The sequence below is a fragment of the Pseudacidovorax sp. genome (genome assembly GCF_017991995.1).
Lineage (GTDB): Bacteria > Pseudomonadota > Gammaproteobacteria > Burkholderiales > Burkholderiaceae_C > Xenophilus.
The window spans coordinates 112,619-170,289 of record NZ_JAGOPN010000012.1; the positions used below are offsets into that span (position 1 = coordinate 112,619).

Below are 57,671 nucleotides of genomic sequence, written 5' to 3' on the forward strand. Positions count from 1 at the left end.
CGAAGGACGGGCACCGCGGGTTGGGCTTCTCGTATTCGAAGCGCGCCGGCGGTCCCGGCCAGTTCGCGCACGCGAAGGAGGTGGCGCCTGCGCTGCTGGGCGAGGACCCGAGCGACATCGCGCGCCTGTGGACCAAGCTGTGCTGGGCCGGCGCCTCGGTCGGCCGCAGCGGCATGGGCGTGCAGGCCATCGGCGCCTTCGACGTGGCGCTGTATGACCTCAAGGCGCGGCGCGCTGGGCTGTCGCTGGCCAAGTTGCTGGGGGCGCAGCGCGAGTCGGTGCGCTGCTACAACACCTCCGGGGGCTTCCTGCACACGCCCATCGACCAACTGAAGGTGAACGCGGCCGCGTCCATCGAACGCGGCATCGGCGGCATCAAGCTGAAGGTGGGCCAGCCCGACGGCAGGATCGACATCCAGCGTGTGGAGGCAGTGCGCCAGCACCTGGGCGACCATGTGCCGATCATGGTGGATGCCAACCAGCAGTGGGACCGGCCGACGGCGCAGCGCATGTGCCGCATCTTCGAGCAGTTCAACCTGGTGTGGATCGAGGAGCCGCTGGACGCCTACGACCACGAGGGCCACGCCGCCCTGGCCGCGACCTTCGACACGCCCATCGCCACGGGCGAAATGCTCACCAGCGCCGCCGAGCACGGCGACCTGATCCGCCATCGCGCTGCCGACTACCTGATGCCGGATGCCCCACGCGTGGGTGGCATCACGCCCTTCCTCAAGATTGCGGCCCAGGCCGAGCATGCAGGTCTGATGCTGGGGCCCCATTTCGCCATGGAACTGCATGTGCACCTGGGTGCCATCTACCCGACCGAACCCTGGGTCGAACACTTCGACTGGCTGGAACCGCTGTTCAACGAACGGCTGGAGATCGCGGGCGGCCGAATGTTGGTGCCCACGCGCCCGGGCATGGGCCTGTCGCTGAGCGAGCAGGCCCGCAGCTGGACCCGCGAGACGGCCGAAGTGGGCGAACGCGCCTAAGCGTCCATTCGCGCCTTGACCTGACGAAGATCCCCCGATGAGCTCCACCCGCCCGCCCCTTCGCATCGCCATGCATCCCGCCGACAACGTGGCCATCGTGGCCAACGACGGCGGACTGCCGGCCGGCACCGTGTTCGCCGATGGCCTTACGCTGGTCGACAAAGTGCCCCAGGCCCACAAGGTGGCGCTGGAGGACATTCCCGAAGGCGGTGCGGTGCGCCGCTACAACGTCAACATCGGCTATGCGCTCAAGCCGATCCCGCGCGGCAGTTGGGTGCACGAGCGCCTGCTGCGCATGCCCGAGGCTCGCTCGCTGGAAGGCCTGCCGATAGCCACCGTGCGGCCCGAGCCCCTTGCGCCCCTGGAGGGCTACACCTTCGAGGGCTACCGCAATGCCGACGGCTCGGTCGGCACCCGCAACATACTGGCCATCACCCAGACGGTGCAGTGCGTAGCCGGTGTGACCGACTTCGCCGTGCAGCGCATCAAGGCCGAGTTGCTGCCGCGCTATCCGAACGTGGATGACGTGGTGGCGCTCGAGCATTCATATGGCTGCGGCGTGGCCATCGATGCGCCCGATGCGGTGGTGCCGATCCGCACGCTGCGCCACATCAGCCTCAACCCCAACTTCGGCGGCGAGGTGATGGTGGTCAGCCTGGGCTGCGAGAAGCTGCAGCCCGAGCGGCTGCTGCCGCCGGGCAGCATCCCGCTCGTCGACGAGCGAAACGTCGCCGACGTCGGCAAGGCCGAGGAAGCCCCGCTGGACGTGGTCTGCCTGCAGGACGAGGCCCACGTGGGCTTCATGTCCATGGTCGATTCCATCCTGCGGCAGGCCGAGGTGCACCTGGCGCGCCTCAATGCCCGCCGCCGCGAGACGGTGCCGGCCAGAGAGCTGGTGGTGGGCGTGCAGTGCGGCGGCAGCGATGCCTTCAGCGGCGTCACAGCGAACCCGGCGGTGGGCTTCTGCACCGACCTGCTGGTGCGCGCCGGCGCCACCGTGATGTTCAGCGAGGTGACCGAGGTGCGCGACGGCATCGACCAGCTCACGGCCCGCGCCGCCACGCCGGAGGTGGCGCAGGCCATGATCGAGCAGATGGCCTGGTACGACGCCTACCTGCAGCGCGGCCAGGTGGACCGCAGTGCCAACACCACGCCGGGCAACAAGAAGGGCGGCCTGTCCAACATCGTCGAAAAGGCCATGGGCTCCATCGTCAAGAGCGGAAGCGCGCCCATCAGCGGCGTCGTGGCGCCGGGCGAGAAGGCGCGGCAGAAGGGGCTGCTGTATGCGGCGACACCGGCGTCGGACTTCATCTGCGGCACGCTGCAGCTGGCCGCCGGCATGAACCTGCATGTGTTCACCACCGGCCGCGGCACGCCCTACGGCCTGGCCGAGGCGCCGGTCATCAAGGTGGCCACCCGCAGCGATCTGGCGCGCCGCTGGCACGACCTGATGGACGTCAACGCCGGCCGCATCGCCGACGGCGAGGCCAGCATCGAGGACGTGGGCTGGGAGCTGTTCCGCCTGATGCTGGACGTGGCCTCGGGCCGCAAGAAGACATGGGCCGAGCAGTGGAAGCTGCACAACCAGTTGGTGCTGTTCAACCCCGCGCCGGTGACCTGAGGCTCCGCCTGCACCGTACAAATCCCGGGGCGGCGCACCGGGACCCCCTCGATAGAATCGGCAGCCCACGATCGCCGGTGTCCCCTTGTCCGACCGTCTCGCCGTTCTCCCCCAGTACCTCTATCCCAAGCAGGCATTGACCTCCTTCGCAGGCTGGGTGGCCGGCAAGGAGCGCGGCGCACTGACGACCTGGATCATCCGCAACTTCGTCGCCAAGTACGGCGTCGACATGAGCGAGGCGATCGAGAGCGACATCGCGCGCTACGCGAGCTTCAACGACTTCTTCACCCGCGCCCTCAAGCCCGGCGCCCGGCCGATCGCCGACGCACCGCTGGTCTGCCCGGTGGATGGCGCCATCAGCCAGTTCGGCCCCGTCGCGGGCGACCAGATCTTCCAGGCCAAGGGCCACCGCTATTCCACCACGGCCCTGGTCGGCGGTGATGCCGGCCTGGCGGCGCAGTTCCAGGACGGCAGCTTCGCCACGCTCTACCTGAGTCCGCGCGACTACCACCGCATCCACATGCCCTGCGATGGGCGGCTCACGCGCATGATCTATGTGCCGGGGGCGCTGTTCTCGGTCAATCCGACCACGGCGCGCGGGGTGCCGGGGCTCTTCGCCCGCAACGAGCGGGTGGTCTGCGTCTTCGAGAGCGACCACGGTCCTTTCGTACTGGTGCTGGTGGGTGCCACCATCGTCGGCAGCATGGCGACCGTCTGGCATGGCGTGGTCAATCCACCACGCGGCGGCGAGATCCGCGAATGGCGTTACGACGATCCGGCCCTGCGCTTCGTCAAGGGCCAGGAGATGGGACGCTTCCTGCTGGGCTCGACGGTGGTGATGCTCTTTCCGCCGCCGGCCCTGTCGTTCAACAAGGACTGGGCGCCAGGGCGCGCGGTGCGTCTGGGCGAGCCGATGGCCGGTGCGGGTGCGCACCGATAGACTGCGACACGACCGGCCGCGGTGCCGGCACCAGCCCCGAGACGACACCCCGGGCCGCCCCGGGCCCACGACGAGGAGGGTTTGCCGATGAGCTCCAAAGACCAGGCCGCCGTGCGGCAACTGCTGGCGCTGCTCGAAGCGCGGTATGCGCTGCGCGTGCTGTGGGCCCTGAGGGACGGCCATCCGCAGACCTTCCGCCTGCTGCAGGACAGCGTGGGCGGCATCACGCCCAACACCCTCAACACCCGCATCAAGGAACTGCGCGAGGCCGGCCTGCTGTGCCATGGCGGCGACGGCTACTGCCTCACCACCAGCGGTCAGGACCTGCTCAAGCGCCTGTCCGACCTGCAGGCCTTTGCCGGCCGCTGGCAGGTCGGTCTCGTCAAGAAGACACCCGCGACACCCGCCGAGGCATCGCCCTCCGCCTAAACTCGCGCGTTTGCCCCCGCCGCCCGGCCCCCGCTGCCGTTGCGGCCCGTCCATCCAAAGGAATCTCCATGCCCACCACCGCATCCGGCCTGCAGTACGAAGACACCGTCGTCGGCGAAGGCGCCGAGGCCAGCGCCGGCCAGTACGTCCATGTGCACTACACCGGCTGGCTCTACAACGACGGCCAGCAGGGCGCGAAGTTCGATTCCAGCCTGGACCGCAACGACCCCTTCGCCTTCCCGCTGGGCGCCGGCCACGTGATCAAGGGCTGGGACGAAGGCGTGGCCGGCATGAAGGTCGGCGGCAAGCGCACCCTGATCATCCCCCCGGGCCTGGGCTATGGCGCCCGCGGTGCCGGCGGCGTGATTCCGCCCAATGCCACCCTGAAGTTCGACGTCGAGCTGCTCGACGCCCGCTGAGCCCCGCGCCCCTGCGCACCCAGGCGGCCCACGACGGCCGCCTTTTTGCTTCGGCTCAATCGCCTTCCTCGATGGCCCTGGCGGCCCTCATTGGAAATTTCTTAGCCTTTGCGCAGCATCCCCACCTTGAAAAGGGCCTTGGGGCCCCTAGCTGCTGGGCAGTTTCGAACCCCAACGTTCCATCGACCATGACGGAGAACACCCCCCATTCGCCCGCCCCGGAAGGCCAACAGGCCGCCGCCGACGCCCAGAATGACGCCGTGCACACCGAGGGCACGGCCATGCAGAACCTGGAAGCCGAGCTGGCAGAGCTGAAGGCCAAGTCGGCCGAGCTGGCCGACCAATACCTGCGCGCCCAGGCCGACGTTCAGAACGCCCGCCGCCGCGCCGACGAGGAAATCTCCAAGGCACGCAAGTTCGCCGTGGAGTCCTTCGCCGAGAGCATGCTGCCCGTGCTCGACAGCCTGGAAGCCGGCCTCGCCATCAAGGAGGCGACGCCCGAGCAGATCCGCGAAGGCGCCGAAGCCACGCTGCGCCAGCTCAAGAGCGCACTGGAGCGCAACAAGGTGATCGAGGTGGCGCCTGCCGCCGGCACCAAATTCGACCCGCACCAGCACCAGGCCATCTCGATGGTCCCGGCCGAGCAGGAAGCCAACACCGTCGTGAGCGTGCTGCAGAAGGGCTACACCATCGCAGAGCGCGTGCTGCGGCCGGCTCTGGTGACCGTCGCGGCGCCCAAGTAATTCGACATTGCTCCACAGGAAATCCCCGGCGGATCCCTTGAATCCGACCGGGTTATCCACAAGTTCAGCACAACAGATTCTTCAGATTCAGGAGTAACGACACATGGCCAAGATCATCGGCATCGACCTGGGCACGACCAACTCGTGCGTGGCGATCATGGAGGGCAACAACACCCGCGTGATCGAGAACTCGGAAGGCGCGCGTACCACGCCGTCCATCATTGCGTATCAGGAAGACGGCGAAGTGCTGGTCGGCGCCTCGGCCAAGCGCCAGGCGGTCACCAACCCGCGCAACACCCTGTATGCGGTCAAGCGCCTGATCGGCCGCAAGTTCGAAGAGAAGGAAGTGCAAAAGGACATCGACCTGATGCCTTATGCCATCTCCAAGGCCGACAACGGCGACGCCTGGGTGGAAGTGCGCGGCAAGAAGATGGCGCCCCCCCAGATCAGCGCCGAGGTGCTGCGCAAGATGAAGAAGACCGCCGAGGACTACCTGGGCGAGCCTGTGACCGAGGCCGTGATCACGGTGCCGGCCTACTTCAACGACAGCCAGCGCCAGGCCACCAAGGACGCCGGCCGCATCGCCGGCCTGGAAGTCAAGCGCATCATCAACGAGCCCACCGCGGCCGCGCTGGCTTTCGGCCTGGACAAGCAGGACAAGGGCGACCGCAAGATCGCCGTGTATGACCTGGGCGGCGGCACCTTCGACGTGTCGATCATCGAGATCGCCGACGTCGACGGCGAGAAGCAGTTCGAGGTGCTGTCCACCAACGGCGACACCTTCCTGGGCGGCGAGGACTTCGACCAGCGCATCATCGACTACATCATCACCGAGTTCAAAAAGGAACAGGGCGTCGATCTGTCGAAGGACGTGCTGGCCCTGCAGCGCCTGAAGGAAGCGGCCGAGAAGGCCAAGATCGAGCTGTCGAACTCGTCGCAGACCGACGTCAACCTGCCCTATATCACCGCTGACGCCACCGGCCCGAAGCACCTGAACATCAAGCTGACCCGCGCCAAGCTGGAAAGTCTGGTCGAGGACCTGGTCGAGCGCACCATCGCCCCCTGCCGCACGGCCATCAAGGACGCCGGCATCAGCGTGAACGACATCAGCGACGTGATCCTGGTGGGCGGCCAAACCCGCATGCCCAAGGTGCAGGAGAAGGTCAAGGAGTTCTTCGGCAAGGAGCCGCGCAAGGACGTGAACCCTGACGAGGCCGTGGCCGTCGGTGCCGCCATCCAGGGCCAGGTGCTGTCGGGCGACCGCAAGGACGTGCTGCTGCTGGACGTGACCCCGCTGTCGCTCGGCATCGAGACGATGGGCGGCGTGATGACCAAGATGATCACCAAGAACACCACGATCCCGACGAAGTTCGCGCAGACCTTCTCGACGGCCGACGACAACCAGCCGGCCGTGACGATCAAGGTGTTCCAGGGCGAGCGCGAGATCGCCTCGGGCAACAAGCTGCTGGGCGAGTTCAACCTGGAAGGCATTCCGCCGGCGCCGCGCGGCACGCCGCAGATCGAGGTGAGCTTCGACATCGATGCCAACGGCATCCTGCACGTCGGTGCCAAGGACAAGGGCACCGGCAAGGAAAACAAGATCACCATCAAGGCGAACTCGGGCCTGTCCGAGGACGAGATCCAGAAGATGGTGAAGGACGCCGAGCTGAACGCCGCCGAGGACAAGAAGAAGGTCGAGCTGGTGCAGTCGCGCAACCAGGGCGAGGCCATGGTCCACAGCGTCAAGAAGTCGCTGGGCGAGCATGGCGACAAGCTGGACGCCGGCGAGAAGGACAAGATCGAGGCCGCCATCAAGGAACTCGAGGAAGTCCTGAAGTCCGACGACAAGGATGCCATCGAGGCCAAGACCACGGCGCTGATGACCGCCAGCCAGAAGCTGGGCGAGAAGATGTACGCCGACGCGCAGGCGGCCGAAGCCGCAGCGGGCGCCGCCGGCGCCAGCAGCGCTGGCGCAGAAAATGCGAGCGCCAAGCCGGCCGACGACAACGTGGTCGACGCCGAGGTCAAGGAAGTCAAGAAGGGCTGAATGCCTTGAGCTGACGCGGGGCTGGTCACCTGTCCAAGGGTGGTCCAGCCTCTTTTCGTTTTCCACCGAACCGCTTCCGCGCGAGTCCCATGGCAAGCAAACGCGACTACTACGAGGTCCTCGGCGTTCCCAAGAACGCGGGCGAGGACGAGATCAAGAAGGCCTATCGCAAGCTGGCGATGAAGTACCACCCTGACCGCAATCAGGGCGATGCCGCCACCGAGGCCGAGGCGAAGTTCAAGGAGGCCAAGGAGGCCTACGAGATGCTGTCGGACGCCGACAAGCGCGCGGCCTACGATCAGTACGGCCACGCTGGCGTCGACCCCAACATGCGGGGCGGCATGGGCGGGGGGCCCGAGGGCTTCGGCGGTTTCGCCGAGGCCTTCGGCGACATCTTCGGCGACGTCTTCGGCGGCGGCGCTGGGGCGCGCCGCGGCGGCGGCCGGCAGGTGTTCCGCGGCAGCGACCTCAGCTACGCGATGGAGATCACGCTGGAAGAGGCGGCTGAAGGCAAGGACGCGCAGATCCGCATCCCCAGCTGGGACGAATGCGGCACCTGCCACGGCAACGGCGCCAAGCCCGGCACGAAGCCGATCACCTGCACCACCTGCCACGGCTCGGGCGCCGTGCAGATGCGCCAGGGCTTCTTCAGCGTGCAGCAGACCTGCCCGCAATGCCGCGGCACGGGCAAGATCATTCCTGAGCCCTGCCCCACGTGCCACGGCCAGGGCAAGGTCAAGAACAACAAGACGCTGGAGGTGAAGATCCCCGCCGGCATCGACGACGGCATGCGCATCCGCAGCACCGGCAATGGCGAGCCGGGCACCAACGGCGGGCCGCCGGGCGACCTCTACATCGAGATCCGTCTGAAGAAGAACGAGGTCTTCGAGCGCGACGGCGATGACCTGCACTGCATGGTGTCGGTCAGCATGACCACCGCGGCGCTGGGCGGCGAGATCGAGGTGCCCACGCTCAAGGGTCCGGCCGCTATCGACATTCCCGAAGGCACGCAGAGCGGCAAGCAGTTCCGCCTGCGCGGCAAGGGCATCAAGGGCGTGCGTTCCAGCTATCCGGGCGACCTCTACTGCCACATCCGGGTGGAAACGCCGGTCAAGCTGACCGAGTACCAGCGCAAGCTGCTCAAGGACCTGGACGAGTCGCTCAAGAAGGGGGGCGATAAGCACAGCCCGCAGGAGAAGGGTTGGCTGGACAAGGCCAAGGAATTCTTCAGCTGATCCCGCAGGGGAGGTGCTTCGCGCCCTCCTCTGCCACCGCTCAGGCGCTGCGCGACTCCGGTCGCCAGCGCCTTTTTCGTGTCCCGGCCCGGCGGGCGCCGCGCCCGCAGCCGCCAGGAAGTGTTGTCGGCCGGCCACGCTCCCTTCGCTGGTTTCGCTGAGGTCCTCGGCCTACGCGCCTGTGGGGCGACACCGACGGACGTAGGTCTTTCCCTCGATTCCTGCGGGTTTGCATGCATGGCTCCATCCAACGGCACGTCTTTTGCGTAATAGAAGGTGTGCCAGCCGGGTTGGAACTTCGGCCCGGTGTGCGGCCCCAAGAACTGGGCGGGTTTCGGCCCTTCATCGAAGCGCACGCCGCGCGAAGTTCTGCCGTATGCTGGAACCGCGTCTTGAGGAGTTTCCGGAGCCTGGCGGCCTGGTCATCCGCTGTGGCTCGATGTTGAATCCTGCCGACCCATTGGAGGTGTGCACCCATGGACGTCATCAGCAACTTCACCGCCCGGTACGAGCGAACGCGCGAAGAGGTCATGTCGCTGCAGGACTACCTGAACGTCTGCAAGCGCGACGCCACGGCCTACGCGACAGCCGCCGAGCGGATGCTGAAGGCCATCGGGGATCCGGAGGTGGTCGACACCCGCAACGACCCGCGCCTGTCGCGGATCTTTGCGAACAAGGTCATCAAGATCTACCCGGCCTTCCGCGAGTTCTATGGCATGGAAGACGCCATCGAACAGGTGGTCTCGTACTTCCGCCATGCGGCCCAGGGGCTCGAAGAGAAGAAGCAGATCCTCTATCTGCTCGGCCCGGTGGGCGGCGGCAAGAGCTCCATCGCCGAACGGCTCAAGCAGCTGATGGAGCAGGTGCCCTTCTATGCCATCCAGGGCTCGCCGGTGAACGAGTCGCCGCTGGGCCTCTTCGATGCTGCCGAGGACGGCGAGATCCTCGAGAAGGAATACGGCATCCCCCGGCGCTACCTGCAGCGCATCCTTTCGCCCTGGGCTGTCAAGCGGCTGGAGGAATACGGCGGGGACATCCGGCAGTTCAAGGTCGTCAAGCGCTATCCCTCGGTGCTCAAGCAGATCGCGGTGGCCAAGACCGAGCCGGGCGACGAGAACAACCAGGACATCAGCTCGCTGGTCGGCAAGGTCGACATCCGCAAGCTCGAGACCTATGCGCAGGACGACCCCGACGCCTACAGCTATTCCGGCGGCCTCTGCCTGGCCAACCAGGGCCTGCTGGAGTTCGTGGAAATGTTCAAGGCGCCCATCAAGGTGCTGCATCCACTGCTGACCGCCACGCAGGAAGGCAACTTCAAGGGCACGGAAGGCTTTGGCGCCATTCCCTTCGACGGTGTGGTGCTGGCCCACAGCAACGAGAGCGAGTGGAAGGCCTTCCGCAACAACAAGAACAACGAGGCGTTCCTCGACCGCATCTACATCGTCAAGGTGCCGTACTGCCTGCGCGTCTCGGAAGAGATCCGCATCTACGACAAGCTGGTGCGCAACTCCTCGCTGGCCGCCGCGCCCTGCGCGCCGGGCACGCTGAAGATGATGGCCCAGTTCTCCGTGCTCACGCGCCTGAAGGAGCCGGAGAACTCCAACGTCTTCAGCAAGATGCAGATCTACGACGGCGAGAACCTGAAGGACACCGATCCCAAGGCCAAGTCGCTGCAGGAGTACCGCGACTATGCGGGTGTCGACGAGGGCATGAGTGGTGTCTCCACCCGCTTTGCCTTCAAGATCATCTCCAAGGTCTTCAACTTCGACAGCACCGAGGTCGCCGCCAACCCGGTGCACCTGATGTACGTGCTGGAGCAGCAGATCGAGCGCGAGCAGTTCCCGCCCGAGACCGAGCAGAAGTACATCGGCTACATCAAGGAGATGCTGGCGCCGCGCTATGCGGAGTTCATCGGCAAGGAGATCCAGACGGCGTACCTCGAGAGCTACTCCGAGTACGGTCAGAACATCTTCGACCGCTACGTGACCTATGCCGACTACTGGATCCAGGACCAGGAGTATCGCGACGTGGACACCGGCGAGGTCTTCGACCGTGCGGCCCTCAATGCCGAACTGGAGAAGATCGAGAAGCCCGCAGGCATCTCCAATCCGAAGGACTTCCGCAACGAGATCGTCAACTTCGTGCTGCGGGCGCGGGCCAGCAACAGTGGCCGCAACCCGACGTGGACCAGCTACGAGAAGCTGCGCACGGTGATCGAGAAGAAGATGTTCTCGAACACCGAAGAGTTGCTGCCCGTGATCAGCTTCAACGCCAAGAGCAGCGCCGACGAGCAGAAGAAGCACGAGGACTTCGTCACGCGCATGGTCGAGAAGGGCTATACGCCCAAGCAGGTGCGCCTGCTCTGCGAGTGGTACCTGCGCGTGCGCAAGTCGTCCTGACCGATCGTCTCCGCCACCATGGAGGTGCTGCACCTTGGCGATGTTCCAGCAGATCATTGACCGGCGCCTGTCGGGCAAGAACAAGTCGGTCGGCAACCGGGAGCGCTTCCTGCGCCGCTATCGCACGCAGATCCGCGACGCGGTGCGCAAGGCGGTCAGCGGCCGGGGCATCCGCAACCTGGAGGCAGGCGAGGACATCACCCTGCCGCGGCGCGACGTGTCCGAACCCACCTTCGGGCATGCCCAGGGCGGCAACCGTGAGTACGTGCACCCGGGCAACCAGGAGTACGTGCGCGGCGACCGCATCGAGCGGCCGAAGGGCCAGGGCGGCAGCGGCTCGGGCAGCGGCCAGGCGAGCGACAGTGGCGAAGGCGAGGACGATTTCGTCTTCCGACTGACGCGCGAGGAGTTCATGCAAGTCTTCTTCGAGGACCTCGCCCTGCCCCACCTGATCCGCACGCAGCTGGCCGAGGTGCCCGAGTGGAAGAGCCACCGTGCCGGCTTCACCAGCGACGGCACGCCCAACAATCTGCATGTCGTGCGCTCCATGCGCGGCGCGCTCGCGCGGCGTATCGCACTGGGCGGGCAGGACCGCAAGGACATCCGCGCGCTCGAAGCCCGCATTGCCGACCTGGCGCGCGAGCCCGAGCCGGATGCGGAACTGCTGAAGTCCTTGCAGGACGAGCTGGACGGCATCCGCCGCCGCGCGCGGCATGTGCCCTACATCGATCCCATCGACCTGCGATACCGCAGCCGGGTTCGCACGCCGGTGCCCAGCGCCAAGGCGGTGATGTTCTGCCTGATGGACATCTCCGGCTCCATGGACGAGGCGCGCAAGGACATGTCCAAGCGCTTCTTCATGTTGCTGTACCTGTTCCTGACCAAGCACTACGAGAAGATCGAACTCGTCTTCATCCGCCATCACACGCAGGCGCAGGAAGTGAGCGAGGACGACTTCTTCCATGCCACCGAGACCGGCGGCACGGTGGTCTCCAGCGCGCTGGTGCTGATGCGCGACATCATCCGCGCCCGCTACCCCAGCAGCGAGTGGAACATCTACGGCGCGCAGGCCAGCGACGGCGACAACTGGCACCAGGACAGCGGGCGCTGCCGCGAGCTGTTGGCCGATTCGATCCTGCCGCTGGTGCGCTATTACGCGTATGTGCAGGTGGCCGAGGCCGAACAGAACCTGTGGCAGGAATACACGCAACTCGAAGAGCGCTTCGGCCACTTCGCGATGCGCAAGGTGTCGAGCGCGCAGGACATCTACCCGGTGTTCCGCGATCTGTTCAAGAAGGAAGGCGCGGCAGCCGCCGCCTAAGTGGGAATGAACCCGCCAGGAGCCAAGGACACGATGACCCCGTCCCGCCTGCCCCCCGTCTTCGAGCGTGCGCCCGAGCGCCTGCCGAGCCCGTCCGACTGGACCTTCGAACTCATCGAGACCTACCACGACGAGATCGCCAGAACGGCACGGGCCTTCGGCCTGGACACCTACCCGAACCAGCTGGAGATCATCTCGGCCGAGCAGATGATGGATGCCTACGCCAGTGTGGGCATGCCGGTGCTCTATCGCCACTGGTCCTATGGCAAGCAGTTCATCACCACCGAGAAGAACTACCGGCGCGGCCACATGGGCCTGGCCTACGAGATCGTCATCAACTCCGACCCGTGCATCTCCTACTTGATGGAGGAGAACACGATGGCCATGCAGTCGCTGGTGATCGCCCACGCAGCGTACGGCCACAACAGCTTCTTCAAGGGCAACTACCTCTTCCGGATGTGGACGGACGCCTCGTCCATCATCGACTACCTCGTCTACGCCAAGAACTACATCGCCGAGTGCGAGGAACGCCATGGCGTGGAGGCTGTGGAAGACCTGCTCGACTCCTGCCACGCGCTGATGAACTATGGCGTGGACCGCTACCGCCGGCCGCAGAAGCGGTCGCTGGCGCAGGAGAAGGAACGGCGCGCCGAGCGCGAGGCCTACATCCAGCGCCAGCTCAATGACCTGTGGCGCACGGTCCCACGCTCCGGCGCCGCGGCGCAGGACCCGCAGGCGGCGCGCCGCTTTCCGGAGGAGCCGCAGGAGAACCTGCTGTATTTCATCGAGAAGAACGCCGCCCTGCTGGAGCCCTGGCAGCGCGAGGTGGTGCGGATCGTGCGCAAGGTGGCGCAGTACTTCTATCCGCAGCGCCAGACGCAGGTGATGAACGAGGGCTGGGCCACCTTCTGGCACTACACGCTGCTCAACACCATGTACGACCGCGGCCTGCTGGCCGACGGCTTCATGATCGAATGGCTCAGCTCTCATACCGCGGTGGTCTACCAGCCGCCGGTGGGGCACCGCGCGTACAGCGGCATCAATCCCTATGCGCTGGGCTTCGCGATGTACAGCGACCTCAAGCGCATCTGCGAGAAGCCCACCGAGGAAGACCGGCAGTGGTTCCCCGACATCGCCGGCTCCAACTGGCTGACGACGCTGGACTACGCCATGCGCAACTTCAAGGACGAGAGCTTCGTCGGCCAGTTCCTGAGCCCCAAGGTGATGCGCGACTTCCGCTTCTTTGCCATCCGCGACCACGAGGCCGATCCGGAGCTGGAGGTGGCCGCCATCCATGACGAGGCGGGCTACCGGGCATTGCGCGAGTCGCTGGCCCGCCAGTACGACCTGGGCAGCCGCGAGCCCGACATCCAGGTCTGGAACGTGGATCTGCGCGGCGACCGCTCGCTGACGCTGCGCCACACCCAGCGCAACAACCGTCCGCTGCATGAAGAAACGCCCGAGGTGCTCAAGCACGTCGCGCGGCTCTGGGGCTTCGACGTCCACCTGGAGAGCGTGGACGACAAGGGGCGCGTGGGCTATCGCAAGACGGTCAGCCCGAAGCGCAGCTGATCATCGTCAGCGGAAGCTGGCGAAGCATTGCGCCAGCTCGTCCTTCCAGGCCTTCTTGGCCGTGGCATCGGCAAAGCTGCCGTCAAAGCTGTTGGCGGCCAGTTGCCAGGCCTGCGCAGACGTCAGCCCAGTGGCCGCAAAGGTCTGCAGGAAGTTCTCGTTCATGTAGCCGCCGAAGTAGGCCGGGTCGTCCGAGTTCACGGTCGCGACCAGGCCGGCACCAAGCAGCTGCCCCAGGTTGTGCTGCGACAACTGCGGGAACACGCACAGCTTGAGGTTGGAGAGCGGGCAGACCGTCAGAGGAATTCGGTCTGCGGCCAGGCGCTTCATCAGCGCAGGGTCCTTGGTGCTCTGCACGCCGTGGTCGATGCGCTCGACCTTGAGGACATCGAGCGCGCTCCACACGTAGGCCGGTGGCCCCTCCTCGCCGGCATGGGCAACGAGGTGAAAGCCCAGTTCCCTGCAGCGCGCGAAGACGCGGGCGAACTTCTCGGGCGGATGGCCGACCTCGCTCGAATCGAGGCCCACGCCGATGAACTGGTCCCGGAAAGGCAACGCCTGCTCCAGCGTCTCGAAGGCCGACTCCTCGCTCAGGTGGCGCAGGAAGCACAGGATCAGCGCGGCATCCACCCCCAGCGCCGTCTTGGCATCCACGCACGCCCGGTGCAGGCCGCCGATCACCGTGGCCATCGACACACCGCGCTCGGTGTGCGTCTGCGGGTCGAAGAACATCTCGGTGCGACGCACGTTGTCGGACGCGGCGCGCTGCAGGTAGGCCCAGGCCATGTCGTAGAAGTCCTGCTCGGTGAGCAGCACGCTGGCGCCGGCGTAGTAGATGTCCAGAAAGCTCTGCAGGTTGGTGAAGGCATAGGCCTTGCGCAGTTCTTCCACGGTGGCATAGGGAATGGCCACGCCGTTGCGCTGCGCCAGCGCGAAGATCAGTTCGGGCTCCAGCGAGCCCTCGATGTGCATGTGCAGTTCCGCCTTGGGCATGGTGCGCAGCAGCTCGGGCAGGCGGGCGGCGGGGATGGCGGCGGGGTCGAAGGGCAGGCTCATGGTGGAGATGATTCAGCGATCGCAATGGCCAAGCATAAAGCGCCAGCAAAGAAAAACGGCCGCTCGAAAGCGGCCGTAGGTGTTGCCGGTGCACCCGCGGAACCGGCTCTGCCGGGCCGCCGGGTGCGCCCCTTGAGGGGGATTCGGCTACACGAAGTGAGCAAGAAACGGGGTGGTCAGTTCTTGCCGGGCACCTTGCCTTCCACGCCCTTGACGTAGAAGTTCACGCCTGAAAGGAACTTGTCGTCAGCGGCTGCGCCGGCGGCGATGAGTTCCTTGCCGTCCTGGCCGACGATCGGGCCCTTCCAGATCTGGAAGGTGCCATCCTTCAGGCCCTTCTTGACCTCGTCCACCTTGGCCTTGATGTCGGCCGGCACGTCGTCGGCCACGGAGACCAGGTCGATCGCGCCTTCCTTCACGCCCCACCAGGTCTGGCCGGTGGTCCAGGTGCCGTCGAGCACGTCCTTGGTGGCCTTGATGTAGTACGGGCCCCAGTTGATCACGGCCGAGGCCAGGTGGGCCTTGGGACCATAGGCGGTCATGTCGCTGTCCCAGCCGAAGGCGCGCTTGCCCTTCTCTTGCGCCGTCTTGAGCACGGCCGGCGAATCGGTGTTCTGGAACAGCACGTCGGCGCCGCCGTTGATCAGGGCCGTGGCAGCCTCGGTTTCCTTCGGCGGGCTGAACCATTCGTTGACCCACACCACGTTGGTCGTGACCTTGGGGTTCACCGACTGCGCGCCAAGCGTGAAGCTGTTGATGTTGCGCAGCACCTCGGGGATCGGCACCGAGCCCACCACGCCCAGCTTGTTCGACTTGGTCATGGCGCCGGCGATGATGCCGGCCATGTACGCACCCTCATAGGTGCGGCTGTCGTAGGTGCGCATGTTCTCGGCCGTCTTGTAGCCGGTGGCATGCTCGAACTTCACGTCCTTGGCGTCGCCAGCGACCTTCAGCATGGGCTCCATGTAGCCGAAGGTGGTGCCGAAGATCAGCTTCTTGCCCTGGCCCACGAAGTCGCGGAACACGCGCTCGGCATCGGCCGACTCGGGCACGCTCTCGACGAAGGTGGTCTTGATCTTGTCGCCGAATTCCTTCTCCAGCGCCTTGCGACCGTTGTCGTGGGCGAAGGTCCAGCCGCCGTCGCCCACCGGGCCGACGTAGGCGAAGGCGATCTCCAGCGGTGCCGTCGACGCCGGGGCCGGCGCAGCGGCGGTGGGCGCAGGCGCCGCGGGAGCTGCCGCAGCTGGCGCCTCTTCCTTCTTGCCGCAACCCACCAGGGCGGCAGCAGCCGCGGCGGAGATGGCGGCGAGCTTGAGCAGCGAACGCTTGTTCAGATCGGTCATTGTCTAAAGGTCCTTGGCAGCAAGACGTTGAGGGAGTTGAAAAATTCAGCGCGCATTATGAGCCGGGGTAGAACGGTTTCCCGATCGACGCAGGCATGTTGACGCGGATGAAAGCGGGGTTGCGCGAGATCAGCGCCAGCACCACGATGGTGGCCACGTAGGGCATCATGGCGAGGAACTGGCTGGGTACGTCGACGCCCACGCTCTGCAGGTGGAAACCCAGCTGCGTCACGCCGCCGAAGAGGTAGGCGCCCAGCAGCACCCGCAGGGGCCGCCAAGTGGCGAAGGTGGTGAGCGCCAGCGCGATCCACCCGCGGCCGGCCACCATGTTCTCCACCCACAGGCCGGTGTAGACCACCGACAGGTAGGCGCCCGCCAGGCCGCACAGCGCGCCGCCGGCCATGACCGCCATCAGCCGGATGCGCCGCACCGGATAGCCCAGCGCATGCGCCGACTCGGGCGACTCGCCCACCGAGCGCAGCACCAGCCCGGCCCGCGTGCGGTACAGGAACCAGATCAGCGCGAAGGTGAGCGCCACCGCGAAGTACACCAGCGGATGGTGGCGGAACAGCGCCGGCCCGATGAAGGGAATGTCGCCCAGCACAGGGATGGCGAAGGCCATGCCGCCTGGCGCCTTGGCCTGCACGTAGTTGATGCCGACGAAGGCCGAGAAGCCCACGCCGAAGAGCGACAGCGCGAGGCCCGTGGCGTACTGGTTGGTGTTGAGCCAGATCACCAGCACGCCGAACAGGCCCGCCAGCAGCGCACCCACCGCCATGCCGGCCGCAAAGCCGATCCAGGCGTTGTGCGTGTGCACATAGGCCGCGAAGCCGCCGATGGCGGCGCACAGCATCATGCCCTCGGCGCCGAGGTTGACGATGCCGGCCTTCTCGTTGATGAGCAGGCCGAGCGCGGCGATGGCCAGCACGGTGCCGGCGCTGAGCATGGCGCCCAGGAGGAGTGCGTAGCTTTCCATTCAGGCCTCCCGACGGGCCGCCCCGAGGGAGGCCTGCGCCCCCTCGGGGGGCAGCGAATACACGAAGTGATGAGCGTGGGGCTTCATGTTCAGGCTTCTTTTACTTGAGGGGCAACATCCGGCGTCGATGCCTGCAACGAGGCAGTGCCGGCCGTCGGCGACACCGGCCGCGCCGCAGCCTTCATCCGCACGCGATACGCCACCAGCGTGTCGCAGGCCAGCAGCGTGAACAGCAGCAGGCCCTGGAACACCGCCGTGAGCGACTTGGGCAGGCCCAGGCGCGACTGCGCCAGCTCGCCGCCGATGTAGAACATGCTCATCAGGATGGCCGAGAACACCATGCCCACCGGATGCAGCCGTCCCACGAAGGCCACGATGATGGCGGCGAAGCCGTAGCCTGCGGGCACATAGGGCGTGAGCTGCCCGATGGGGCCGGCCACTTCGAGCGCACCGGCCAGGCCGGCCGCGGCGCCCGAGGTCAGCAACGCGATCCACACCGCACGCCGGGCCGAGAAGCCCGCGTAGCGCGCCGCCGCCGGCGCCAACCCGCCCACCTGCTGCGCGAAGCCCAGCCGGGTGCGGAACAGGAAGACCCACAGCGCCGCCACGCCCACCAGCGCGATCACGATGCCGATGGTCACGCGCGAGCCCTTCATCAGCCGCGGGATCTGCGTCACCGCCTCGAAGGTCTTGGTCTGCGGGAAGTTGTAGCCCATCGGATCCTTCCACGGCCCGCCCACCAGCCACAGCAGCAGCAGCGTGGCCACGTAGACCAGCATCAGGCTGGTGAGGATCTCGTTGGCATTGCACACGTCCCGCAGCCAGGCCACGATGGCCGCCCACAGCATGCCGCCCAGCACGCCTGCCACCAGGATGGCCGGCACGATCCACGGGCCGGTGTTCTTGTCGGCCAGCAGCGCCATGCCGCCCGCGGCGATGGCGCCCAGCACGAACTGACCCTCGGCGCCGATGTTCCACACGTTGGAGCGGAAGCACACCGCCAGCCCCAGCGCGATGACCAGCAATGGCGTCGCCTTGACCAGCAGCTCGCCGATGGCATAGCTGCTCTTGATCGGCTCCCAGAAGAAGACCTGCAGCCCCCGCACCGGGTCCTTGCCCAGCGCGGCGAACAGGATCACGCCGATCACCACCGTGATCAGCAGCGCCAGGATGGGCGAGCCGTAGCTCCAGAAACGCGACAGCTGCGGCCGCAACTCAAGCTTGAGCATGGATGCCCTCCTCTTTTGCGCGCGAAGCCGCGCCCTCCCACAGTCCGCTCATCCATTCGCCGATCTGCGGCACGGTGGCCGCAGCCCGGTCGATGGAGGGCGACAGCCGCCCCTTGGCAATCACATGCAACCGGTCGCTGATCTCGAACAGCTCGTCCAATTCCTCGCTGACCACCAGCACCGCGCAGCCCGCGTCGCGCAGCGCCAGGATCTCAGCGCGGATCAGCGCCGCGGCGCCCACGTCCACGCCCCAGGTCGGCTGCGACACGATGAAGAGCTTGGGGCTGGCGTCGATCTCGCGGCCGACGATGAACTTCTGCAGGTTGCCGCCCGACAGCGACTTGGCCGCCGACTGCGGCCCGCCGGCCTTGACCTTGAAGCGCTCGATGATGGCGCGTGCCTGCTGCTCCAGCTGGCCGATGCGCAGCCAGCCGCCGCTGCCCACCGCGTCGTCGCGCGTCAGCAGCAGGTTATGCGCCAGGCCCAGCGTGGGCACGGCGCCGCGGCCCAGCCGCTCCTCAGGCACGAAATGCAGGCCCAGCCTGCGGCGCGCCCGCGGCCGCAGCCGGCCCGCGCCCTGGCCGAAAAGGCGGACCATGCCGGGCTCTGCCCGCACGTCCTCGCCCGACAGGGCGTAGAGCAACTCCTTCTGGCCGTTGCCGGACACGCCGGCGATGCCCACCACCTCGCCCGCGCGCACCTGCAGCGAGACGCCGTCCAGGTCCACGCCGAACTGGTCTTCGCGCGGCAGGCTCAGACGCTCGACCGCCAGCGCCACCTCGCCCACGTTGGACGGCCGGTGCGTCAGCGGCGGCGGCTCGGCGCCGATCATCAGGCGCGACAGCGACTCGTTGGTCTCCTGCTGCGGATTGCACACGCCCGTGACCTTGCCGCCGCGCAGCACGGTGCAGGCGGTGCACAGCTCGCGGATCTCGTGCAGCTTGTGGCTGATGTACAGGATGGAGCAGCCCTCGGAGGCCAGCTTCTTGAGCACCACGAAGAGCTTCTGCACGGCCTGCGGCGTCAGCACCGAGGTGGGCTCGTCCAGGATCAGCAGCTTGGGGTCGGTGAGCAGCGCGCGGATGATCTCCACCCGCTGCATCTCGCCCACCGACAGCGTGTGGACCGGCCGCAGCGGGTCGATCTCCAGCCCGTACTCGCCGGCCTTGGCCACGATTCGGCGCGTGACGTCGGCCAGCGCCAGGCTCTTGTCCAGGCCCAGCCAGACGTTCTCGGCCACCGTCAGCGTGTCGAACAGGCTGAAGTGCTGGAACACCATGCTGATGCCCAGCTGACGCGCCTCCTGCGGATTGCGGATGGCCACCGGCTGGCCGTTGAAGTTCACCGTGCCCTCGTCCGGCTTGACCGAGCCGTAGATGATCTTCATCAGCGTGGACTTGCCGGCGCCGTTCTCGCCCAGCACGGCATGGGTTTCGCCGGGCTGGACAGTGAGCGACACGTCGCTGTTGGCGACCACCGAGGGATAGCGCTTGGTGATGTGCGCGAGCTGGAGTCTGGGGGGGGACATGGGGGTGGCCTTCGGGGGTCGCTCTTTTAAGTAAAACGGTGAATGCTAGTCGCCTGGGGCCGGCCCGGATAGGTCAGTGACCCGGCAGGTAGATGTACTTGAACAGGAAGATCCCGCCGATCACCCACACCATCCAGTGCGCCTCCCGCGCCCGGCCGGTGATCAGCTTCAGCACCGCATAGCTGATGAAGCCGAAGGCCAGGCCATTGGCGATGGAATAGGTGAAGGGCATGGCCAGCGCGGTGATGGCCGCGGGGATGACCTCGGTGGTCTCGTTCCAGTCCAGTTCGGTCAGGTCCCTCAGCATCAAACATGCCACGAAGAGCAGGGCCGGCGCCGTCGCATAGGCCGGCACCACGCCGGCCAGCGGCGCGATGAACAGGCAGGCCAGGAAGAGCACCGCCACCGTCAGCGCCGTCAGGCCCGTGCGGCCGCCGGCCTGCACGCCCGCCGCGCTCTCCACATAGGCCGTGGTGCTGGAGGTGCCCAGCAGCGAGCCCGCGAAGATGGCGCCCGAATCGGCCAGCAGCGCCTTGTTGAGCCGGTCCATCTTGCCCGGCACCAGCAGGCCGGCACGCTTGGCCACGCCCATCAGCGTGCCGGTGGCATCGAACAGCTCGACCAGGAAGAACACCAGGATCACATTCAGGATGCCGCCAGCCAGCGCGCCCTTGATGTCCAGCTGCAGCAGCGTGGGCACGATGGAGGGCGGTGCCGACACCACGCCCTTGAACTGGTTGCCGGCAAAGAAGAAGCTGGCCAGCGTCACGGCCACGATGCCGATCAGGATGGCGCCCGGCACCTTGAGCCGGTCCAGCATCACGATCAAGAAGAAGCCCAGCACCGCGAGCACGGCCGCGGGCTGGTGCAGGTCGCCCAGCGTGACGTACGTGGCCGGGGAGGCGGCGACGATGCCCGCGCTCTTGAGCGCGATCAGCGCCAGGAACAGGCCGATGCCCACCGTGATGGCATAGCGCAGCGACAGCGGGATGCCGCGGATGATCAGCTCGCGGATGCGGAACAGCGTCACCAGCAGGAACAGGCAACCCGAGACGAACACCGCCCCCAGCGCGGCCTGCCAGGTGAAGCCCATGTGCTGCACCACGCCGTAGGCGAAGTAGGCATTCAAGCCCATGCCCGGCGCCAGCGCGATCGGGTAGTTGGCATACAGGCCCATGATGGCCGAGCCCAGCGCGGCGATGACGCAGGTGGCGACGAACACGGCCTCCTTCGGCATGCCCGCGTCGCCCAGGATCGAGGGGTTGACGAAGATGATGTAGGCCATCGTGAGAAAGGTGGTCAGGCCGGCCAGCAGTTCGGTGCGCACGGTCGTGCCGTGCTCCTGCAGCTTGAACAGCCGCTCGATCGCATTCATGGGTCTTGTCTCCGGTGTTGTTGTGAATGAAGGAAGCGAAAGGAATCAGGGGCCGCCGGGCTGACGCAGCGAGGCGGCCGCGTTCTTGACCTGCTCGCGCAGCCACTGGGCCGCACTCGACGAATGCGTGCGCTCGTGCCAGAGCTGGTAATAGAGCAGGCGCGGCAAGGTGGCCGGGCAGTCGAGGATGCGCACCGGCAGCTGCTGCGCAAAGCGCTCGCAGAACTGGCGGCCGGTGGTCAGCACCAGCAGGCTGCTGGCCACCATCTGCGGAATCAGGCTGAAGTGCGCGCAGCGCGCCGTGATGTTGCGCTGGCGCCCGATGGCGTCGAGCAGCTGGTCGATGATCCCGCGCGCGCCCGGGTGCGTGGGCGTCGGCGCGATGTGCTCGGCCTCCAGCCAGGTCTCGAAGTCCCAGCCGCGGCGCACCGCGGGGTGCTCCTGGCTCACCATCGACACCACCTCGTCGCCGAAGAGGCGCGACATGTGCAGGTCTTCGGGCGGCTTGAGCCAGTTGCCGATCACCAGGTCCAGCGTGCCTTCGGCCAGGTGGGCGTGGTAGTCGGAATCGGACGAAAGCGGATGGATCTCGATGCGCGTGAGCGGTGCCAGCCGCTTGATCTGCGTCACCACCAGCGGCAGGAACAGCGGATCGAGGTAGTCGTTGGCGGCGATGCGGAAGGTGGTGGCCGCCGTCTGCGGATCGAAGCCGCGCACGTCCGAGAACAGCATCTCGGCCGCGCGCAGGATGCTGGCCGCGGGCTCGATCATGCGCAATCCCGCCTCGGTGGGCACCATGCCGGAGCCCGAGCGCACCAGCAACGGATCGCCCGACAGCTCGCGCAGCCGCTTGAGCGCCGCCGAGACGGCCGGCTGGTACATGCCCAGCCGCAGCGCCGCCCGCGAGACGCTGCGGTCGGTGAGCACGGTATAGAGCACCCGGATGAGGTGCAGATCGATCTTGTCGAAGAGGGCCTGGTCTCGCATGGGGCCTCACTCTGCCAGAGACAGGCGACGCCCGGCCCCGTGGCGGGGCCATGGCGACGACGGTCCCGGCCGAACGATCAGGCGGTGGCGGGAGCGGACTGGACCGCGTTCAGTGCACGCAGGATCGCTTCGCTGGTGGCCGGTGCCCGCAGCGGTGGATCGACCCGGTGGCCGCCCGCGGCCGACACGGCATCGCGGATGGCAAAGAACACCGAGAAAGGCAGCAGTAGCGGCGGCTCGCCGACAGCCTTGCTGCGGTGGATGGAATCCTCGGCATTGGGGCCGTCGAAGAGCCGCACGTTGAACACCGGCGGGCAGTCGTTGGCCGTGGGGATCTTGTAGGTGCTGGGCGCGTGCGTCAGCAGCTTGCCGTTGCCCGGGTGCCAGACCAGCTCCTCGGTGGTGAGCCAGCCCATGCCCTGGATGAAGGCGCCTTCGACCTGGCCGATGTCCACCGCGGGGTTGAGCGAACGGCCGGCATCGTGCAGCACGTCGGCACGCAGCAGCTTCCATTCGCCGGTCAGGGTGTCGATGACCACCTCGCTCACCGCCGCGCCATAGGCGAAGTAGTAGAAGGGATGGCCCTGCATGGTCTGTGCGTTCCAGTGCAGGCCGGGCGTGCTGTAGAAGCCGTCGGACCACAGTTGCACCCGGTCGGTGTAGGCCTCGGCCACCAGCGTGGCGAAGGTGAGTTCGCGCCCGGCCACCTGCACCTTGCCATTGGCGAATTGCACCGCGTCGGGCGTGCCGCCATGGCGGCGCGCGGCGAAGTCGGCGAGCCGCTCGCGGATCTGGCGGGCCGCGTCCTGCGCGGCCTTGCCGTTGAGGTCGGCGCCGGTCGATGCGGCCGTGGCCGAGGTGTTGGCCACCTTGGTCGTGTCGGTGGCTGTGGCGCGCACACGCTCGAATTCCACGCCCAGCTCGTGCGCCACCACCTGCGCCACCTTGGTGTTCAGGCCCTGGCCCATCTCGGTGCCGCCGTGGTTCACGAGGATGGAGCCGTCGGTGTAGACGTGCACCAGCGCCCCGGCCTGGTTGAAGTGCGGCACGTTGAAGCTGATGCCGAACTTGATCGGCGTGAGCGCCATGCCGCGCTTGAGCACCGAGCTCTTGGCGTTGAAGGCCGCGATGGCCTCGCGACGCTCGCGATAGCTGCTCGAATCCTCGAGCTGGTCGACAAGCTCGTGGATCACGTTGTCGCGCACCGTCTGGCCGTAGGGCGTGACGTTGCGCTCGGTCTTGCCGTAGAAATTGGCACGGCGCACGTCGAGCGCATCGCGGCCGAGCTGGCGGGCGATGGAGTCGAGCACGTACTCCACCGCGATGGCGCCCTGCGGCCCGCCGAAGCCGCGGAAGGCGGTGTTGCTCTGCGTGTTGGTGCGGCCCGAGAAGCCATGCATGCTCACCTCGGGCAGCCAGTAGGCGTTGTCGAAGTGGCACAGGGCGCGGGTCATCACCGGGCCGGACAGGTCGGCAGAGTGGCCGGCGCGCGAGACCATGCTGATCTCGGCGCCGAGGATGCGGCCTTCGTCGTCGAAGCCCACTTCGTACTCGTACCAGAAGCAGTGACGGCGGCCGGTGATCAGGAAGTCGTCGTCGCGGTCCGGGCGCAGCTTGACGGGGCGACGCAGCTTGTTGGCCGCCACGGCGGCGATGCAGGCGAACAGGCCCGACTGCGATTCCTTGCCGCCGAAACCGCCACCCATGCGCCGGCATTCGATGTGCACCTCGTTGGAATGCAGGTGCAGCGCATGCGCCACCAGGTGCTGCATCTCGGTGGGATGCTGGGTCGAGCAGTAGACCTGCATCGTCCCACCTTCCTTGGGGATGGCGTAGCTGATCTGGCCTTCGAGGTAGAACTGCTCCTGGCCGCCGACGTCGAGTTCGCCCTTCAGGCGGTGCGGCGCGGCCTCGATGGCGGCACGCACCGCCAGCCCCTTGTCGCTGCGGGTCAGGTGCATGGGCGGCACCACGTACTGGCCGCGGGCATGCGCCTGCTGCGGCGTCAGCACCGGCTCGGCCGGTGCCACGCGCGCGGCTTCCTTGGCGCGCGCGGCGGCGCGGCGGGCCTCGGTGCGGGTGCGGGCGATGACTGCAAAGAGTGGCTGGCCCAGGAAGCGGATCTCGCCGTCACAGAGCAACGGATCGTCATGCACGATCGAGCCGCAGTCGTTGGCGCCCGGAATATCGTCGGCCACGATCACGTCCACCACGCCGGGCATGGCGCGGATGGCGTCCAGGTCCAGCCCTTCCAGCCGGCCGGCCGCCACGGGCGACAGGCCCAGCGCGCAATGCAGCGTGCCGGCCAGCTCGGGCAGGTCGTCGGTGTAGGTGGCCTCGCCGGCCACGTGCAGATGGGCGGATTCGTGCGGGCGGCTGATGCCCACGCGGGCGCCCTGGGCCAGGGCCTGGGCTTCGGCCCGGGTGTCGATGCGGGCGGCCGTGTTGGCGGCGTAGTCGGCGAAGGCCTCGGCGGACTGCAGCAGGGCGGGGTCGATCGGCTTGTTCATCGTTCAGGCTCCGAAGGCAGGGGCGTGGGGCATCACCGTCCAGACGCTGGTCTCCTGCGCCTCCAGCGGCTCGTCGGCGCGCGTCTCCAGCCAGAAGCGCTGCAGCAGGTTCTGCGCCACCTGCAGCCGGTAGTCGGCCGAGGCGCGCAGGTCGGTCATCGGCTTGAAGTCCTGGGCGAGTGCGGCCTTGGCGGCTTCGACGGTCTGCTGGGTCCAGGGCTTGCCGACGAGGGCGGCCTCGGCCTGGGTGGCACGGCGCACGATGGCGGCCATGCCGCCGTAGGCCAGGCGGATGCTGCGCACCACCTCGCCGTCCAGCTCCAGCGCGAAGCCGGCGCACAGGGCCGAGATGTCGCAGTCGAAGCGCTTGCTGATCTTGTAGCCGCGCAACTGGCGCTCGAACGCCGACAGCGGCAGCGCGATGCCCTGCACGAACTCGCCGCTCTGCAGCTGGTTCTTCATGTAGTCGACGTAGAAGTCGGTCAGGGGCATGCGGCGCACGCAGTGGCCCTTGCGCAGTTCCACCTCCGCATCGAGCGCCATGAGGATGGGCGGCGAGTCGCCGATGGGCGAGCCGTTGGCCACGTTGCCACCCAGCGTGCCCGCATGGCGGATGGGCGGCGAGGCGAAGCGCAGCCACACGTCCTGCAGCGAGGGCGCGCGCTGCACGATGGCGGACCAGGCGTCTTCCAGCGAGACGGCGGCGCCGATCCACAGCTCGTCCTGCTCCACCACGTCGATGCGCTTGAGCTCGGGCACGTTGCCGATGTAGAGGATGTCGCCCAGGTCGCGGAACTGCTTGTTGACCCACAGGCCGATGTCGGTGGAGCCGGCCAGCAGCCGCGCCTGCGGCTTGGCCACGCGCAGTTCGGCGAAGGCCTCCAGGCTGACGGGTGCGTGGAAGTGGTCAGTGCGGTGGCCGAGCGGCGCGGCGTAGTCGAAGGTGGCGTCGGTGCGCAGGGCCTGCAGTGCCTGCACCACGGGGGCGGTATCCAGCCTGACCGGCGGCAGGTCGAACATCTTCTGGCCGGCGTCGAGGATGGGCCGATAGCCCGTGCAGCGGCACAGGTTGCCCGACAGCTCGTCGGCCAGCTGCTGGCGCGTCGGCCGGCTGCCGCGGGCGCCGTGCTGCTCGTAGCTGGCCCACATCGACATCACGAAGCCCGGGGTGCAGAAGCCGCATTGCGAACCGTGGCAGTCCACCATCGCCTGCTGCACCGGATGCAGTTGCTGGACAGGGTGCTTGGAATGACGCTCGCCGTCGTGCACGCAGGCCGTCTGCGCCTTGAGGTCTTCGACGGTGAACAGCGCCTTGCCATGCAGCGTGGGCAGGAACTGGATGCAGGCGTTGACCGTCTGCAGCTTCAGCCCGCCGACGGCGCCGGATTCACCTTCGGCGGCCAGTTCGCCGATCACCACGGTGCAGGCGCCGCAGTCGCCCTCGTTGCAGCCTTCCTTGGTGCCGGTGCAGCGCGCGTCCTCGCGCAGCCAGTCGAGCACGGAGCGCGTGGGATGCACGCCGTCGACCGCCACCACGCGGCCGCGGTGGAAGAACTGGATGGGTTGGGTGGAGGTGCTCATGGATCTCGTGGGGGCAGCGAAGCCGCAGGCGGCGCGGCGATGGGCGAAGTTAGTCGGAGTCGAGCTTACGCGGATACGCCCTGGGCCATAGAGGCCATCCGCCAATCGTTATGCGCTGCGCGTGGGCACCCTCGCCATGCACCGTGGCGTCACCTGCGCGACCCATGCTGGTGCCGCAGGCCCTGCGGCGGTGCAGCATCCGGTCAGGCCGGCAGGCCAGTGTCCTCGCCGAACAGGCGCACGATCTCGCCGCGCAGCCAGCGGTTGGGCGCATCGTCCTCGAAGCGGCGGCTCCAGTGCAGGGCCACGCCGAAATCGCGCAGGGGAAAGTCGGGTTCGACGATGGCGAAGCCGGCGCCTTCGCCGAAGCTGCGGGCGATGTTGCGCGGCATGACCACCGCCAGGTCGGTGTCGCGCACGATGGCAGGCAGCACCATGAAATGCTCGGTCACCAGCCGCACGCGCTCCTCCAACTCCATCAGCTGCAGGATGCGCAGGGTGTCGGCATGCGAGCGCACGGCCACGAAGTCCAGCGTCTGCAGCGCCGCCAGCAGCGCCTTGCCGCGCAGGGTGCGGCGGGCGAAAGGATGGCCGTCGCGCACCAGCACGATGTAGCGGTCGTTCAGCAGGTGCTGGCGCCGCGTGTCCTTCACCTTGGGCAGGAAGCCGAAGGCCAGGTCGATGCGGCCCTCGTCCAGCGCGGCAGCGATGTCCTGCGGGCGCAGCGGCAGCGTCTCCAGCCGCACGCCGGGCGCCAACGCGCGCAGGTGCTGCATCAGCGGCGGCAGGAAGCGGCCCTCGCCGATGTCGCTCATGTGGATACGGAAGGTCTTGCGCGAGCGGGCCGGGTCGAAGCGCTCGGGCTCGGCCACGGCCTCATGGAGCGCCGCGAGCGCCGCCCGCACGGCCGGCGCCAGCCGCTCGGCCCGCGGCGTGGGCGCCACGCCGCCGGCCACCCGGGTGAACAGCGCGTCGCCCAGCGCGAGCCGCAGCCGCGTCAGGCCATGGCTGACCGCCGGCTGGGTCAGGCCCAGGGCCTCGGCGGCGCGGCTCACGTTGCGGGTGCGGTGCACGGCATCGAAGACGCGCAGCAGGTTCAGGTCCAGCTTTTCCATATGCACGCCGTTCATAACACTTAGCGGGTCCATTGCATTGAGGACATGCCCCAGGCGCCGGACACTCCGCGCTTTCGCATGAGCGGCCCCCCGGGCTGCGGTGGCCGACGCCCCTGGACGCGCGGCCAGGCCCCCACGACGGAGAGACAAGAACATGGAAGTTTCCTTCAGCAAGGAAGTGCAGGCGCTGCGCCTGGGCGCGGGCCAGACCTTCCACGGCGAGGGCATCCTGGCCATCACCAAGGGCCTGCTGCAGGCCGGCGTGGCCTACGTGGGCGGCTATCAGGGCGCGCCGGTGTCGCACCTGCTGGACGTGATGGTGCAGGGCCGCGACTACATGCAGGAGTTGGGCGTGCACGTCGAGGCCTGCTCCAACGAGGCTTCAGCCGCGGCCATGCTGGGCGCCTCTATCCACTACCCGCTGCGCGGCGCCGTCACCTGGAAGTCCATCGTCGGCACCAACGTGGCGGCCGATGCCCTTTCCAACCTCAGCTCGCCGGGCGTGACCGGCGGCGTGCTGATCGTGGTGGGCGAGGACTACGGCGAAGGCGCCAGCGTGATCCAGGAGCGCACCCATGCCTATGCGCTCAAGTCCAGCCTGTGCCTGCTGGACCCGCGCCCCCACCTGCCGACCATGGTGCGCATGGTGGAGGAAGGCTTCAACCTCTCCGAGGCCTCGAGCATGCCCTGCATGATGGAGCTGCGCATCCGCGCCTGCCACGTGCGCGGCAGCTTCGACTGCAAGGACAACCGCGCCCCGGCCGTCAGCACCCGCAGCCTGATGGAGGAGCCGGCCCGCTTCGACTACGAGCGCCTGGCCCATCCGCCCGTCACCTTCGGCCACGAGAAGCGCAAGAGCGCCGAGCGCATTCCGGCCGCGCAGCGCTACATCGCCGAGCACGGCCTGAATGAGCTGATGCCCGGCCCACGCGAGGACCTGGGCATCGTGGTGCAGGGCGGGCTCTACAACGCCCTCATCCGCGCGCTGCAGCAGCACGGCCTGGCCGATGCCTTCGGCCAGAGCGAGATCCCGATCCTGGTGCTCAACGTCACCTATCCGCTGGTGCCGGCGCAGATCGTCGACTTCGCCGCCGGCAAGCGCGCCCTGCTGGTGGTGGAGGAAGGCCAGCCCGAGTACATCGAGCAGGACATCGCGACGCTGCTGCGGCGGCGCGACCTGCGGACGCCGCTGCACGGCAAGGACCTGCTGCAGATGGCGGGCGAGTACACCACCGAGGTGTTGACCCGTGGCCTGGCCGCCTTCGCCGCGCGCTACCTGCCCGAGGGCGCCGGCCAGACCGGTACCGACTGGCTGGCCGCCAACGACGCGCGCCGCCGGGCCGTGGCCGAGCTGCTGGGCAAGCCGCTGCCGGGGCGGCCGCCGGGCTTCTGCATCGGCTGCCCGGAGCGGCCGGTGTTCTCGGCCCTCAAGCTCGCGCAGCAGGAAGTGGGCAAGGTGCACATCGCCGCCGACATCGGCTGCCATGCCTTCGGCACCTTCGAGCCCTTCAGCGGCGGCCATTCGATCCTGGGCTACGGCATGAGCCTGGCCAGCCGCGCGGGCGTCTCGCCCATGATGCAGCGGCGGGTGCTGTCGATCATGGGCGACGGCGGCTTCTGGCACAACGGCCTGCTCACCGGCGTGCAGAGCGCCCTCTTCAACGGCGACGACGCCGTGCTGCTGATCTTCAAGAACGGCTACACCAGCGCCACCGGCACGCAGGACATCATCTCCACGCCCGACGAGGACACCAAGGCCCGCGCCGAGGACAAGCAGCAGAGCCTGGCCCACAAGAACCACACCATCGAGGACACGCTGCGCGGCCTGGGCGTGAAGTGGATGCGTACGGTCCATACCTACGAGGTGGCAACCATGCGGGCCACGCTGACGGAGGCCTTCACGACCTCCTTCGAAGGGCTGAAGGTCATCATTGCCGAAGGCGAATGCCAGCTGGAGCGCCAGCGCCGCATCAAGCCCTGGATCGCACAGCTGCTCAAGAAGGGCGAGCGCGTGGTACGCGTGAAGTACGGCGTGGACGAGGACGTGTGCAACGGTGACCACGCCTGCATCCGCCTGTCGGGCTGCCCCACGCTGACACTCAAGGACAACCCCGACCCGCTGAAGGTGGACCCGGTGGCCACCGTCATCGACGGCTGCGTGGGCTGCGGCCTGTGCGGCGCCAATGCGCATGCGGCCACGCTGTGCCCCAGCTTCTACCGGGCCGAGGTGGTGCAGAACCCGCGCTGGCACGAGCGGCTGCTGCACGGCCTGCAGTCCGCCCTGGTGCGCGCCCTGCGCCCGGCATGAGGAGCAACCCATGCCCGCTTCGCTCCATCCCCGCTTCGACACCATGAATCCCATCGCGTCCGCGAATCAACGCCCCCTCACCCTGCTCCTGTGCGCCCTGGGCGGCGAAGGCGGCGGCGTGCTCACCGAATGGCTGATCGAGGCCGCCCGCCATGCGGGTTACGCGGCGCAGAGCACCTCGGTGCCCGGCGTGGCCCAGCGCACCGGCGCCACCACCTACTACGTCGAGGTCTTCCCGGTGCCGCTGGCGCAGCTGCAAGGGCGCCAGCCGGTGTTCAGCCTGGTGCCAGCCCCGGGCGCGCTGGACGTGATCGTCTCCTCCGAGTTGCTGGAGACCACGCGCCAGATCGCCAATGGCATGGCCGACCCAACGCGCACCCAGGTCATCACCTCCTCCAGCCGCAGCCTGACCACGGCCGAGCGCATGGCGCTGGGCGACGGCCGGGCCGATGCGGCGCAGCTGCTGGAGGTGGTGCGCCGCTTCAGCCGCGCGCACCAGGTGCTGGACATGGCGGCGATGGCCCGCGAATGCGGCACCGTCATCAGCAGCATCATGTACGGCGCCATCGCCGGCAGCGGCGTGCTGCCCTGGCCGCGCGCGGCCTTCGAGGCGGCGATCCACGATCCGGCCTCGGGCAAGGCGCCGGGCGCCACCGCGGCGGCCAGCCTGCGCGGCTTTGCGCGTGCCTACGAGGCGGTGAATGCACCGCGGCAGCAGGCGGCCTTCGTCGATGCGCTGCTGAAGGACCCGAAGGTGGAAGCCACGCCGGCCCCGACGCTGCCCGCCGACCTGGCCAGCCGCTTTCCGCCCGCCGTGCACGAGATGATGGCCCTGGGCCATGCGCGCACGCTGGAGTACCAGGACGGGGCCTACGCAAGTCGCTACACGGACCGCCTGGCGCGCGTGCTCGATGCCGAACGCGCGTCCGACCCCGCGGGCGCGCACGGCTGGGCCATCACCCGCGAGATGGCCCGCTGGCTGGCCCTGTGGATGGCCTTCGACGACATCGTGCGCGTGGCCGCGCTCAAGGCCCGCGCCAGCCGCGCCGAGCGGGTGCGCATGGAGGTCAAGGCCGGCGAGGCCGACCTGCTGCGCGTCTACGACCACTTCAAGCCCGGCGTACCGGAATTCGCCGCCCTGCTCCCGCCCGCCCTCGCCCGCCGGCTGCAGGACTGGGACCGCGCCCGCCAGCGCCGCGGCCAGTCGCCGTGGGCCCTGCCGCTGAAGGTGGGCAGCCACTCGGTCATGGGCATGGCCGCGCTGCGGCTGCTCGCCAGCCTGCGCCGGCTGCGGCCCATCGGCAGCCGCTTCGCCGAGGAGCAAAGGCTGATCGAGCACTGGCTGGCCGCCGTCCAGGCCGGCGCGCGCGAGGACTGGGCCCTCGGCCACGAGCTCGCGCTGTGCGGCCGCCTGATCAAGGGCTACGGCAGCACCAACGAGCGCGGCAAGGCCAACCTGCTGCACATCGTCGACCACCTGGCCCGCAGCCCAGGCCGCACGCCGGCCGAGCGCGCGCAGGCCATTGCCGCGGCCCGCGAGGCCGCGCTGGCCGACGAGGCCGGCACCGCCCTCGACGCCACCCTGCGGGCGCACGGCGCGCCGCCGCGCCCGGTGGCCGAGCAGCCCATCCGCTGGATGCGCCGGCCGCCCCGCTCGCAGGGCCAGGGCGCCTGAGACACCGAGACCCCCAATAGACCAAGAAGGAGACAAGCGATGACCTCTCATCCCCACCCCGCCATCCGCAACCCGCGCCGCCGCCTGGCGCTGACCCTGGCCGGTGCCGCGTGCGTGGCCGCCGCCCTGGCGGCACCGCTGGCTACCCATGCCCAGGCCTGGCCGACCAAGCCGATCCGCGTCGTGGTCAACTTCCCGCCCGGCGGCGCGGCCGATCAGTTGGCGCGGCTCGTGGGCCAGCCCCTGTCGGAGGCGCTGGGCCAGCCGGTCGTGGTCGAGAACCGCGGTGGCGCCAACGGCAACATCGGCGGCGAGGTGGTGGCCCGCGCCCCGGCCGACGGCTACACGCTGCTGATGAGCTCCGGCGGCATGGTGTCGGTGAATCCGCACCTGTACGAGAAGATGCCCTTCGATCCCGCCAAGGACCTGGTGCCGGTGGCCGCCGCCGCGCGCGTGCTGGTCTACCTGGTGATCCGGCCCGAGCTCCCACCGAAGAACATCCAGGAGTTCATCGCCTACCTCAAGGCCCGGCCGGGCAAGCTCTCCTACGGCTCGCCCGGCGTGGGCAGCTCACCCCATCTGGCGGGCGAGATGTTCAAGTCGCAGACCGGCACCTTCGCCACCCATGTGCCCTACCGCGGCGCGGCGCCCGCGCTGCAGGACCTGCTGGCCGGCCAGATCGACTACTACTTCGACCCGGGTATCGCGCTCCAGCAGGTCAAGGCCGGCAAGCTGCGTCTGCTGGCGGTGGGCAGCCCGCAGCGCTCGCCGCTCTTTCCCGATGTGCCCACGCTGGCCGAGGCCGGCCTGAAAGGCTTCGACGCCGACACCGTGTTCGGCTTCTACGCGCCGGCCGGCACGCCCACGCCGGTGATCGCGCGGCTCAACACCGAGATCAACAAAGTGCTGGGGCTGCCGATGGTGAAGGAACGCATCCAGCAGCTCGGCGGCGAAGCGGCGCCCGGCACGCCAGCCGCCTTCCACGACCGCGCGATGGCCGATTCAACGCGCTTCGGGGCCATCATCAAGGAGCGGGGCATCAAGGCCGATTGAGGCCCGCCCCGCCCGCATGAGCCCCTCTGCCCTCGGCGCCGGGCGAGAAGGCTCCCCGGTCGCGCCGCCGTTAACCTGCCGCCATGTCCAAGACCATCACCTACACCGCCCGCGTCGAATTCGGCGACTGCGACCCTGCCGGCATCGTCTGGTTTCCCAACTTCTTCGGCTGGATCGACGCCGCCTCGCGCCATTTCTTTGCCGGCTGCGGCGTGCCGCGCTGGGAAGAGACGACACGCACCCTCGGCGTCGTCGGCACGCCGCTGGTGGACACCCAGGCCCGCTTCGTCAGCACCGCCAGCTATGGCGACACGCTCCACTTCGCCGTGCAGGTCCGCGAGTGGCGCGAGAAGAGCTTCGTGCAGGCCTACCGCGTGACCCGCGACGACCCCGAGGGCGAGACGCTGATCCTCGAATGCGAGGAAGTGCGCATCTTCGGCGGCAAACGGCCCGACGGGCGGCTGCGCGCGCTTCCCATTCCGCCCGAGATCCGTGCCTTGTGCGAGTGAGCCGGCGCCCTGCGCCCCGGCGCGGGAGACCTCAACAGCGCGGCACACGCGCCTACACGCGGATGGGCAGCCGCCAGGGAACATCCGGCGGCTCGTGACGTCGGCCGAGCGCAGCGCCTCGACGCAGACGGCCCGCCCGTCCGGGGCCGCGGGGGCCGGGGCCGCGCCGTCCCTCCTGCCCCTACGTCCGTCCATGATCCACACCATCGCCCTGCAACCGGCCCCTGGGGGCTCGCCATCCGCCGCCAGCGGGCGCTGCAAGGGCTGCCGCGAAGGCGAGGTGCCGCTCTTTCCCTTCAGCTTCGCCTACCAGCCGATCCTGGACCTCCAGGCTGGCGAGATCTGGGCGCACGAGGCGCTGGTGCGCGGGCCGGACGGCGAAGGCGCCATGACGGTGCTCGACCAGGTCAATGCCGACAACCGCTACCGTTTCGACCAGGCCTGCCGCGTCAACGCGATCCGCATCGCCGCCGCGCTCGGCATAGACACGCGCCTGTCGATCAACTTCCTGCCCCAGGCGGTGTACCGGCCGGAGATCTGCATCCGCACCACGCTCGAGGCAGCCGACAAGTACAGCTTTCCGCGCGACCGCATCGTGTTCGAGGTGACCGAAGGCGAGCGGGTCAGCGACGGGCCCTGGCTCGCCTCCATCCTCACCGAGTACCAGCGCTGCGGCTTCCTGACGGCCATCGACGACTTCGGCGCCGGCTACGCGGGCCTGACGCTGCTGGCCGACTTCCAGCCCGATGTCGTCAAGCTGGACATGGCCCTGGTGCGCAACGTCGACACCAGCCGCGCGCGCCAGGCCATCACCCGCGGCATCCTGCGCATGTGCGAGGAGCTGGCCATCACGGTGGTCGCCGAGGGGGTCGAGACGGCCGGCGAGCGCGACTTCTTCCTGCACGAGGGCGTGCGGCTGATGCAGGGCTACCTGTTCGCCCGGCCGCGCTTCGAGGCACTGGCGCCGAAGGCCGAGATCTTCGGCTGAACCGGCGCCGGGCGGCCCCGCCTCAGTCCGGCATCACCAGCAGCGCGCGGAAGTCGTTGACGTTGGTGTGCGTGGGCCCGGTCACCAGCAGGTCGCCGAGTGCATCGAAGAAGCCATAGGCGTCGTTGCGGTCCAGGTGGTCCGACAGCTTGAGGCCGCGTTGCGCCGCGCGGGCCAGCGTATCGGGTCCGACGAAGGCGCCGGCGTTGTCCTCCACGCCGTCGATGCCGTCGGTGTCGGCGGCAAGCGCCCACACGCCGGGCTCCCCCATCAGCGCGCCGGCCAGGCCCATGCAGAACTCGCCCGCGCGTCCGCCCCGCCCCTTGGCGGTGCCGGGTGGGCGCTGGCGCACGGTCACCGTGGTCTCGCCGCCAGACAGGATCACGCAGGGCCGCGCGAAGGGCGTGCCGTGGCGCGCCACCGCGCGGGCCAGGGCGGCGTGCACCTTGCCGACCTCGCGCGACTCGCCTTCCATGTCGTCACCCAGCACATGGGCGTCGATGCCCGCCGCGCGGGCCGCCAGCGCGGCCGCCTCCAGCGACTGCCGCGGCGTCGCGATCAGGTGCACCGCATGGCCGGCAAACGCGGCATCGGCCGGCTTGGGGGTTTCGAGGCAGCCGCCGCGCAGGCCTTCCATGACGCGGGCCGGCAACTCGATGCCGTAGCGCTGCAGGATGGCGAGGGCGTCTGCGCAGGTGCTGCCGTCGGGCACCGTGGGGCCGCTGGCGATGACGGCCGGGTCGTCGCCGGGCACGTCGCTGATGGTGAGCGTGACCACCCGGGCCGGCGCGCAGGCCGCGGCCAGCCGGCCACCCTTGATGCGCGAGAGGTGCTTGCGCACGCAGTTCATCTCGCCGATGTGCGCGCCCGATTCGAGCAGCTGGCGGTTGATGCGCTGCTTGTCCTCCAGCGTCAGCCCCTCGGCCGGAAGCGTCAGCAGCGCCGAGCCGCCGCCGGAGATCAGGCACAGCACCAGGTCGTCGGCCGTGAGGCCATGCGTGAGGGCGAGCATGCGCTCGGCGGCGCGCAGGCCGGCGGCGTCGGGCACGGGGTGCGCGGCCTCCACCAGCTCGATGCGCGACGGCACGCCGGCCGGCCGCGGCGGGATGTGGCCATAGCGCGTGACCACCAGGCCCGACAGCGGGGCGTCCTGCGGCCAGAGGGCCTCCAGCGCCTGCACCATGGAGCCCCCGGCCTTGCCGGCGCCCAGCACCAGCGTGCGGCCGCGCGGCGGCGGGGGCAGGTACTGGCCCATGCGCGCGAGGGGCAGCGCCTGGTGCACGGCGACACGGTAGAGGTGTTCGAGGAAGGCGCGCGGCTGCTGCTTCGGATCAGGAAGCGAGGCAGACGCGGTGTCGGATGCGATCATGTTCTTTGTCTCCAGGGACCCGGCAAAGCCGCCGAGGTCTTTGAATGCGCGAGAGGACTGTACCGATGAAAACCCTGCTGATCCGCCACGCGAGCTGCGTGGCGACCTTCGACGACGCGCGCACCGAGCTGCGCGATGCCTCGGTGCTGGTGCGCGGCCACCGCATCGAGGCCATCGGCCCCGCGGCCGACCTGCCGCAGCAGGCCGACGAGGTGATCGATGCCCGCGGCCATCTGGTCATGCCGGGGCTGGTCAACACCCATCACCATATGTACCAGTCGCTGACGCGCGCCATACCGGCGACGCAGGACGCGGAACTCTTCGGCTGGCTGCGCGGGCTCTACCCGATCTGGGCCGGGCTCACGCCCGAGATGGTGAACGTCTCCACGCAGGTGGCCATGGCCGAGCTGCTGATGTCCGGCTGCACCACCAGCAGCGACCATCTCTACATCTACCCCAACGGCGTGCGGCTGGAGGACAGCATCGAGGCCGCGCAGGCCATCGGCATGCGCTTCGTCGCGTCGCGCGGGGCCATGAGCCTGGGCCAGTCGAAGGGCGGCCTGCCGCCCGACCGCGTGGTGGAGGACGAGGAGGCCATCCTGCGCGACACCGAGCGCCTGATCACCACCTGGCACGACCGCAGCCACGGCGCCATGGTCAACGTGGCGGTGGCGCCCTGCTCGCCCTTCTCGGTCAGCCGCGAGCTGATGCGCGATGCCGCGGCCCTGGCCCGCCAGCATGGCGTGCGCCTGCACACCCACCTGGCCGAGAACGACCACGACATCGCCTTCACCCGCGAGAAGTTCAACTGCACGCCGGCCGAATACGCGCAGGAACTGGGCTGGCTGGGCGACGACGTCTGGCATGCCCACTGCGTCAAGCTGGACGAAGCCGGCATCGGCCTGTTCGCGCGCAGCCGCACCGGCGTGGCCCACTGCCCTTGCAGCAACATGCGCCTGGCCTCGGGCCTGGCGCCCATCCGCCGCATGCTCGACGCTGGCGTGCCCGTGGGCCTGGGCGTGGACGGCAGCGCCAGCAACGACGGCGCGCACATGGTCGGCGAGGCGCGGCAGGCGCTGCTGCTGGCGCGGGTGCGCCGCTCGCTCGATGCCTTCGGCTGCGACCACGGCCCGGCCGAGATGACCGCCCGCGACGCGCTGGCCATGGCCACCCGCGGCGGCGCCCAGGTGCTCGGCCGCGCCGACATCGGCCACCTGGCGCCGGGCATGTGCGCCGACCTGGCCCTGTTCGACCTGCGCACCCTGGGCTTCGCCGGTGGCGCCGTGCACGACCCCGTGGCCAGCCTGCTGCTGTGCGCCAGCCCGCAGGCGGCGTACACGGTGGTCAACGGGCGGGTGGTGGTGCGCGAAGGCCAGCTGGCGACGGTGGAATTGCAACCGCTGGTGGAGCGGCACAACCGGCTCGCCGTCCAGCTCGCCGAAGCGGCCCGCAGCGCCTGATTGATCGCGGATGACTCCCTCTCCCGCGAGAGAAGAGGGGTTCGAAGCCACGCCTCGCCGCTCTGGGTTTCTCATGCCAGCAGCAGCCATGGGCGGAGACGGGCGGGCCCAAGCATGCCCGTCTCCCGGTGTCAGTTCGTCTTCGCCCCGCCCTGGAACCAGCGCCCGATGAGCGCCCGCTCGGCCTCGGTGATACCGGTGGCGTTGTTCATCGGCATGATCTTCGTCACCACCACCTGCTGGTAGACGGCCTGCGCATGCGCGGCCACCTGCTCGGGCGAGTCGAGCCGCACGTTCTTCATCTGCACGGCGGCGCCGTGGCACAGGTAGCAGCGCTGCTCCAGCACCTTCTGCACCTCGGCATAGGCCACGGGCGCGGCCTGCGCGGCGGCGGGTTGCGGCGCCACGGGCTCGGGCTTCATCCAGACGATGGTCAGGCCCAGGACGGCGATGCCGAGCATGGCGTAGGGCAGCGGGTTCTTCGCGTTGCCCAGCTTCCAGCGATGGCGCACCACGAAGAACTGGCGGATGGCGGCGCCGCCCAGCATGATCAGCAGCAGCACGATCCAGTTCTGCGGATGCGTGTAGGTGAAGCTGTAATGGTTGGACAGCATCGCGAACAGCACCGGCAGCGTGAAGTAGGTGTTGTGCACGCTGCGCTGCTTGCCGCGCTGGCCGTGGATCGGGTCCACCGGCTTGCCCTCGCGCAGGGCCGCCACGCTCTTGCGCTGGCCCGGGATGATCCAGAAGAACACGTTGGCGCTCATGGTCGTGGCCATCATGGCGCCCACCAGAAGGAAGGCGGCGCGCCCGGCGAACCAGTGGCAGGCCAGCCAGGCCGCGAAGGCGATGAAGAGCGCGATCAGCACGCCGACGATGGTGTCGCCGTTTTTGCGTCGCCCGAAGATCTGGCAGATGCCGTCGTACACCATCCAGAACACGACGAAGAAGGCGAGCGCGACGGCGATGGCGGCGCCGGGCTGCCAGTCCATCTTGCTCTTGTCGATGAGGTAGGTGCTGGCGTTCCACAGGTACGACACCGTGAAGAGCGCGAAGCCGCTCAGCCAGGTGGAGTAGCTTTCCCAGAAGGACCAGTGCAGGTGCTCCGGAATCTTGCGCGGCGCCACCGCGTACTTCTGCATGTTGTAGAAGCCGCCGCCGTGCACGGCCCATTGCTCGCCGCCCACGCCCTTGTCCAGCGATTCGGCGTCCTTGGGCTTCTCGAGGCTGTTGTCCAGCATCACGAAGTAGAAGGAGGCACCGATCCAGGCGATCGCGGTGATGACGTGGAGCCAGCGCAGCAGCAGGTTGGCCCAGTCGAGGTAGTAGCTTTCCATCGCTCAACCCTGAGGTGATGAGAGTTCTGTCCTGCTCACCACCGCGGGCGCTGTAAGCAGAAGGTGCCGCGAACGCTTGGCATCGGGGGGCCGATGCGCCTCATCGCTCCGCTGCGGCGGTTTTGTTGTGGACGCGAGTGTATACAGTTTGTCGGTCCGGGCGCGGGTCGCGCGCGGGCCGCCAAGGGTTATCACTGACATGCCAAGGCTGGCTGCAATAAGCATGCCGCCGGAGCGGCCCACCGACGTGGCGGACGAACGCGGCACGACCCGCCAGGGCGGGCGTGCCGCCTCAGCCTGCCGCGTCCGCCAGGGCCGCTTCGGCCGGCGCAACCGGCGCGGCATAACGGCGCACCAGCGCCAGCAGCTCGTCCTCGCCGTAGGGCTTGCCGAGGTAGTGGTCCACGCCCAGCGCCTGCGCATGCTCGCGGTGCTTGCCCGCAATGCGCGAGGTGATCATGACCACCGGCAGGTCGGCCAGTTGCGTGTCGGCGCGGATGTTGCGCACCAGGTCGAAGCCGTCCATGCGCGGCATCTCGATGTCCGACAGCACCAGCGCGGGCCGCTCGCCCTGCAGCAGTTCCAGCGCCTGCAGGCCGTCGGCGGCCAGCGCCACCCGCCAGCCTTCGCGCTGCAGCAGGCGCTGCGTCACGCGGCGCACGGTGATGGAGTCGTCCACCACCATCACGAGCGGTACCTGGGCCGCCGTGCGGCCCGGCTGGCCGGCGGCATCGGGCGCGGGCAGGTCCGCGGCCAGGCGCTGGCGCCGCCGCGCCTGCCCGCCGTGCAACGTGCCGAGCACCACCGGGTTGTGGATCATCACCACGGCGCCGGAGGCGAGCACGGTGATGCCCACCAGGCCCGGCACGCGCGCGAGCTGCGGCCCCAGGTTCTTGACCACCACTTCCTGGCTGCCGAGCACCTCGTCCACATGCAGCAGCACGCGCTGGGCGGCGCTGCGCACCACCACCAGGGTGTTGGCGCGGCCGGGTGGCTGCTCACTGGCGTCGGAGGCCTGCAGCAGCGCACCCGCCCAGTAGAAGGGCAGGCGCTCCCCGCCGTAGCCGCTGTGCGCCTCGGCATAGGCCTGGGCCAGCTCGGCGGCGCCGGCGCGTTGCACCAGTTCGACCAGGCTGGCGGGCACGCCGAAGGTCAACCCGCCCGCGCGCAGCATCACCACCTGCGTGACGGCCGTCGTCAGCGGCAGCACCAGGCGGAACTCGGTGCCCTGCCCCGCCGTGCTGCGGGTCTCGATGCGGCCGCCCAGGGCCGTCACCTCGGCGCGCACCACGTCCATGCCGATGCCGCGCCCGGCCAGTTCCGAGACCTCGGTCGCGGTGGTGAAGCCGGGACGGAAGACCAGCTCGGCCAGTGCCCGCTCGTCCAGCGCCGCGCCGGGCTCGATCAGCCCCTGTGCCTCGGCGCGGTCGCGGATGCGCTCGGCCCGCAGGCCACCGCCGTCGTCGGCGAAGCGGATGGCGATGTCGTTGCCGTCCTGGCGCATCTCCACGCGCAGTTGGCCGGTGGCCGGCTTGCCGGCGCGCTCGCGCTCCGCGGGCGGCTCGATGCCATGGACCAGGGCATTGCGCAGCAGATGCTCGAAGGCCGGCGCGATGCGGTCGAGCACGCCGCGGTCCATCTCCACCTCGCCGCCGAGCAGGTCGAGGTGCACCGGCTTGCCCGTTTCCTTGGACGCCTGGCGCACCACGCGGTACAGCCGCTCGGCCAGGTTGTCGAAGGCCACCATGCGCGTGCGCAGCAGCGAGCGCTGCAGCTCGCGCGTCTGGCGCGCCTGGGTCTGCAGGCCGTCCTCGGCCACCTGCACGGTGCGCTGCAGCGTACGGTGCACGGCGGCGACGTCGTCCACCGACTCGGCCATCATGCGCGTCAGCTCCTGCACCCGGGTGAAGCGGTCGAACTCCAGCGGGTCGAAGCCCTGCGCATCGCGCGACTGCATCTGGCGCGACTGCATCTGGCTTTCGGCCTGCACCTCCAGGTCGCGCAGCTGCTGGCGCAGGCGCTGCAGGTTGCCGGTGAGTTCGCCCAGGGCGCCGCGCAGTTGCTCGACCGAGGCCTCGACACGGCCACGGGTGATGGTCACCTCGCCGGCCTCGGCCATCAACCTGTCGAGCAGTTGGGCGCGGATGCGCACCACGGCCCCGGCCCCCGGGGTGGCGGCCAGCGCTGCGGCGGGCTGGGCAGCCGCGAGCGCGGCGTCGAGGCCGGCGGGACGCGGCACCTCGTCCGGCATGTCGCCGGCCGCCACCGCCTCGGCGGCCGACGCCAGCGGCGCGGAGGCATCGCCGGTCTGGATGCGCAGCGCCGGCGCGCTGTGCTCGGCCGCGACGGAATCGGCCGCCAGTTGCTGGCGCCGCGCCTCGTCGGCCGAATCGGCGGCGCGGAGCTGGTCGAAATCGGCCTGCAGCACGTCCAGCCGGCCCAGGGCCTGCTCCAGCGCTTCGCGCACGGTGTCGCCCAGGCCCAGCGGCTCCAGCGCCGATTCCATCTGGTGGGCGCGCTGGCCCAGGCGCATCGCCCCCGCCAGCCGGGCGCTGCCCTTGAGGGTGTGCAGGGCCCGCAGCACCTGTGCGCGGGCGTCGCCGTCGTCCGGCTGCGCGGCCCAGGCGCGCAGCGCACGGCTGAGGGCGGGCAGCAGTTCGGCCGCCTCCTCCTCGAAGATGGGAAAGAGCTCGTGGTCGACGGCGTCCTGCACCGCGCCGAGTTCGTCCTCGGGCTCCAGCGCGACATCGGGCCCGGGCGCCGAAGCCGGCCCCAGCGTGGATGCCGGGGTGGGGGCGGGCAGTTCGAGCAGGGCGCGCAGCCGCTCGGGCAGGCCGGCGTTCGGGGCCTTGACGAAGCCGGCCGCGAACTGGTGCAGCAGCCGGCGGATGTCTTGCGCAGCCTCGACGAGCACGGCCGCCTGGGCCGCGCCCGCGCGGTGTTCGCCCTGCAGGTGCTGCAGCGCGTTCTCCACCAGCCGCGCGAGTTCGGACAGCAGCGCGAAGCCGACGGTGGCCGAACTGCCGGCCAGCGAATGCGCCGCGGCAATCGCCTCGTCGGGCAGGCGCGTGCCCGGCGAGGGGGCCCAGGCCGCCAGCCGTTCGACCAGCTGGCGCGACCATTCGTCGGCCTCGCTCAGGTAGACGTTGTAGAGCGCCAGCGGAATGCGCAGTCCGCCGACCAGCCGCACGTCGTCGCCCGCGACGGGCGCCGGGGCTTCCTGAGGCGGTGGCGTGGCCGGCGCTGCGTCGTCCTGCACCGGGTCGGGGGCTGCGTCGTCGGCCATCGGCGGCTCGCCAGCCGCGGGCTCGGGCGGCACCATCGACAGCTCGAAATCCACACCGTAGTCCGAGGACAGCGGCACCGAGTCCTCGGCCGGCTCAGCCTGCGTGGTGCGCTCGAAGTCGGCGAGCGCGGCATCGGCCTCGGACTCGTCCTCCTCGCGGCGCATCGGGGCCGGCAGCGTAGGCGGCTCGTCGAAGGCGAACTCGGCCTCCATGCGGGTGTGGCCGAAGCTGGCAGGCGCCGGGATCGGCGGGCGCGGCGGCGGATCGGGCAGCAGGAAGTCGAGGTCGGCCGGCTGGGTCGGGCCGCCCAGATCCAGCTCGGGCAGCAGGTCGGGATCTTCCACGGGCGCCGGCAGCGGCTCCAGCGGGGCCGGCAACGTGGTGGCCTCGAAGTCGGGCTCGAAGACCGGCAAGGGGGGCAGCGCCTCGGCCGCCGGGGGCGGCTCGGCCGGTGCAGGCGGCGCCCATACCGGCGCGGGCGCGGGCGTCGTCGCACGGACCGGCGGCACCGGGTCTGCGGACTCGGGCGCCGCAGCCAGCGCACGCATCGGCGCCAGCCAGGGCGCGCTGGCAGGCAGCGTGCGGCCCTCGGCGATGGCGTCGATCCATGCGGCAAAGCCGGGCAGCGCGACTTCGGTCGCCGACATCAGCGCCGGGTCGGCACGGCGCTGCTCGGCCAGCCAGGTGTTGAGCACCTGCTCGCAGGCCCAGGCGGCGTCGCCGAATTCGGTCAGCCCCACCATGCGGGCACTGCCCTTGAGCGTGTGGAAGGCCCGGCGCAGCACCGTGAGTTCGTCGCCGCTGCCCGGCGGCTCGGCCAGCGAGCGCAAGGCGGCGCGGGCGGACTGCAGCACCTCGCGGGCCTCGTCCAGGAAGATGGCGCGCAGGTCGTCCTCGTCCAGCTCGGCCACGTCCATGCCCGGAGGCGATGCCGCCTCGGCGGGTGCCACGGATGGCGGCGACGCGGTCGGCCAGGTCTCGGCGGCGCGGCTGAATTCCTCGAGGGCCGGCGCCACGGGCGTGCCCACCTCGGCCAGGCGCTGGGCGATCTGCGCGTCCACGGCGCGGGCGCTGTCGATCACCTCGGCCGGCAGCTCGTCGCGCGGCGGCACCACGGGCGCCGGCGCGCCCTGGCGGCCCATGAGGGGATCGAGCCGGCCGGCGGCCTCGTCGAACACGAAGAGCCGCCGCGCCAGCGCCGGCTGGTAGGCCAGCATGTCGATCAGGAAGCCGAGTGCGCCCAGGTTGTGGCCCAGGCGCTCGACGCCCGGTGCACCGGGCGCGATGGCACCCTGGCCGGCGCCGTCGGCCAGCAGTTGCTCCACGTCCTCGCGCATGCGTTGCACGGCGCGCGCAGCCTGGTCCAGGCCCAGCACCGACAGGACGCCGCGCATCTGCGTGAGCTGGGCCGGCACGGCGCGCAGCACGCTGCCGTCGCCTGGCCGGCGGAAGAACTGGTCGAGCGATTTCTCCAGCTCGCCCAGGTGGGCGCGCAGTTCGTCGACCACGGTGCCGAGGCTCTGGCGATCGCTCACGCGGTGGTAGAGCGCCTCCATCCAGGGCGCCAGTGGCTCGGAAGGCGCGCCGCGCCGCGCGCGCTCGATGCGGCCGGCCAGTTGCACGATGCGCTCGGCCAGTTCGCGGTTCTGCGGATCGAGGTCGTCGAAGGCGGCCTCCATGTGCAGCAGCGCGGTGGCCACTTCGAGCGCCAGTTCGGTCGACGGCGGCACGCCGCGGTGGATGACCTCGCCCAGCACCTGGTCGAAGGCCTGCACCAGCGGCGCGGCGGCCGGGTACAGCGCCATCAGCGATTCGCCCAGCTGCGCGAAGCTGTCGGCAGCGGGGCGCAGGCGGTTGAGGTCGCCCTCGGAGATGGCGGACCAGCATTCCTTGGCGGCCTCGGCGCGACGGCGGGCCTGCGCCAGCACCGCCGGATCGAAGCGGCCGAAGCGGCGCTGCTCGTAATCCACCGGATCGCCGCGGCCCAGGCCCCAGGCGCGGCGCACGGTCGTCAGCAGCGGCAGGGGGGCCGGCGGGGGCACCGGCACGCGCGCCTGGGCGCAGAAGAAGAGCAGGTCCTGCCCCAGCCGGTCGGCCACGGGCGCCGTGCCGCGGGCCAGGGCGGCGTACTGCAGCATCACCCTCGAGGCGGTGCGGCGCACGTACGCATCGGCCACCAGCACGCTGGCTCCGAGGGCCTCGAAGAAGGCACCGGACAGCAGCCAGAAGCCGGCGGGCGGCGTGCCGGGCGGCTGCCCGGCCATCAGGCGCAGGCACAGCGCGGCCAGGCGGCGGGCCGACTCGGCATTGCCGCTCTTGACCACCTGGAGCAGGTCGCGGTCGAGCCCGGCGCGCACCGGTGCATCGAGCACCAGCGGCGGCACACCCTCGGGCCGGGGCAGTGCGGGCCAGGACCACGGCTCGGGCCACAGGTCGGCGGGGTGGATGCGGTCGGCACCCGCCAGCTCCAGCATGTCGCGGTAATGCGGGAACAGCCCCAGCACCGGCGCCGGACGGCCGGCCATGAGGCGGGCCAGGAAGTCGGCCAGCGCGAAGCCGGCCCGCTCGATGGCGGCCGTCGAGGCATCGGTCTGCAGCGCCGGCTCGCGCTGCAGCCGCTGCACGGCCCATTCCATGCCCGATGCCAGCCGCCCTGCCCCGCCCTGCCCCACCAGCTGCAGCGCGCCCGCCGCCTGATGCAGGTGATGGACCGCCGCCTGCAGATCGGCCTCGTCGCCCGCCTGCCCCGGCGCACGCCCCAGCTGATGCCGGTGCATCGCCTTGGCCGCGTTCTCCAGCGACTTGCGCACCTCGCCATGCACCCAGGCCAGGGGGCCGAGGTCGGTGGTGGCGCCGTCCATCGCCGATGTGCCGCTCGCGTGAGGTGCGTTCATGCGTTCACTCCGGCAAGCCCAACCTGGCGCGCGGCGCCAGCGCCAGCAACCGCCACTGGCTTCCCGTTCGAATGGCCGCGGAGCAGGCCAAGCGGGAACATCCGCGGAACCGGCTTTGCCGGGCCGCTGGAGAGGTCTTGCAGACCGCGCTGCGCCAGTGGCGCAGCCCCTCGCCAGTCGGGCCTGGTCCACTGGACCAGGCCCGTACGGGCCCGGCCCCCTTGAGGGGGGAGGCGAAGCGCGAAGCGCGCAGCCTGGGGGTGTTCCATATCACGCGATCTTGAAGCGCGCGACCGATTGGCGCAGCTCCTCGGCCATCTGCGAGAGCTCGCGCACCTGCCGTGCCGTGGCGCGGGTGCCTTCGCCGGTCTGCTCGGTCACGGCAAAGATGTGCTGGATGCTCGCGGCCACGACGTTGGCCGATTCGGCCTCGCGCGAGGCCGACTGCGAGATCTCCTCGATCAGCTCGGCCAGGCGGCGCGACACGCGGTCGATCTCGGACAGCGCCGTGCCCGCGTTGTCGGACAGCCGCGCGCCCTCGACCACGCCCTGCGTGGAGCGCTCCATGGCGCCCACGGCGTCCTGCGTGTCGGTCTGGATCGCCTTGACCAGCGCGGCGATCTGGCGCGTGGCGTCGCCCGAGCGTTCGGCCAGCCGCTGCACCTCCTCGGCCACCACCGAGAAGCCGCGCCCCGCCTCGCCGGCCGAGGCGGCCTGGATGGCGGCGTTCAGGGCCAGCACGTTGGTCTGCTCGGTGATGTCCGAGATCAGCTCGGTGATCTCGCCGATCTCCTGCGAGGACTCGCCCAGCCGCTTGATGCGCTTGGCCGTGTCCTGGATCTGGTCGCGGATCGCGTTCATGCCGCCGATGGTGTTCTGCACCGCCGACAGGCCCGATTCCGCCGCCTGCAGCGACTGGCGCGCCACCGCGGCCGACTCCTGCGCCTGCGCCGACACGCCGTTGATGCGCGCGGCCATGCTCAGCACCGACTGGCCGGTCTCGCGGATCTCGCGCAGCTGCTCGGTCGAGGCGGCCAGCAGCTCGGTCGAGGTCTGGTCGACTTGGCCCGTGGTGTGGGCCACGCGGGTGGCCGTGTTCTGCACGTTGCCCACCAGCAGCCGCAGCTCCTCGACGGTGTAGTTCACCGAGTCGGCGATGGCGCCGGTGATGTCCTCGGTCACGGTGGCCTGCTGCGTGAGGTCGCCCTCGGCCACGGTCTGCAGCTCGTTCATCAGCCGCAGGATGGCGCTCTGGTTGGCGCTGTTGACGCGGTTGGATTCGCGGGCCTGCTCCTCGGCCTGCTGGCGATCGCGCTCGGCGGCGGCCGCGCGCTGGCGACCTTCGCGCACCTGCAGCCAGCCGATGGCGGCGGCCAGGCCCAGCGCCGCCAGCGACAGCAGGACCAGCAGCGCCAGTTCCTCGAAGCCCAGGCCGGTGCGCGACTGCAGGCGCGTCTGCAGCTCGCCCAGGGCGCGGCGCAGGGGCTCGCTGTCGGCCAGCACGGCCGCCTGCGCCTCGCGCGCGGCCACCACGCCCTGCAGGTTCTCCAGCACGGCGCGGGCCTGGGCCTGGTTCTGCTGATGGCTGGCCAGGAGGGCGTTGAGCGACTCGCGCGCCGCGGGGTCGCGCAACGGCGACAGGCCCAGCGAGGCGCTGCCGTCCTGCAGGCCACGCACCAGCTCCTCGAAGCGGGTCATGTCCTTGCCGAGCAGGAACACCGCGTCGGGGCTCACGCCCTCGACGGTCAGGAATTCGCTGGCCGACTTGCCGATGCGCTGGGTGAGCATCGCCAACTGGCTCGCCGCCTGCGCCTCGGCCGGCGAGGCGCCGCGCAGGGCGGCGGTGGCCACGGTCTGTGCGGCGTCCAGCTGGTCGGCCGACTGGCGGGCGATGCCGCGCAGGCCCGCGCCCACCTCGATCAGCACCTTCTGCTGGCCCAGCACCACCTTGGCACCGGCTTCGGCCCGCGCCGCCAGCGGCTGGATGCGGGCCAGGATCTCGGCATCGGCGGCGCCCAACGGCGACAGGCCCAGTTCGTCGTCGCCACGCGCCAGGCCGGCGACCCGCCGCGTGAGGTCGTCCGTGCTGTCGCGCAGCTCGGCGAAGGCGGGCACCGTGCCGACGAGGGCCTGCGACACCGACTTGGCCAGCCGCTGCGACTGCATCAGCGCCTGGCCGGCCGAAGCCAGCTGCTGCGAGACACGGTCCGCGCGCACGGCCGTCCAGCCGGCGGCCGCCAGCAGCATCAGCACGAGCAGGGCCAGCAGGGCGATGAGCCAGCGCTGGCGCACGGCGGGCATGCGGCCGGCCGCGGCCGGTGCAGCGGCAGGGCGGAGCGCATCGGCCTTCGCCGCGGCGGCCGGCGGCCGTGGCTCCAGTCCCGCGGGCCGCGTCTCGGTGCGGCGTGCGGCGGCAGCCGGCGCCGGCCCGGGCGAATCGGCGCCGATCACGGTGGCCGGCTGGTCCAGGTCCGCGACGCCGGGGTCGCGGCCTGGCAGGTACTTCTTGAGCGTATCGACGATCGGGGTCACGGTCGGTCCTTCGGAACGGAGACGGCGGCGCGGATCGTCACGCCGCGATGTGCAGGAAGGCGGGATCGGCCGCCAACGCCTGCAGGTCGAGCACCTGCCAGGCCCGGCCCTCGCCGTCGGCCAGGCAGGCGCCCAGCCAGGGCGGGCGCACCGCCTCGGCATGCAGCACGCCGGTGAAGGCGCTGCCGCTGCGCAGGCCGGCCAGCGCATCGACCCGCAGCGCGGCGTTGACGCCCAGTGCTTCGCCCAGCGCCACCAGGTGCGACCCCTCCTCGCCCGGCTGGCCCGCCTCGGCGGGCAGGGGCGAGTCGGCCAGCCAGTGGGCCAGCCGGATCACGCCGCACAGCCGTCCGCGCAGGTTGGCCACGCCGAGGAACCAGGGCTTGACGTAGGGAACGGGCTGCGGCGCCGCGGCCGGAAATATCTCGCCGGCCTGCGGCAGCGGCAGCAGGCAGGCACGGCCACCGGCCTGGACCGCCAGCCACTGTGCCGCCATCGGACGCGCCTGGGCGGCCTGCAGCCGCTCGGCCAGGCGGGCCTGGAAGGCGCGCAGGGACTCACGCTGCGCCATGGGCCACCCGGACGCGGATGCGTGCGCGCCACCGCTGCCCGCCCGGGGCGGCAGCACGGTCGGCAGCGGAGGGGCCAGCGGGACGCATGGGGCCGCCTCAGTCCAGCGCGCGGATCTTGGCGAGCAACTCGTCGGCCTGCACGGGTTTGACGATGTAGTCGCGCGCCCCCTGGCGCAGGCCCCACACACGGTCGGTCTCCTGGCCCTTGCTGCTGCACATGATCACCGGCACCTGGGCGAAGCGCGGATCGCGCATCAGGCTGCGGGTGAACTGGAAACCGTTCTGCCCCGGCATGACGATGTCCATCAGGATCAGGTCGGGCAGGCCGATCTCCAGGTGCCGCATCGCGGCCTCGGCGTTCTCGGCGGTGCGCACGGCAAAGCCGTTGCGCTGCAGCAGGTCCGACAGGAATACCAGCTCGGTGCGGGAGTCGTCGACGACGAGCACGCTGCGGATGGTCATGGGCGGTGTTCTCTCGTGCCTGCGCGCAGGGCGGCGCAGGCCATCATGTCGCGGATGGCGCCGGGGCGGTGCCGTCGCCGCCGAACTGCCGCACGGCCTGCAGCAGCTGGTCCTTGGTGAAGGGTTTGGTCAGGTAGTCCTGCGAGCCCACCATGCGCCCGCGGGCCTTGTCGAAGACGCCGTCGCGCGAGGAAAGCATGACCACCGGCACATGGCTGAACTGGGCATTGCGCTTGATGATGGCGCAGGTCTGGTAGCCGTCCAGCCGGGGCATCAGGATGTCGCAGAAAATCAGCTGCGGCTGGTGGTCGTTCACCTTCGAAAGCGCGTCGTAGCCGTCCTCGGCCAGCAGCACCTCGTGGCCGCCCTGCTTGAGGAAGATCTCGGCACTGCGCCGGATCGTGTTGCTGTCGTCGATCACCAGCACCTTGAAACCCGATCCGTTCGCACTCATCGCCATCCTCTTGTCTTGGCCGCCGGCCGCACTGCGCGGCCGCGGCAACCGGGCGGTGCCGTCGCCGCGAGGCTCAGATCTCGACCATTTCGAAATCTTCCTTGCGCGCGCCGCACTCCGGGCAGGTCCAGTTCATCGGAACATCGGCCCAGGCCGTGCCCGGGGCAATACCATCGTCGGGCCAACCTGCCGCTTCGTCGTAGATCCACCCGCAAATCAGGCACATCCAGGTTTTCGTATTCATCGCAGCTTACGGGCCTCGTTCAAATAATGCAACAATTGTATCTAGACGTCACCCCTTTTGACGTTGTCAAAAGGACCCGTGACATGCTTCCGCGCAGCGCCCGCCCATTCATGCAGAGACCCGGCATCCGGGCCCTCGAGGCAGCGCAACCGGGCGATGTTAACGAAGGTGACGCAGCGGGAGATGACCCTGCGCAGTCCCCGCTTCTTCCCGCCGAAGAGCTGCGCCAGCCCTGCGTGCTGGTCTTCAACGCCGGCGACGCCAGCGGCGCCACGGGCCTGAGCGCGGACGCGCTGTCGGTGGCTTCGGTAGGCGCCCACATGCTGGGGGTGACCACCGGCGTCTATGTGCGCGACACCGCCGAGGTCTTCGACCATGTGGCGCTGGACGAGGAGCACGTGGCCGAGCAGGCCCGCGCCATCCTGGAGGACGTGCCCGTGCAGGCCATCAAGGTGGGTTTTGCCGGCAGTCCCGACAACCTGAGCCTGGTGGCCGAGATCGCCTCCGACTATCCCGAAGTGCCCGTGGTGGCCTACATGCCCAACCTGTCGTGGTGGGAGGACGAGCCGATCGACAGCTACCTGGACGCCTTCCGCGACCTCGTGCTGCCGCAGACGGCCGTGCTGGTGGGCAACCAGGGCACGCTGCGCCGCTGGCTGCTGCCCGACTGGGACGGCGACCGCCCGCCCACGCCGCGCGACATCGCCCGCGCGGCCGGCGAACTGGGCGTGTCGTACACGCTGGTGACCGGCATCCTGCGGCCCGACGGCTGGATGGAGAACGTCCTGGCGTCGCCCCAGTCCACGGTGCTGAGCGAGAAATACGAACGGCTCGATGCCGTCTTCGCCGGTGCCGGCGAGACGCTGTCGGCCGCGCTGGCCGCCCTGCTGGCCACCGGCGCCGACCTGAGCTCGGCCACCGCGGAGGCCTTGGCCTACATGGACCGCAGCCTGGACGCGGGCTTCCGCCCCGGCATGGGCCAGGTGCTGCCCGACCGCCTGTTCTGGGCCCAGCCCGACGACGACGACGAAGAGGAGGACGACGGCCTGGACCGGGCCGACTTCGCCCTGCCTCCCCATGACACGCGGCATTGAATGCCACCCCTCCCATGACCATCGACACCAATCTCCAGCTCTTCGACCGTGCCCGCGCCGTGATCCCGGGCGGCGTCAATTCGCCCGTGCGCGCCTTCCGTGCCGTCGGCGGCACGCCCCGCTTCATCGCCCGCGCCCAGGGCCCCTACATGTGGGACGCTGCCGGCCAGCGCTACATCGACTACATCGGCTCCTGGGGCCCCATGATCCTGGGCCATGGCCATCCGGCCGTGGTCGAGGCCGTGCAGCGCGCGGTGGCCGAGGGCTTTTCCTTCGGCGCGCCGACCGAGCGCGAGATCGAGCTGGCCGAGGCCATCCTGGCGCTGATGCCGTCGATGGAGATGGTGCGGCTGGTGAGCTCCGGCACCGAGGCCGCCATGAGTGCCCTGCGCCTGGCGCGCGGCGCCACCGGCCGGCGCCACATCGTCAAGTTCGAGGGCTGCTACCACGGCCATGCCGACGCGCTGCTGGTCAAGGCCGGCTCGGGCCTGGCCACCTTCGGCAACCCCACCTCCGCCGGCGTGCCGGCCGAGGTGGTGCAGCACACGCTGGTGCTCGAATACAACAACATCGCCCAGCTCGAAGAGGCCTTCGCGCTGCACGGCCACGACATCGCCTGCGTGATGATCGAGGCCATCGCCGGCAACATGAACTTCGTGCGGGCCACGCCCGAGTTCGCCCGCCGCTGCCGCGAGCTGTGCACCCAGCATGGCGCGCTGCTGGTGTTCGACGAGGTGATGACGGGCTTTCGCGTCGGCCTGCACGGCGCGCAGGGCGTGCTGGGCATCACGCCCGACCTCACGGTGCTGGGCAAGGTGATCGGCGGCGGCATGCCGCTGGCGGCCTTCGGCGGGCCGCGCGCCATCATGGAGCAGCTGGCGCCGCTGGGCCCGGTCTACCAGGCCGGCACGCTGTCGGGCAATCCGGTGGCCACGGCCTGCGGCCTGGCCACGCTCAAGGAGATCGCCCGCCCCGGCTTCTACGAGACCCTGTCGGCCAAGACCCGCGCCTTGGCCGAAGGCCTGCGCCACGCCGCGGCTGATGCCGGCGTGCCTTTCAGCGCCGATTGCGAAGGCGGCATGTTCGGTTTCTTCCTGCTGCCCGCGCTGCCGCAGAACTACGGCAAGGTGATGACCAGCGACGGCGCGAAGTTCAACGCCCTGTTCCACGGCCTGCTCGACCGCGGCGTGTACATCGCGCCGGCGCTGTACGAGGCCGGCTTCGTGAGCGCCGCCCATGCGGCCGAGGACATCTCCGCCACCATCGAGGCGGCGCGCGAGGTGTTCAAGACGCTGGGCTGAGCGCCGGCAGCCGGCGGCGCCGCGTCAGCGACTGGCCGGCCGCTGCGCCAGCACCCACTGCGCCATCAGCCGCGCATCGGCCTCGCCGATCTGCGGATGGCGCGGCATGATCACCCGCCCCCAGTCGCCGACGCTGCCCTCGCGGATCTTGCGCGCGAGCAGCGCCACGGCCTCGGGGTTGTCCGCATGCCGGGCCGCGATGGCCTGCCAGCCCGGGCCCACCGCCTTGCGCTCGGCCAGGTGGCAGCGCATGCAGTCGCTGGCCTGCACCAGCGTGTAGCCCTCTGCCACCGGCCCCGTGGCGGCCACGGGCGGCTTGAACACATAGCCGCGCAGGATGAGCCAGCCGGTGATCAGCATGCCGGCCGCGGACATCGCCACGAACAGCGCCAGCAGCACCAGCAGCCAGCGCGGGCGCCGGGGCGGCGCCTCGTCTTCCGTCGCCCCCGGGCGGCCCGTCGCGCCCATCAGTGGCGGAAGTGGCGCACGCCGCTGAACACCATGGCCACGCCACGCTCGTCGGCGGCGTCGATCACTTCCTTGTCGCGCATCGAGCCGCCGGGCTGGATGACGCAGGTGGCGCCGTGGTCGATCACCACGTCCAGGCCGTCGCGGAAGGGGAAGAAGGCGTCGCTCGCCACCGCCGAGCCGGCCAGCGACAGACCGGCATGCTCGGCCTTGATGCTGGCGATGCGGGCGGAGTCGAGGCGACTCATCTGGCCGGCGCCCACGCCCAGCGTCATGCCGCCCTGGCAGAAGACGATGGCATTGCTCTTGACGAACTTGGCGACCTTCCAGGCGAAGAGCAGGTCCTGCAGCTCGGCGTCGGTGGGCTGCTTCTTCGTCACGACCTTGAGGTCGGACAGTTGCAGTTCATGGTTGTCGGCGGTCTGGATCAGCAGGCCCGAGCCCACGCGCTTGACGTCCTGCGCATTGAGGCCGCGCGCCCAGGCGCTGGCGCCGTCGCGCTTGATGCCGTCGAGCGAGATCTGCAGCACGCGCACATTGGGCTTGGTCTTGAGCAGCTCCAGCGCATCGGGGCTGAAGGCGGGCGCCATCAGCACCTCGACGAACTGCTTGCCCACGGCCTGGGCCGTGCCGGCATCCACCGGCGTGTTGAAGGCGATGATGCCGCCGAAGGCCGAGGTGGGGTCGGTCTTGAAGGCCTTGCCGTAGGCCTCGCCCGCGTCGGCACCGATGGCCACGCCGCAGGGGTTGGCATGCTTGACGATCACGCAGGCCGGCACGTCGAAGCTCTTGACGCATTCCCACGCCGCATCGGCATCGGCGATGTTGTTGTAGCTCAGTTCCTTGCCCTGCAGCTGCTTGGCCGTCACCAGCGAGCCAGGCGCGGGATACAGGTCGCGATAGAAGGCCGCGGCCTGGTGCGGGTTCTCGCCGTAGCGCAGGTCCTGCACCTTGACGAAGCGGCCGTTGCTCTGCGCCGGGAAGGCGCTGCGCTGCGGCACCGGCTGCCCCGCGCTGGCCTCGAAGTCGACCGACGACAGCCAGTCGCTGATGGCGGCGTCGTAGTTGCTGATGCGGTTGAAGGCGGCGACGGAGAAGCCGAACTTGGTCTTGTCGCTGATGCGGCCGTGGACCTTGAGTTCTTCCAGCGCCGCGCTGTACTGGCTGGCGTCGGTCAGCACCGCGACGTCCTTCCAGTTCTTGGCGGCGCTACGCACCATGGCCGGGCCGCCGATGTCGATGTTCTCGATGGCGTCTTCCAGCGTGCAGCCGGCCTTGGCCACCGTGGCCTCGAAGGGATAGAGGTTGACCACCAGCAGGTCGATGGTGGCGATGCCGTGCTCGGCCAGTGCGGCCATATGGGCCGGCAGGTCGCGGCGGGCCAGCAGGCCGCCGTGGATCTTCGGGTGGAGCGTCTTCACGCGGCCGTCGAGCATCTCGGGAAAGCCCGTGTGGTCGGCCACCTCGGTGACGGGCAGGCCGGCCTCGGCCAGCAGCTTGGCGGTGCCGCCGGTGGACAGCAGCTGGACGCCCAGCGCATGCAGCCCCTGGGCGAGGTCGAGGACGCCGGTCTTGTCGGAAACGGAAATGAGTGCGGTCAGTGCCATGGGGATGCCAGTCGGGTCTGGGGCTTCGTTGGAATTCGGTTCACTTGGCGAGCTTGTGCTCGAGCAGCTTCTTGCGCAGGGTGTTGCGGTTCAGGCCCAGCCACTGGGCGGCGCGCGACTGGTTGCCCTCGGCGCGGTCCATGACCACCTCCAGCAGCGGCTTTTCGACGGCACGCACCAGCATGTCGTGCAGGCCGTCCGGCTCGGTGCCGCGCAGGTCGCGGAAGTAGTCTTCGAGGCTGGATTTCACGCACTCCTCGATCGTGTGTTTGCTCATGTCGTCGTTCGTTCGATGTGTCTTGTGACGGCGCCCGATCCCCCGCGCGCCGCGCAACCACCGCCTGCGTTCAGCAGGTGAGGCAGCCGCTGTCTTCTTCGTCTTCTTCCTGCAGGGCACCCGGCCCGGCGGTGGCCTCGGGCATGCGGTCCATCCGCTCGCCCAGGGCCTCGAAATAGTCGGCCACGGCCTGCCACTGCGTGGCGGAGTCCTCCAGCCGGTTCATGCGCTGGCGGAAGTCCTCGCCGCCCGGCAGCGCCCGTACGTACCAGCCGATGTGCTTGCGCGCGGTGCGCACGCCCGTCACCTCGCCGTACAGCGCGTAGTGCTCGTGCAGGTGCGCGAGCAGCAGCCGGCGCACCTCGGCCACCAGCGGCGGCGCCATGGTCTCGCCGGTGGCCAGGAAGTGGCCCACCTCGCGGAAGATCCACGGGCGGCCCTGCGCGGCGCGGCCGATCATCACGGCGTCGGCGCCGGTGGCGGCCAACACGTCGCGCGCCTTCTGCGGCGAGTCGATGTCGCCGTTGGCGACCACAGGGATGCCCACCGATGCCTTGACGGCCGCGATGGTGTCGTACTCGGCGAAGCCCTTGTAGCCTTGTTCGCGCGTGCGGCCGTGCACAGTCAGCATGCGGATGCCGGCGGCCTCGAAGCGGCGTGCCAGCGCCACGGCGTTGCGGTGCTCGGTGCTCCAGCCGGTGCGCATCTTGAGCGTCACGGGCACGCCATGCGGCGCGGCGGCGGCCACCACCGCCTCGGCGATGGCGAGGGCCAGCGGCTCGTCGCGCATCAGCGCCGAGCCCGCCCACTTGTTGCAGACCTTCTTGGCCGGGCAGCCCATGTTGATGTCGATGATCTGGGCGCCGCGGTCGATGTTGTACTGGGCCGCCTCGGCCATCATGGCCGCGTCGGTGCCGGCGATCTGCACGGCGATGGGCCCGGGCTCGCCGTCATGGTTGGCCCGGCGCGAGGTCTTGAGCGAGCTCCACAGATCCTTGCGCGAGGTGACCATCTCGCTCACCGCATAGCCCGCGCCGAGCGAGCGGCACAGCATGCGGAACGGCCGGTCCGTCACACCCGCCATGGGGGCGACGAACAGGCGGTTCTCCAGCGTGATGTGGCCGATCTGCATGAGGTGGGGAGGAAAAGCGCGCAGCGCCGCGGGCGCTGCTGAAAAATGAGGCACGGATTCTAGCCACCCGCGATTTCAGCGGCTGAAACGCGCACGCAGGCGACGGCCGCCGACCGCCGACCGCTGGCCGCTGGCCGTTGCCGCCGGCAGCACGCCCACGGGCATGCACACGGCCTGCGCGCCGACGTGGGCCGCACCTGCCATTCCTATACTCCCGCCCCCATGGAAGCCTGGTTCGAGTCCGTGATGGCCGCCGCGATGGCGGCACTGGCACTGCCGCAATTCGGGCTGTCGACGCTGTTCGTCGTCGCCTTCGTCTCGGCGACGCTGCTGCCCCTGGGCTCGGAGCCGGCGCTCTTCGGCCTGCTCAAGCTCAATCCCGAACTGTTCTGGCCCGCCGTGCTGGTCGCCACCGCCGGCAACACCCTGGGCGGCGCGCTCACCTGGTGGATGGGCTACGGCGCGCACAAGGTGGCCGACAAGTACAGCCATTCCAGCCACCACCTGCGCGCCATCGCCTGGCTGGAGCGACTGGGCCCCAAGGCCTGCCTGCTGAGCTGGCTGCCGCTGGTGGGCGATCCGCTGTGCGCCGTGGCCGGCTGGCTGCGCATGCCCTTCTGGCCCTGCGTGGTCTACATGTCCATCGGCAAGTTCGGGCGCTACCTGTGCATGACGGTGGCGCTGCTGTACATCTGGCCGAACCATTGAAGGCGCCCAGCAAAAGGGCCTGCCCCGTCGCCGGAGCAGGCCCCTGCGCTGGTCTTGTCCGCGGCAACGGCCGCGACGCTCAGACGTTGAACAGGAAGTTCATCACGTCGCCATCCTTCACGACGTATTCCTTGCCTTCGCTGCGCATCTTGCCCGCGTCCTTGGCGCCCTGCTCGCCCTTGAAGGCGATGTAGTCGTCGAAGGCGATGGTCTGGGCGCGGATGAAGCCGCGCTCGAAGTCGCCGTGGATCACGCCGGCCGCCTGGGGGGCCGTGTCGCCGATGCGGATGGTCCAGGCGCGCACTTCCTTCACGCCGGCGGTGAAGTAGGTCTGCAGGCCCAGCAACTTGAACGCCGCGCGGATCAGGCGGTTCAGACCCGGCTCTTCCTGGCCGATCTCTTCGAGGAACATCTTCTTGTCCTCGTCGTCCATGTCGGCCATGTCCGCTTCCATCTTGGCGCAGATGGCCACCACGGGCGCGTTCTGGCTGGCGGCGTACTCTTTCAGGCGGTCCAGCAGCGGGTTGTTCTCGAAGCCGTCCTCGCTCACGTTGCCGACGAACATGGCCGGCTTGGCGGTGATCAGGCACAGCGGCTTGAGCAGCAGCTGGTCGTCCGCCGACAGGCCCAGCGCGCGTGCCGGCTTTCCTTCGTTCAGCGCCGCCTGCACCGGGCCCAGCAGCTTGACCATGGCGATGGCTTCCTTGTCGTTGCCGCTCTTGGCCGCCTTGGTGTAGCGCTGCAGGGCCTTGTCCACGGTGCCCAGGTCGGCCAGGCACAGCTCGGTCTGGATCACCTCGATGTCGGCGATGGGGTCGACCTTGCCCGCCACGTGGATGACGTTCTCGTCCTCGAAGCAGCGCACCACGTTGACGATGGCGTCGGTCTCGCGGATGTGGGCCAGGAACTGGTTGCCCAGGCCTTCGCCCTGGCTGGCACCCGCCACCAGGCCGGCGATGTCCACGAACTCGACGATGGCCGGCAGGATGCGCTCAGGCTGGACGATCTGCGCCAGCTGCGCCAGGCGCGGATCGGGCACCTCGACCACGCCCACGTTGGGTTCGATGGTGCAGAAGGGATAGTTCTCGGCGGCGATGCCGGCCTTGGTCAGCGCGTTGAACAGGGTGGATTTACCGACGTTGGGCAGGCCGACGATGCCGCATTTCAAGCTCATGGGGGTCCTCTGGATTAGCCGCGGGATTTTAGGCGGGCACCCTGCAGGCCCGGAAACTCGCTTGCATGGCCCCGCCGCGGCGGCGTGCGCTCAGGGAAAAACCTAGGTCAAACGATGCCGCAAACGTTTGCGCAAACGTTTGCGACCCCACTATCATCCGCCCCGCTTCGCGCCGGGCAGGCCCTGATGCCGCCCCGATCCATCCATCCACATCCGGAGACTCGCCATGACCTTCACCCGCCGCACGGCCCAGGCCGCCGCCGCCCTCGCCGTTCTGGGCGCCTTCGCCCTCGCGCCCGCCCATGCCCAGGACAAGCCCAAGGTGGCGCTGGTGATGAAGTCGCTGGCCAACGAGTTCTTCGCCACCATGGAAGACGGCGCCAAGGCGCACCAGAAGGCCAACGCCGGCCAGTACACGCTGGTGGCCAACGGCATCAAGAACGAGACCGACACCGCTGCCCAGATCAAGATGGTCGAGCAGATGGTGGCCCAGAAGGTCAATGCGCTGGTGATCGCACCGGCCGATTCGAAGGCGCTGGTGCCGGCCATCAAGGCGGCCGTCGACAAGGGCATCCTGGTGGTCAACATCGACAACCGCCTGGACGCCGCCGCGCTCAAGGAAAAGAACATCCAGGTGACCTTCGTCGGCCCCGACAACCGCGCCGGCGCCAAGCTGGTGGGCGACTACCTGGGCAAGCAACTGAAGTCGGGCGACAAGGTCGGCATCATCGAAGGCGTCTCCACCACCTTCAATGCGCAGCAGCGCACCCTGGGCTACCAGGACGCCATGAAGGCCGTCGGCGCCAACGTGGTCGGCGTGCAGTCCGGCCAGTGGGAAATCGACAAGGGCAACACGGTGGCCGCCGGCATGCTGCGCGAGCACCCCGACCTGAAGGCCCTGCTGGCCGGCAACGACAGCATGGCCCTGGGCGCCGTGGCCGCCGTCAAGGCCGCCGGCAAGACCGGCCAGGTGCAGGTGGTGGGCTACGACAACATCGGCGCCATCAAGCCCATGCTGGCCGACGGCCGCGTGCTGGCCACCGCCGACCAGTTCGGCGCCAAGCAGGCCGTGTTCGGCATCGAGACCGCGCTGAAGGCCCTGGCCGAGAAGAAGACCCAGGCCCAGATGCCCGCCGAGATCAAGACCGACGTGGTCCTGGTCACCAAGGACAGCAAGTAAGCCTGCGCGCCCTGCCATGCACGCCCCGCGCACTGCCCTGCTCTCGCTCGACGACATCGGCAAGGACTACGCCGCCACGGTGCTGGACGGCGTGAGCCTCACGCTCGCGCCGGGCGAGGTGCTGGCCCTGACGGGCGAGAACGGCGCGGGCAAGAGCACGCTGTCGAA

The 57,671-nt window shown here is 69.6% G+C and carries 45 protein-coding genes (2 of these 45 running past the window's edge); 22 read left to right on the forward strand and 23 right to left on the reverse strand.

Features of this window, described 5'->3' with window-relative positions; translation table 11 throughout:
- The 11 genes from KBC94_RS17150 to KBC94_RS17200 all read left to right on the forward strand — a co-directional run.
- Positions 1 to 992, forward strand: the 3' portion of a protein-coding gene (locus tag KBC94_RS17150) for a mandelate racemase/muconate lactonizing enzyme family protein (RefSeq protein WP_294372729.1). Its footprint begins 139 nt before the window's first position; the window shows 992 of its 1,131 coding nt (coding positions 140-1,131); its start codon lies off the left edge, out of view; it ends in the stop codon at positions 990 to 992.
- A 37-nt stretch (positions 993 to 1,029) separates the two neighbouring features.
- Positions 1,030 to 2,613: a galactarate dehydratase gene (gene garD / locus KBC94_RS17155; protein ID WP_294372732.1), complete on the forward strand. Its 1,584-nt coding sequence runs from the start codon at positions 1,030 to 1,032 to the stop codon at positions 2,611 to 2,613.
- A gap of 85 nt (positions 2,614 to 2,698) precedes the next feature.
- Complete coding sequence (asd, locus tag KBC94_RS17160; protein ID WP_294372735.1) at positions 2,699 to 3,553, forward strand: archaetidylserine decarboxylase; 855 nt, start codon at positions 2,699 to 2,701, stop codon at positions 3,551 to 3,553.
- Between the two features lie 87 nt (positions 3,554 to 3,640).
- The gene (locus tag KBC94_RS17165) at positions 3,641 to 3,982 is read left to right on the forward strand and encodes a winged helix-turn-helix transcriptional regulator (protein ID WP_017759147.1); all 342 of its coding nucleotides are present in this window, start codon (positions 3,641 to 3,643) and stop codon (positions 3,980 to 3,982) included.
- A 62-nt stretch (positions 3,983 to 4,044) separates the two neighbouring features.
- Positions 4,045 to 4,401 (forward strand): FKBP-type peptidyl-prolyl cis-trans isomerase, encoded by a 357-nt coding sequence (locus KBC94_RS17170; RefSeq protein ID WP_043113473.1) that lies wholly within the window; start codon positions 4,045 to 4,047, stop codon positions 4,399 to 4,401.
- 188 nt (positions 4,402 to 4,589) lie between these two features.
- Positions 4,590 to 5,144 (forward strand): nucleotide exchange factor GrpE, encoded by a 555-nt coding sequence (gene grpE, locus KBC94_RS17175; protein WP_294372744.1) that lies wholly within the window; start codon positions 4,590 to 4,592, stop codon positions 5,142 to 5,144.
- Positions 5,145 to 5,247: 103 nt separating this feature from the next.
- Complete coding sequence (dnaK, locus tag KBC94_RS17180; protein ID WP_294372747.1) at positions 5,248 to 7,191, forward strand: molecular chaperone DnaK; 1,944 nt, start codon at positions 5,248 to 5,250, stop codon at positions 7,189 to 7,191.
- Positions 7,192 to 7,280: 89 nt separating this feature from the next.
- Entirely contained in the window at positions 7,281 to 8,426 is a 1,146-nt protein-coding gene (gene dnaJ / locus KBC94_RS17185) for a molecular chaperone DnaJ (protein ID WP_294372750.1), read from the forward strand.
- A 476-nt stretch (positions 8,427 to 8,902) separates the two neighbouring features.
- Entirely contained in the window at positions 8,903 to 10,825 is a 1,923-nt protein-coding gene (locus KBC94_RS17190) for a PrkA family serine protein kinase (RefSeq protein WP_294372752.1), read from the forward strand.
- Positions 10,826 to 10,865: 40 nt separating this feature from the next.
- Positions 10,866 to 12,146, forward strand: a complete 1,281-nt coding sequence (locus tag KBC94_RS17195; RefSeq protein ID WP_294372922.1) for a YeaH/YhbH family protein — start codon at positions 10,866 to 10,868, stop codon at positions 12,144 to 12,146.
- A 33-nt stretch (positions 12,147 to 12,179) separates the two neighbouring features.
- The gene (locus tag KBC94_RS17200) at positions 12,180 to 13,718 is read left to right on the forward strand and encodes a SpoVR family protein (RefSeq protein WP_294372755.1); all 1,539 of its coding nucleotides are present in this window, start codon (positions 12,180 to 12,182) and stop codon (positions 13,716 to 13,718) included.
- 6 nt (positions 13,719 to 13,724) lie between these two features.
- Here the strand turns inward: KBC94_RS17200 and KBC94_RS17205 are convergent, their stop codons facing one another.
- The 10 genes from KBC94_RS17205 to KBC94_RS17250 form a co-directional block, all read right to left on the reverse strand.
- The gene (locus KBC94_RS17205) at positions 13,725 to 14,774 is read right to left on the reverse strand and encodes an adenosine deaminase (RefSeq protein WP_294372758.1); all 1,050 of its coding nucleotides are present in this window, start codon (positions 14,772 to 14,774) and stop codon (positions 13,725 to 13,727) included.
- Between the two features lie 176 nt (positions 14,775 to 14,950).
- Positions 14,951 to 16,117, reverse strand: a complete 1,167-nt coding sequence (locus tag KBC94_RS17210; protein ID WP_294372763.1) for a BMP family ABC transporter substrate-binding protein — start codon at positions 16,115 to 16,117, stop codon at positions 14,951 to 14,953.
- Positions 16,118 to 16,172: 55 nt separating this feature from the next.
- On the reverse strand, positions 16,173 to 17,093 hold the full coding sequence (locus tag KBC94_RS17215; protein ID WP_017759136.1) for an ABC transporter permease: 921 nt from the start codon (positions 17,091 to 17,093) through the stop codon (positions 16,173 to 16,175).
- Positions 17,094 to 17,182: 89 nt separating this feature from the next.
- The gene (locus KBC94_RS17220; RefSeq protein WP_294372767.1) at positions 17,183 to 18,322 is read right to left on the reverse strand and encodes an ABC transporter permease; all 1,140 of its coding nucleotides are present in this window, start codon (positions 18,320 to 18,322) and stop codon (positions 17,183 to 17,185) included.
- The gene (locus KBC94_RS17225; RefSeq protein WP_294372775.1) at positions 18,309 to 19,850 is read right to left on the reverse strand and encodes an ABC transporter ATP-binding protein; all 1,542 of its coding nucleotides are present in this window, start codon (positions 19,848 to 19,850) and stop codon (positions 18,309 to 18,311) included. Before KBC94_RS17225 ends, KBC94_RS17220 begins: the two co-directional genes overlap by 14 nt.
- Positions 19,851 to 19,923: 73 nt before the next feature.
- Entirely contained in the window at positions 19,924 to 21,225 is a 1,302-nt protein-coding gene (locus KBC94_RS17230) for an NCS2 family permease (protein ID WP_294372778.1), read from the reverse strand.
- A 45-nt stretch (positions 21,226 to 21,270) separates the two neighbouring features.
- Positions 21,271 to 22,212, reverse strand: coding sequence for a LysR family transcriptional regulator (locus tag KBC94_RS17235; protein WP_294372782.1), 942 nt, complete (start codon positions 22,210 to 22,212; stop codon positions 21,271 to 21,273).
- A gap of 77 nt (positions 22,213 to 22,289) precedes the next feature.
- A complete protein-coding gene (gene xdhB / locus KBC94_RS17240) occupies positions 22,290 to 24,722 on the reverse strand; it encodes a xanthine dehydrogenase molybdopterin binding subunit (RefSeq protein ID WP_294372785.1) in 2,433 nt (810 codons plus the stop codon).
- Between the two features lie 3 nt (positions 24,723 to 24,725).
- Positions 24,726 to 26,303 carry a xanthine dehydrogenase small subunit gene (gene xdhA, locus KBC94_RS17245; protein WP_294372786.1) on the reverse strand — a complete coding sequence of 526 codons (1,578 nt, stop codon included), beginning with the start codon at positions 26,301 to 26,303 and terminating at the stop codon, positions 24,726 to 24,728.
- Between the two features lie 203 nt (positions 26,304 to 26,506).
- Positions 26,507 to 27,433 carry a LysR family transcriptional regulator gene (locus KBC94_RS17250; RefSeq protein ID WP_294372787.1) on the reverse strand — a complete coding sequence of 309 codons (927 nt, stop codon included), beginning with the start codon at positions 27,431 to 27,433 and terminating at the stop codon, positions 26,507 to 26,509.
- A 139-nt stretch (positions 27,434 to 27,572) separates the two neighbouring features.
- On the opposite strand from KBC94_RS17250, the gene KBC94_RS17255 reads away from it, so the two are divergent.
- The 5 genes from KBC94_RS17255 to KBC94_RS17275 all read left to right on the forward strand — a co-directional run bounded on the left by KBC94_RS17255 (position 27,573) and on the right by KBC94_RS17275 (position 33,951).
- The gene (locus KBC94_RS17255) at positions 27,573 to 29,726 is read left to right on the forward strand and encodes an indolepyruvate ferredoxin oxidoreductase subunit alpha (protein ID WP_294372789.1); all 2,154 of its coding nucleotides are present in this window, start codon (positions 27,573 to 27,575) and stop codon (positions 29,724 to 29,726) included.
- Between the two features lie 10 nt (positions 29,727 to 29,736).
- Positions 29,737 to 31,401, forward strand: a complete 1,665-nt coding sequence (locus tag KBC94_RS17260; RefSeq protein ID WP_294372792.1) for an indolepyruvate oxidoreductase subunit beta family protein — start codon at positions 29,737 to 29,739, stop codon at positions 31,399 to 31,401.
- A gap of 39 nt (positions 31,402 to 31,440) precedes the next feature.
- Positions 31,441 to 32,454: a tripartite tricarboxylate transporter substrate binding protein gene (locus KBC94_RS17265; RefSeq protein ID WP_294372795.1), complete on the forward strand. Its 1,014-nt coding sequence runs from the start codon at positions 31,441 to 31,443 to the stop codon at positions 32,452 to 32,454.
- An 83-nt stretch (positions 32,455 to 32,537) separates the two neighbouring features.
- Entirely contained in the window at positions 32,538 to 32,963 is a 426-nt protein-coding gene (locus KBC94_RS17270; protein WP_294372797.1) for a thioesterase family protein, read from the forward strand.
- A gap of 193 nt (positions 32,964 to 33,156) precedes the next feature.
- Positions 33,157 to 33,951, forward strand: a complete 795-nt coding sequence (locus KBC94_RS17275; protein WP_294372800.1) for an EAL domain-containing protein — start codon at positions 33,157 to 33,159, stop codon at positions 33,949 to 33,951.
- 22 nt (positions 33,952 to 33,973) lie between these two features.
- Here KBC94_RS17275 and KBC94_RS17280 read toward each other — a convergent pair whose 3' ends face one another.
- Complete coding sequence (locus KBC94_RS17280) at positions 33,974 to 35,320, reverse strand: glycerate kinase (RefSeq protein WP_294372802.1); 1,347 nt, start codon at positions 35,318 to 35,320, stop codon at positions 33,974 to 33,976.
- 65 nt (positions 35,321 to 35,385) lie between these two features.
- On the opposite strand from KBC94_RS17280, the gene KBC94_RS17285 reads away from it, so the two are divergent.
- Positions 35,386 to 36,780 carry an 8-oxoguanine deaminase gene (locus tag KBC94_RS17285; protein ID WP_294372805.1) on the forward strand — a complete coding sequence of 465 codons (1,395 nt, stop codon included), beginning with the start codon at positions 35,386 to 35,388 and terminating at the stop codon, positions 36,778 to 36,780.
- A gap of 131 nt (positions 36,781 to 36,911) precedes the next feature.
- On the opposite strand, the gene KBC94_RS17290 is transcribed toward KBC94_RS17285, so the two are convergent.
- The 7 genes from KBC94_RS17290 to KBC94_RS17320 form a co-directional block, all read right to left on the reverse strand.
- Complete coding sequence (locus KBC94_RS17290) at positions 36,912 to 38,117, reverse strand: urate hydroxylase PuuD (RefSeq protein ID WP_294372808.1); 1,206 nt, start codon at positions 38,115 to 38,117, stop codon at positions 36,912 to 36,914.
- A gap of 292 nt (positions 38,118 to 38,409) precedes the next feature.
- Positions 38,410 to 44,298 carry an Hpt domain-containing protein gene (locus KBC94_RS17295; protein WP_294372810.1) on the reverse strand — a complete coding sequence of 1,963 codons (5,889 nt, stop codon included), beginning with the start codon at positions 44,296 to 44,298 and terminating at the stop codon, positions 38,410 to 38,412.
- 270 nt (positions 44,299 to 44,568) lie between these two features.
- A complete protein-coding gene (locus KBC94_RS17300) occupies positions 44,569 to 46,599 on the reverse strand; it encodes a methyl-accepting chemotaxis protein (protein WP_294372925.1) in 2,031 nt (676 codons plus the stop codon).
- 268 nt (positions 46,600 to 46,867) lie between these two features.
- A complete protein-coding gene (locus tag KBC94_RS17305) occupies positions 46,868 to 47,401 on the reverse strand; it encodes a chemotaxis protein CheW (RefSeq protein ID WP_294372813.1) in 534 nt (177 codons plus the stop codon).
- Between the two features lie 97 nt (positions 47,402 to 47,498).
- Positions 47,499 to 47,864, reverse strand: a complete 366-nt coding sequence (locus KBC94_RS17310) for a response regulator (RefSeq protein WP_294372817.1) — start codon at positions 47,862 to 47,864, stop codon at positions 47,499 to 47,501.
- A 43-nt stretch (positions 47,865 to 47,907) separates the two neighbouring features.
- Entirely contained in the window at positions 47,908 to 48,318 is a 411-nt protein-coding gene (locus KBC94_RS17315; protein ID WP_017757129.1) for a response regulator, read from the reverse strand.
- Positions 48,319 to 48,391: 73 nt separating this feature from the next.
- Positions 48,392 to 48,562, reverse strand: a complete 171-nt coding sequence (locus tag KBC94_RS17320; protein WP_043113757.1) for a rubredoxin — start codon at positions 48,560 to 48,562, stop codon at positions 48,392 to 48,394.
- A gap of 221 nt (positions 48,563 to 48,783) precedes the next feature.
- Here KBC94_RS17320 and KBC94_RS17325 point away from each other — a divergent pair, with 221 nt between their 5' ends.
- Together KBC94_RS17325 and hemL are read left to right on the forward strand one after the other, a co-directional pair.
- Positions 48,784 to 49,656 carry a bifunctional hydroxymethylpyrimidine kinase/phosphomethylpyrimidine kinase gene (locus KBC94_RS17325; RefSeq protein WP_294372927.1) on the forward strand — a complete coding sequence of 291 codons (873 nt, stop codon included), beginning with the start codon at positions 48,784 to 48,786 and terminating at the stop codon, positions 49,654 to 49,656.
- A 14-nt stretch (positions 49,657 to 49,670) separates the two neighbouring features.
- Positions 49,671 to 50,957 carry a glutamate-1-semialdehyde 2,1-aminomutase gene (hemL, locus tag KBC94_RS17330; protein ID WP_294372824.1) on the forward strand — a complete coding sequence of 429 codons (1,287 nt, stop codon included), beginning with the start codon at positions 49,671 to 49,673 and terminating at the stop codon, positions 50,955 to 50,957.
- 24 nt (positions 50,958 to 50,981) lie between these two features.
- Here the strand turns inward: hemL and KBC94_RS17335 are convergent, their stop codons facing one another.
- The 4 genes from KBC94_RS17335 to dusB form a co-directional block, all read right to left on the reverse strand.
- Positions 50,982 to 51,425, reverse strand: coding sequence for a c-type cytochrome (locus tag KBC94_RS17335; protein ID WP_294372827.1), 444 nt, complete (start codon positions 51,423 to 51,425; stop codon positions 50,982 to 50,984).
- Positions 51,425 to 53,032 carry a bifunctional phosphoribosylaminoimidazolecarboxamide formyltransferase/IMP cyclohydrolase gene (purH, locus tag KBC94_RS17340; RefSeq protein WP_294372829.1) on the reverse strand — a complete coding sequence of 536 codons (1,608 nt, stop codon included), beginning with the start codon at positions 53,030 to 53,032 and terminating at the stop codon, positions 51,425 to 51,427. The genes KBC94_RS17335 and purH overlap by 1 nt, the downstream gene beginning before the upstream one ends.
- Before the next feature lie 40 nt (positions 53,033 to 53,072).
- Positions 53,073 to 53,309 (reverse strand): helix-turn-helix domain-containing protein, encoded by a 237-nt coding sequence (locus KBC94_RS17345; protein WP_076509440.1) that lies wholly within the window; start codon positions 53,307 to 53,309, stop codon positions 53,073 to 53,075.
- A gap of 70 nt (positions 53,310 to 53,379) precedes the next feature.
- Positions 53,380 to 54,441, reverse strand: coding sequence for a tRNA dihydrouridine synthase DusB (gene dusB / locus KBC94_RS17350; protein ID WP_294372836.1), 1,062 nt, complete (start codon positions 54,439 to 54,441; stop codon positions 53,380 to 53,382).
- 222 nt (positions 54,442 to 54,663) lie between these two features.
- On the opposite strand from dusB, the gene KBC94_RS17355 reads away from it, so the two are divergent.
- Positions 54,664 to 55,149, forward strand: a complete 486-nt coding sequence (locus KBC94_RS17355; protein ID WP_294372838.1) for a YqaA family protein — start codon at positions 54,664 to 54,666, stop codon at positions 55,147 to 55,149.
- Between the two features lie 79 nt (positions 55,150 to 55,228).
- Here KBC94_RS17355 and ychF read toward each other — a convergent pair whose 3' ends face one another.
- The gene (gene ychF / locus KBC94_RS17360) at positions 55,229 to 56,323 is read right to left on the reverse strand and encodes a redox-regulated ATPase YchF (protein WP_294372840.1); all 1,095 of its coding nucleotides are present in this window, start codon (positions 56,321 to 56,323) and stop codon (positions 55,229 to 55,231) included.
- A 226-nt stretch (positions 56,324 to 56,549) separates the two neighbouring features.
- On the opposite strand from ychF, the gene KBC94_RS17365 reads away from it, so the two are divergent.
- Together KBC94_RS17365 and KBC94_RS17370 are read left to right on the forward strand one after the other, a co-directional pair.
- A complete protein-coding gene (locus tag KBC94_RS17365) occupies positions 56,550 to 57,503 on the forward strand; it encodes a sugar ABC transporter substrate-binding protein (RefSeq protein ID WP_114802341.1) in 954 nt (317 codons plus the stop codon).
- A 16-nt stretch (positions 57,504 to 57,519) separates the two neighbouring features.
- Positions 57,520 to 57,671: the 5' end (the start) of a sugar ABC transporter ATP-binding protein gene (locus KBC94_RS17370; RefSeq protein WP_294372844.1), read on the forward strand. The gene runs 1,411 nt beyond the window's last position; only the first 152 of its 1,563 coding nucleotides appear in the window; the start codon lies at positions 57,520 to 57,522; the stop codon falls past the right edge of the window.

Excerpts from the sequence above, each read along its gene's own strand:
- garD (WP_294372732.1), top strand. The coding sequence starts at position 1,030 with ATGAGCTCCACCCGCCCGCCCCTTCGCATCGCCATGCATCCCGCCGAC.
- KBC94_RS17165 (WP_017759147.1), top strand. The coding sequence starts at position 3,641 with ATGAGCTCCAAAGACCAGGCCGCCGTGCGGCAACTGCTGGCGCTGCTC.
- grpE (WP_294372744.1), top strand. The coding sequence starts at position 4,590 with ATGACGGAGAACACCCCCCATTCGCCCGCCCCGGAAGGCCAACAGGCC.
- dnaK (WP_294372747.1), top strand. The coding sequence starts at position 5,248 with ATGGCCAAGATCATCGGCATCGACCTGGGCACGACCAACTCGTGCGTG.
- dnaJ (WP_294372750.1), top strand. The coding sequence starts at position 7,281 with ATGGCAAGCAAACGCGACTACTACGAGGTCCTCGGCGTTCCCAAGAAC.
- KBC94_RS17190 (WP_294372752.1), top strand. The coding sequence starts at position 8,903 with ATGGACGTCATCAGCAACTTCACCGCCCGGTACGAGCGAACGCGCGAA.
- KBC94_RS17195 (WP_294372922.1), top strand. The coding sequence starts at position 10,866 with ATGTTCCAGCAGATCATTGACCGGCGCCTGTCGGGCAAGAACAAGTCG.
- KBC94_RS17200 (WP_294372755.1), top strand. The coding sequence starts at position 12,180 with ATGACCCCGTCCCGCCTGCCCCCCGTCTTCGAGCGTGCGCCCGAGCGC.
- KBC94_RS17205 (WP_294372758.1), bottom strand. The coding sequence starts at position 14,774 with ATGAGCCTGCCCTTCGACCCCGCCGCCATCCCCGCCGCCCGCCTGCCC.
- KBC94_RS17210 (WP_294372763.1), bottom strand. The coding sequence starts at position 16,117 with ATGACCGATCTGAACAAGCGTTCGCTGCTCAAGCTCGCCGCCATCTCC.
- KBC94_RS17215 (WP_017759136.1), bottom strand. The coding sequence starts at position 17,093 with ATGGAAAGCTACGCACTCCTCCTGGGCGCCATGCTCAGCGCCGGCACC.
- KBC94_RS17220 (WP_294372767.1), bottom strand. The coding sequence starts at position 18,322 with ATGCTCAAGCTTGAGTTGCGGCCGCAGCTGTCGCGTTTCTGGAGCTAC.
- KBC94_RS17225 (WP_294372775.1), bottom strand. The coding sequence starts at position 19,850 with ATGTCCCCCCCCAGACTCCAGCTCGCGCACATCACCAAGCGCTATCCC.
- KBC94_RS17230 (WP_294372778.1), bottom strand. The coding sequence starts at position 21,225 with ATGAATGCGATCGAGCGGCTGTTCAAGCTGCAGGAGCACGGCACGACC.
- KBC94_RS17235 (WP_294372782.1), bottom strand. The coding sequence starts at position 22,212 with ATGCGAGACCAGGCCCTCTTCGACAAGATCGATCTGCACCTCATCCGG.
- xdhB (WP_294372785.1), bottom strand. The coding sequence starts at position 24,722 with ATGAACAAGCCGATCGACCCCGCCCTGCTGCAGTCCGCCGAGGCCTTC.
- xdhA (WP_294372786.1), bottom strand. The coding sequence starts at position 26,303 with ATGAGCACCTCCACCCAACCCATCCAGTTCTTCCACCGCGGCCGCGTG.
- KBC94_RS17250 (WP_294372787.1), bottom strand. The coding sequence starts at position 27,433 with ATGAACGGCGTGCATATGGAAAAGCTGGACCTGAACCTGCTGCGCGTC.
- KBC94_RS17255 (WP_294372789.1), top strand. The coding sequence starts at position 27,573 with ATGGAAGTTTCCTTCAGCAAGGAAGTGCAGGCGCTGCGCCTGGGCGCG.
- KBC94_RS17260 (WP_294372792.1), top strand. The coding sequence starts at position 29,737 with ATGCCCGCTTCGCTCCATCCCCGCTTCGACACCATGAATCCCATCGCG.
- KBC94_RS17265 (WP_294372795.1), top strand. The coding sequence starts at position 31,441 with ATGACCTCTCATCCCCACCCCGCCATCCGCAACCCGCGCCGCCGCCTG.
- KBC94_RS17270 (WP_294372797.1), top strand. The coding sequence starts at position 32,538 with ATGTCCAAGACCATCACCTACACCGCCCGCGTCGAATTCGGCGACTGC.
- KBC94_RS17275 (WP_294372800.1), top strand. The coding sequence starts at position 33,157 with ATGATCCACACCATCGCCCTGCAACCGGCCCCTGGGGGCTCGCCATCC.
- KBC94_RS17280 (WP_294372802.1), bottom strand. The coding sequence starts at position 35,320 with ATGATCGCATCCGACACCGCGTCTGCCTCGCTTCCTGATCCGAAGCAG.
- KBC94_RS17285 (WP_294372805.1), top strand. The coding sequence starts at position 35,386 with ATGAAAACCCTGCTGATCCGCCACGCGAGCTGCGTGGCGACCTTCGAC.
- KBC94_RS17290 (WP_294372808.1), bottom strand. The coding sequence starts at position 38,117 with ATGGAAAGCTACTACCTCGACTGGGCCAACCTGCTGCTGCGCTGGCTC.
- KBC94_RS17295 (WP_294372810.1), bottom strand. The coding sequence starts at position 44,298 with ATGAACGCACCTCACGCGAGCGGCACATCGGCGATGGACGGCGCCACC.
- KBC94_RS17300 (WP_294372925.1), bottom strand. The coding sequence starts at position 46,599 with ATGCCCGCCGTGCGCCAGCGCTGGCTCATCGCCCTGCTGGCCCTGCTC.
- KBC94_RS17305 (WP_294372813.1), bottom strand. The coding sequence starts at position 47,401 with ATGGCGCAGCGTGAGTCCCTGCGCGCCTTCCAGGCCCGCCTGGCCGAG.
- KBC94_RS17310 (WP_294372817.1), bottom strand. The coding sequence starts at position 47,864 with ATGACCATCCGCAGCGTGCTCGTCGTCGACGACTCCCGCACCGAGCTG.
- KBC94_RS17315 (WP_017757129.1), bottom strand. The coding sequence starts at position 48,318 with ATGAGTGCGAACGGATCGGGTTTCAAGGTGCTGGTGATCGACGACAGC.
- KBC94_RS17320 (WP_043113757.1), bottom strand. The coding sequence starts at position 48,562 with ATGAATACGAAAACCTGGATGTGCCTGATTTGCGGGTGGATCTACGAC.
- hemL (WP_294372824.1), top strand. The coding sequence starts at position 49,671 with ATGACCATCGACACCAATCTCCAGCTCTTCGACCGTGCCCGCGCCGTG.
- KBC94_RS17335 (WP_294372827.1), bottom strand. The coding sequence starts at position 51,425 with ATGGGCGCGACGGGCCGCCCGGGGGCGACGGAAGACGAGGCGCCGCCC.
- purH (WP_294372829.1), bottom strand. The coding sequence starts at position 53,032 with ATGGCACTGACCGCACTCATTTCCGTTTCCGACAAGACCGGCGTCCTC.
- KBC94_RS17345 (WP_076509440.1), bottom strand. The coding sequence starts at position 53,309 with ATGAGCAAACACACGATCGAGGAGTGCGTGAAATCCAGCCTCGAAGAC.
- dusB (WP_294372836.1), bottom strand. The coding sequence starts at position 54,441 with ATGCAGATCGGCCACATCACGCTGGAGAACCGCCTGTTCGTCGCCCCC.
- KBC94_RS17355 (WP_294372838.1), top strand. The coding sequence starts at position 54,664 with ATGGAAGCCTGGTTCGAGTCCGTGATGGCCGCCGCGATGGCGGCACTG.
- ychF (WP_294372840.1), bottom strand. The coding sequence starts at position 56,323 with ATGAGCTTGAAATGCGGCATCGTCGGCCTGCCCAACGTCGGTAAATCC.
- KBC94_RS17365 (WP_114802341.1), top strand. The coding sequence starts at position 56,550 with ATGACCTTCACCCGCCGCACGGCCCAGGCCGCCGCCGCCCTCGCCGTT.